Source organism: Brevibacterium sp. CT2-23B (assembly GCF_013168765.1).
In the GTDB taxonomy this organism is placed as follows: domain Bacteria; phylum Actinomycetota; class Actinomycetes; order Actinomycetales; family Brevibacteriaceae; genus Brevibacterium; species Brevibacterium sediminis.
Window position 1 is genome coordinate 57672 of sequence record NZ_JABBYK010000003.1, and the last position, 57671, is coordinate 115342.

The following is a 57671-nucleotide window of genomic DNA, read 5'->3' on the forward strand; positions in this document are numbered from 1 at the left end:
GACATCGATGAGAAGAAGCTGTCCTGGGCCAGCGACTTCGGTGCCACGCACACGGTGTCGACGAAGGGCATGAGCGAGGACGAGGTCGTCGCGGCGATCCAGGAGCGCACCGGAGGCTTCGGCGCCGATGTCGTCATCGACGCCGTCGGACTTCCCGCCACCTGGCGGCAGGCCTTCTACGGCCGCGACCTCGCAGGCACCGTCGTTCTCGTCGGTGTGCCGACTCCGGAAATGGAGCTCACGGTTCCGCTGCTCGATGTGTTCGGCCGCGGCGGCAAGCTCAAGTCCTCCTGGTACGGTGATTGCCTGCCCGACCGCGACTTCCCGATGCTCGTCGACCTCTACCAGCAGGGACGTTTCCCGCTCGAGAAGTTCGTGTCCGAACGCATCGGCATCGGCGATGTCGAATCCGCTTTTGAGAAGATGGCCAAGGGCCAAGTCCTACGATCGGTGGTGGAACTGTAATGACAGCTATTGAGCATCTCGTCACGTCTGGCACGTTCTCCCTGGATGGAGAGACGCACGACGTCGACAACAACGTGTGGATCATCGGCGACGATTCCGAGGTCATCGTCATCGACCCGGCCCATGATGTCGATGCGATCGCCGAGGCGGTCGGATCCAGAGACGTCAAGGCCATCCTGCTCACGCACGGTCACGACGATCATGTGCGCGTCGTCCGCGACTTCGCACAACGGGTGGGCAACCCCACCGTGTACCTCAATCCCGATGACTATGTGCTGTGGGATATGACCTTTGAGAACTACCGTCCCGACGGACAGATCGCCCACGGCGACACATGGACCGTCGGCGGAATCAAGCTCAAGGCCCTGCACACTCCCGGCCACTCCCCTGGTTCGACGTGCTTCTTCGTCGAGACTGGTCTGCCGGCTCCGGCATCGGCCGGTGCCGGTCGGGCCGTCGGTCCGGTGCTGTTCTCCGGAGACACCCTGTTCAACGGCGGCCCCGGAGCCACGGGACGGTCGCATTCGAGCTTCGAGACCATCATCGAATCGATCCGCGACGTGCTCTTCCCGCTGCCCGAGGCGACCGTCGTGCTCACCGGGCACGGCGATTCCACGTCGATCGGCGCGGAGAGCCCGGCCCTCGAGGACTGGATCAAACGCGGACACTGAGCCGCCGCAGGCCGGGCTCAGACCGCTCGCCGACTAAGACGCAGATCGCATAGCCGACCTGCCTGCGGTCAGGCCGTGACCGACCAGCGCAACTCGCAGACGCGGGTCGCGACCCACACGGGTTCGCGACCCGCGTCTGCGCATTCCGCCTCTGCCGGATAGACTCGTCGGGTGCCTGAATCACAGTCTTCGCAGCCCGCCGAGTCAGCGTCCGCCTCGGCCTCGGGTTCTTCTGATACCTCGTCCAACGGCCTCAAGGTGGGGATGAAGCCCCGCCACCTGGTGATGATGAGCCTCGGCTCGGCGATCGGCGCCGGTCTCTTCGTCGGCTCCGGCGCCGGAGTGCAGGCGGCCGGTCCCGCCGTGCTCATCTCCTACGTCGTCGCGGGTCTCATCGTCATTTTCGTCATGCGGGCGCTGGGCGAACTCGTCGCCGCCGACCCGAATCCGGGTGCGTTCTCGCACTATGCGGGCAAGGCCATGGGTCCGGCCGCGGCCTTCGCTGTCGGTGCTCTGTGGTGGGTCCAGCTGTGCCTCGTCGTCGCCGCCGAGGCCACCGCCGCCGCGCAGATCGCTGCTTCCTATATTCCGGCAGTCCCCCAGTGGGTCATCGCCTTGGCGATCATGCTCGTCTTCACGGCCATCAACCTCACCACTTCGGGCAGCTTCGGTGAGTTCGAGTTCTGGTTCTCACTCATCAAGGTCGCCTTCGTCGTCCTCTTCGTCGTCCTCGGTGCCGCATACCTGTTCGGGTGGACCCCGGCCGACCCGCCCGCGCAGATCTTCGCCGACGGGTTCATGCCCACCGGCATCTCCGGCATCGCCGCGGGCCTGCTCGTCGTCGCGTTCGCCTTCGGCGGCATCGAGATCGTTGCGGTCGCCGCGGCCGAGACCGCGAATCCCGAGCGCAGCGTCTCCCAGGCGATCAAGACGATCGTGTGGCGCATCCTGTTCCTCTACATCGGGTCGGTGGCGATCATCGTCCTCGTCCTGCCGTGGACGGACGACCGCCTGGCGGAGTCCCCCTTCGTGGCCGTTCTCGAGACCGCGGGACTGCCATTCATCGCCTCGCTGCTCGCCGCGGTCATCGTCATCGCGCTGCTGTCGTCGATGAACGCGAACATCTACGGAGCGTCCCGGATGTCGTTCTCGATGTCGCAGCGGTCCATGCTGCCGCGCGGGCTCGGCCGGACCAATCGCCGCGGTGTGCCAGTGGCAGCGGTGCTGGCCACCTCGGCGTTCGGCTTCGTCGCCGTCGCGCTCAACTATTTCTGGGCCGCCGAGGTCCTCGGGGTCCTGCTCAACATCGTCGGCTCCACGCTCATCGTCACCTGGGTCGCCACCCTCGTATCGCAGATCGTTCTGCGTCGTCGCGCCGAGGCGGCTGGCCAGTCCCTGCCGCTGCGCATGTGGGGCTACCCATGGCTGTCGTATGTCACCCTGGCCGGAATCGCTGTGATCATCGGACTCGGCCTGACCGTCGAATCCGTGCGCTTCCAGATCGTCGGCACACTCATCTTCGTCGTCGCGCTCTACCTCATCGGCCTCATCGTCACGAAGCGTCACCCGAACGCGAAGGTCTGAGCCCGCCGTTCACCGCCACCGAGGCGGCTGTCGGCTTCCGTGCCCGGACCGCAGCAGTCCCCCACCCCCGGACCGCGGCAATCTCCAGCGGCCGGACCGTTGCGATCTCCCTCGCGGCCGGTTGCTCAGTCGCAGCCTTCGTCCAATGCGGGCATCTGAACTCGTCGAGCCTCAATCGTCAAGTGCGTCCAATGCAGCAACGAGCTCCCGCAGGGCGTGGGCTGGATCTGCCGATTCCGCCCAGCCGGCGAGCATGTCCCGCGACTGGCCCACGTGCCGGGCAAAGTGCCTGCCCGCATAGTTCGTCACGTCGATCGGCACGATCCTCTCGACTGCTTCGAGCACGACGTGCGCGGCGGAACCGAACACGGGAACCTGCACCCCGAGGCGGGTCCGCACGGCCTCGCTCGCAGCCTTCGCAGGGCGGTCAAGGTGTGATTTCAGTGCGACCCAGCTGCCGTTGCGGACGCTGAGTTCGGCGACGAAGGGAATGAACACCGCCGGCGGCAGAAGCACGGCCTCCATCGGCACCGGCAGTACGAGTCGACCCAGCCTGCTGACAAGCGCACGCACCGCGGTCGACGGTCCTGCGACGAAGAACCGGGGCGCACCCGCAGGTGCCCAGAACGTCACTTCATGCCCGGGTTCGGCCTCCCTGTCGGCTCCACTGCCGTGACCACCGGATGTGCGCACACCTCCGTCGGCATCCCCGGCACGGCTGCCCTCAGCGCGCACAACCTCAGCCGGCGCGCCTGGGTCTAGTCGCTCGGACAGGAACGCGGGTCCGAATATGACTGCTTGAGTGCCGGGGAAGACTGCTCGTGCTCGATCGAGGTCTCCCTCGACCTGGCTCGTCGTCGCAATGAACGCGGGCGAGATGTCCCGAATCGCCGAGACCACCTCTGCATCGAGATCATCCGGCCGAGTCGTGAGCACGATGAGGTCCCAGCTCCCATCTGCGGCAGCAGCCCAGTCTGAGATCGTCACCCGTCGAGTCGCAGCTACGCGAGTCACCGACCAGCCACTGCCCGCGCTCGCTTGTCTGCCTTCAGCTCCCTCGGTTTCTCGCTCGTTTTCTCGCCCGGTTCCTCCCCCGGTTTCTCCCCCGGTTGCTCCCCTGTTGTTGCCTCCGGCTCGCCCACCTCCTTGCCTGCAGCTGCCGTGTCCACCTCCCACCCCGCCGGGATCGGTCGGGTCGAAGGTGCTCACGCGCCGCGGAAAGGCCGCCCGCCCATTGGGACCAGCGGTGCGGGAGACGACGGCGACCTCATGGCCATCGGTGAAGAGCGCGGCCCCGGCGATGCCGATGGCGCCGGCTCCTTGGAAGAGGACTCTCACTGCTTGTTCCTTCCTCGGCGCACCTGGCTCGGTTCGAACAGAGAAGTGCGTCTGACTCGATACTGGTGGTTCAGAGCTGTTGAATCAGTTCGGATGAATCAAGGCGGTGGCGATGGCGGCGATTCCTTCGCCTCGCCCGGTCAGTCCGAGTCCGTCAGAGGTGGTGCCCGAGACCGACACGGGTGCGCCGGCAGCAGCCGACAGCACCTGTTGGGCCTCTGCACGGCGCGTGCCGATCTTCGGTCGATTGCCGATCACCTGGACGGAGATGTTTCCGATCTCGAAACCCGCCGCGCGCACGATGCGGGCCGCCTCGGCGAGCAGCACCGAACCCGAGGCACCGGCGAATTCCGGACGGTCGACCCCGAAGTGCTCACCGAGGTCGCCGAGCCCCGCGGCGGAGAACAGCGCGTCGCAGCAGGCGTGGGCGGCCACATCGGAGTCCGAGTGTCCTTCGAGTCCTCGTTCGCCCGGCCACAGCAGTCCCGCAATCCACAACTCGCGCGCGGGATCGGCGGCGAAGGCATGGACATCGACGCCGGTGCCGATGCGTGGAATGATCTGATTCATCGTGGCTCCTTCGCCGCATCCAACGCATCTGCTCTGTGGACTTCAGCTCGGTCGCGCATTCGGGCGAGCTGTTCCGCGAGGACGAGGTCGAGCGGATAGGTGATCTTCAGCGCCTCTTCGTCACCGTCGACGGCGACAACCTCAACGCCGAGGCGTTCGACGAGCCCCGCATCGTCCGTCGGCAGCACTCTGCCCTGCCGGCCTTCCCCGGCCGTCGGAACTGCCTCTGCAGTCGAGCCCGCGCCGTCGGTTGGGCAAGCGTCATCGGTCGTGACAGTGCCATCGGCCAAGCCAGCCCTTTCTGACGCGCCGACCCAGTCGGCAGCAAACTCGTCATGGGCCCGCCTGAGCACCTCGGCGCGGAACCCCTGAGGCGTCTGGACCCGTCGCAGCTCGGCCCGGTCAAGATCGCCCCGCACCACTGCACGCCCGCCGGCGCCCACAGCGACGGCATGATCCGGATTGTCTGGTCGATCCGCGGTGGTTTCAGCGCCAGAATCGCCGTGGATCGACCAAACAATCCCATTGGAAGCGCGCTCCGCACCCGTGCCTGCACCTGAGCTCGGATCCGCACCGACGGTCTCGTGCGAAACGACCCTCCGCACGGTGTCGATCATCGGCAGAACCGGAACGACCGCCTCGGCGCCGGATTGCAGCGCGGCGACCACTCGGGTGAACACATCGGGCGGGGTCAGACACCTCGCCGCATCATGGATGAGAACGTATTCCGCATCTCGGTTAAGTTTCAAGGCTGTTTGCACCGAAGAATTTCGATCACCGCCACCTGCTACGGCTGTAATTGAAATTTCGCATTTCATCCGCGTGGCCACTTCGGCGATTTCTTCTTGCGCCCGCAAAAGAAACTCCTCGGGAGCAGCCACCACGATTGTGGAGGCGACTCCCGAGGAGATGATCGTCTCGAGGCTGCGGGCCAGAAGGGTCCGACCGTTCACACGGACGAAGGCCTTCGGCTCGCCGCAGCCCAGACGGGATCCCGACCCTGCGGCCGGGACGATGACACAGGTGCTCAGGATGCGAGCACTTCGTCCAGCAGAGCTTCTGCTTCGGACTCTTCCTTCTTCTCGGCCAGTGCGAGTTCGGAGACGAGGATCTGGCGGGCCTTCGAGAGCATGCGCTTCTCGCCGGTCGACAGGCCACGGTCCTGCTCTCGGCGCCAGAGGTCACGGACGACCTCGGCTACCTTGATGACGTCACCGGACTGCAGCTTCTCGACATTGGCCTTGTATCGACGGGACCAGTTCGCGGGCTCTTCGACGAATTCGGCACGCAGGACGTTGAAGACCTTTTCAACGCCTTCTTCACCGACGACATCTCGCACACCGACCAGATCGCAGTTCTCTGCCGGAACTTCGATCACGAGATCGCCATGGGCGACCTGGAGCTTGAGATACAGCTTCTCCTCACCTTTGATGGCACGTTTCTTGATTTCTTGGATTGTCGCTGCACCGTGATGTGGATAGACAACAGTGTCGCCGACCTGGAAACTCATATTCTCTTCAAACCCCTTTCGCGGAATACCAGTTTACCATGAGGCTCGCCACAGAAATCGTTCAGGGTAGCGAATCTTCATGCTAGGCTCCGCCTCTGCCGCGCACCGCGATGAGCCCGGCTGCCGCCTCTGCCAGCGAGTACATCGGGAGAGGGCGCATTGCCGAGAAGCTTGGCCGAGATCCTCGACCAACCACGATGCAGACCGAACTTCGCTGCCTCTTCACCGAAACTTCAACCGCGACGCGCCCGAGCGTCGCAGAACCTCGACCACTCCGACCACCCGGTTCTACAGCGGGTCAAAAACCGGGTAGTATACAGACTGATCTTGTATTGCCACTTCAAGGAGCATAATGAAACGGCACAACCGCGCGGCTCTCGCCGTTGCCGCACTCGCTCTCGTTATCCCCGTCAGCGGATGTGCAAGCCTGCTGTCTCCCCATCAGACCGCCGAATACCACTACAACGGCGGCGATGGAGCCTCGGGAGCCGTCGGCGACGTCGAGGTCCGTGGGCTCATGCTCATCACGGATCAGGAAAGCTCCGGTCCGGCGCAGCTGTTCTTCACCCTCATCAACAAGGGTGACTCCACCGCCAAGGTGTCCATCGAGGTTGCCGACACCACGGTGAGCGAATCGATCAAGGCCGGCGACACCTTCGTCCAGGACCCGAAGAGTCCCGAGACCTCGTCCAAGGAAGTCGTCACCGTCGACAGCCTCAAGGCGAAGCCCGGCGACCTCGTCGACATCACCGTCAAGAACGGCGGCGAAGAGAAGGTCATCGAAACTCAGCTCCTCACCGACACCCTGCCGTATTACAACGAGTACGTGCCGTCGGAATCGCCGTCCGAGTCCCCGTCGGACATGCCGACCGAGGATGCCGGTTCCGCGGAGGGAACCGCGACAGCCAACGGCTGATCCGCCTTCCTCGAGCACCGGGACCCGTCCCGCGCGAGAGCACAGAAGGAGCCGCTCACAGATGTGAGCGGCTCCTTCTGCATTCACGTCCGGCCAGTGATCCCGACCTCACCAACCCGGCCTCACCAACCCGGCTTCGCCGATCGACGCCCTCAGGCTTCGAACTTGTACCCGAGCCCGCGCACCGTGGTGAGCAGACGCGGCTCCGACGGGTTCTCCTCGATCTTCGCACGCAGTCGCTTGACGTGGACGTCGAGCGTCTTCGTATCGCCCACGTAGTCCTCGCCCCAGATCCGGTCGATGAGCTGACCGCGGGTCATCACTCGGCCGGAGTTGCGCACGAGGATCTCGAGCAGCTCGAACTCCTTGAGCGGCATGGACTGTTCTTCACCACGCACGGACACGACGTGGCGTTCGACGTCGATGCGCACTCCCCCGGCCTCGAGCACGGACTCGTCCTCGAACTCCTCGGTCTCGACATTGCGGCGCAGCACGGCTCGCACGCGAGCCAGCAGCTCCCGTGAGGAGTACGGCTTCGTCACATAGTCATCGGCGCCGAGCTCGAGTCCCACGACCTTGTCGATCTCCGAATCCTTGGCCGTGAGCATGATGATCGGCACATTGGACTTCGCCCGCAGCTCGCGGCACACCTCGGTGCCGGAAGCACCGGGCAGCATGAGATCGAGCAGGACCAGATCGGCGCCGGTGCGGTCGAACTCCGCCAGAGCCTTGAGCCCGTCATCGGCGACCGTCACCTCGTACCCTTCCTTACCGAGCAGGTACGACAGCGGGTCCGAGAACGAATCTTCGTCCTCGACAAGCAGAATACGAGTCACGTTGTGAGCTTCCTTTGTTCGCTTTCTTCGGTCAGTTCCTTGGGTGGGTCGGCGGTCGCCCCGCCGTCTCCATTATCACCGGAGGGCGCGTCGTTGTCGCCGGCCGGGTCGTCCGCGCCGGACGCGGCGGTTCCGTGCCCGTCGTCATCCGCCGAGGCGATCCCCGTGGACTCGCCCTCTGTCGCCGAGGCGGCTCCGGTCGGTTCGTCATCATCCGCCGAGGCGGTCCCGGTCGAATCCGCGGAATGTTCGATGAGTACACCGGCTGGGGCCGAATCGGCAGCGGAGGCTTCGGTTGCAGTTCCGGCCAACGGGAGCACGATCGTGAACGTCGAGCCCTTGTTCAGCTGACTCCACACACGCACCTCACCGCCGTGGGTGGCGACGATGTGCTTGACGATGCTCAGCCCCAGTCCGGTGCCGCCGGTGATCCGGGAGCGTGCCGGGTCCACTCGGTAGAAGCGTTCGAAGACGCGCTCGGTGTCCTGGGCGGTCATGCCGATGCCCTGATCGGTCACGGCGATCTCGATGCGCTCGTCGACGAGGTCGACTCCGACGCCGACGCGGGTGCCCTCCGGCGAATAGTTCACGGCATTGTCGATGAGGTTGCGCACCGCGTTGACGAGCAGTTCGTAATTGCCTTCGATGAGCAGATCGGTCGGCGGGGAGACCTCGATGTGGATGTTCTTGCCTTCCGCCCCTGTCCGGGCACGGTCAGCGGCATCGTCGACCACCTCGGCGACGGAGATCTTCTCGGTCGTCGCGGGAGCGGCGTGGTCCTGGACGCGGGAGAGGTCGATGATCTCCTGCACGAGCTGGGTCAGCCTCTTCGACTCCCGCTGCATCCGCCCGCCGAAGCGTTCGACAGCGGCCGGATCGTCGGCGAAGTCGGTGACCGCCTCGGCGAGCAGTGCCATCGCACCGATCGGCGTCTTGAGCTCGTGGGAGACGTTGGCGACGAAGTCACGGCGGACGGCGTCGACGCGCTTGGATTCGGTCTGATCGTCGCAGAGGACGAGGACGAAGGAGGTGCCCAAGGGAGCGACGCGGGCGTGGAGGTAGCGGATCACGGAGTCGGAGTTCTCCCGTGTCTGCTCGAGGTCGATCTCTTCGATGAGACCGCGCGCGCGGACGCGGCCGACGACCCGCAGCATCTCGGGCGATGCCAGCGAATGCCCCCTGACCAGGCCGAACGTGTATGCGGCCGGCGACGCCTTGACGACGTCGTCACCGGCGTCGATGACGATCGCGGCAGAGGGCAGGACGGCCAGCACCTCGGCGATGCCTTCGGGCAGGTCATCCTCGGAATGCAGATCGGCAGCATCGCGGGAGCGTTCACTGAATCGGAACGCAAGAATTCCCGCTATACCCAGGCCCAGGCCGACGACGCCGGTCAGGACCGCCACTACTAAGAGATCCACAGCCTCAAGCTTAGGCGCTGTCCATCGTCCCGGCGCACCGAATTCACTTCTGCTGGAAGTATTTGCCGAGGAATTCACCTTCCCGTCTGGAGTCGTTCACTCGATCGTGCGATGCTGACGTCTGTGTGCCTGCGCTCCCTGCCGTTCCTGCCTTCTGCTTTCCCCCGCTGAGGGTGCGGATCGGAAGCGCCGGCACCCCTCATGACACCATGCACCACCGACAGTCAGTTCCGATTGTCACAATCGAGAGTTAAGGAACCGCAGTTCATGCGCGAAGTCTTCAGAAACGAATTGGACGATCTGGCCACCCAGCTGGTCGGCATGTCCACCAAGGTCCTCGACGCCATCCGCCTGGCCAATCAGTCGCTGCATTCGAATGATCTCGAGCTGGCCGAGCAGGTCATCGAGGCCGACTCCGTCATCGACAATATGCAGTTCACCCTCGATCAGCAGGCCGCCGAGATGCTCGCCCTGCAAGCTCCGGTGGCCGCAGATCTGCGTGCCGTCATCGGTTCGCTGCGGATGTCGGCATCGCTCGAGCGCATGGGCGACCTCGCCCGTCACATCGCCCAGCAGGTGCGCATCCGCTATCCCGAGTCCGCAATCCCCGAGGGCTTCGAATCGACGTTCGCGCGGATGGGCGAGTCCGGTGAGAGGATCGCCGAGGCGACGCAGAGCCTGCTCTCGAATCCCGGCCTGTCCGATGTGCCCACGATCAACGCCATCGACGAGGAGCTCGACGAGCTTCACCTGAGCGTGTTCGGGAAGCTCGGCGAAGCTCCGGCCGGCTCGCTGGCTCCCCGTCATATCGCCGATGTCACCCTGCTCTCGCGCTACTACGAGCGCTTCGGTGATCACGCAGTGTCCGTGTCGCAGAAGGTCGAGTACCTGCTCACCGGAAACTGGGAACCCTACCTGTCGAAGAAGTAGGAACCCGGCTCGACGAAGCACGAATCGAGCGAAGCGCCCCGACACTGTCGGGGCGCTTCGCGCATTCTGCGCCAGCGGTTCACTGACGCGACCGAAGCCTCAGCTGGAGGCCGAGACCTCTTCCGGCGCCTGTCTGACGACGATCTTTCGGCGACGTCTGGGCCCGTTCTTGATACCGCGGGCCAGATTCTTGAGCACTCCCGTCGTCACGGCGACACCGAGGAGCAGCAGAACTCCGCCGATGAGTTCGGCGATGCTCGGGCGGTCTCCGAGCACGATCCAGGCGGAGAGAACTCCGACCGGCGGGACGAGCAGGGAGAACGGCGCGACCTGCGAGGCCGGGAAGCGAGCGAGCAGCGAGTTCCAGATGACATAGCCGACCAGCGACGCCAGTCCGGCGGTGTAGACGACCGAGGCCACGACACCCCAGGTCGGGTGCGTCAGTGCATGGGCCACCTCGGCGGGACCGTCGATGAGCATCGACAGTGCGACCATCGGAATCGGTACGACGAGAGCCGACCACACCGTCATCTGCACTCCGTTCGTGCCGGGTTTCACGCCGCGCGCGATGACGTTGCCCGTCGCCCAGGACAGGGCGGCGCCGACCGCGACGAGGAAGGCGACGATCGGCACGTTCGCCTGCAGGCTCAGACCGATGACGGCCAGGCCGACGAGGCCGATGAGGATGCCGATGATCTGGCGGCGACTCGGGATCTCGTGCAGCACGAGGGCCGCGACGATGACGGTGAACGCGGCTTGGATCTGGATGACGATCGAGGTCAGGCCGGCGGGCAGGCCGAGCGCCATGGAGGTGTAGAGAAGGCCGAACTGGCCGGCCGACATGAAGGTGCCGATGAGGAGTATGCGGCCGAAGGAGCCACGGGGGAAGCGGACGAAGAAGATCGCGGGCACCACGACGAAGGTGAATCGGGCGGCGACGAGGAGCAGCGGCGGCCAGTCGCGCAGACCGAGGTCGATGAAGATGAAGTTGACTCCCCAGAGAACGACGACGAGGAGGGCGAGCATGTAGTGGACCGAGCGCATAACTCCAGCATTCCAGCCCCGTCGTCAAACTTCTATTGAAAGTCCGTCCACTGTTTCATTAAGATAATTTGATGATCGATACCGTTGCCCTGCGCACCCTCGTCGCCCTCGATTCGCTCGGTTCGGTCACGGCCACGGCCGAGTCTCTGGGATACACGCCGGCGGCGGTGAGCCATCAGCTGCAGAAGCTCTCGCGCTATCTCGGTGCACCGGTGACTGAGCGGACGGGCCGCGGCATTGCGCTGACACCGGTGGGCCGGGAGCTCAGCCGACGCGGAGCCGGGCTGCTGGAGGAGCTGGAGAGTCTGGAAACCGCGGCCCGAGCGCAGTCGGGTGAGCCGCGGGGACGGATCACGGTCGGCGGGTTCTCGACGGGGATCCGCGGACTGCTCGTACCCGCGCTGCCGCGATTGGCCGCCTCGGCGCCGGAGCTGACGGTGTCGAACTTCGAGGAGGAGCCGGACGAGCTCATCGAGATGGTCACCGCCGGCAGGATCGATGCCTCGCTCGTCTTCGGCTGGGATTCGTCCTCGCTGCACCTGCCCGCGACGCTGATCTCGGAGACGATCACCGTGGATCGGGCCGATATCGTCATGCATCGGGATCATCATCTGGCCGCCTGCACCGAGGTGACCCGCAGCGATCTGCTCGGCGAGATGTTCGTATCGGCGCCGCGCAATGCCGTGTGCCATCGATGGCTGACGGCGCTGTTCGAGGAGCTCGGCAGCAAGCCGCAGATCGACTACTGGGCCATCGAGTACGACACGCAGATCGAATTCGTCCGAGCTGTCGGGGCGTTGGCGCTCGTGCCGCGGTTGGGTAGGCCGCACCTGCCGGCCGATGTCGTGGCGGTGCCGCTCGATGATCCGAGCATTGCCCGCACGATCTCACTGGTGTGGCGGAAATCGATGTCGGCCTCCCCCGCGATCGCCTTTCTGCTCGAAGAGATGAAGGCGATCGCCGGGAAGACCGACTCGATCGGTGCATGAGTGGGGCCGGGGTTCGGCGTCCGAGTGTCGTCTCGGCGCCCGAGCCCGAACGGATCCCGCCCCGTCTGCGGTGGGGCCGGGGGTCAGCGCCCCTGGATGGCGACCTGGCCGATGGCGGCCGCTGCCGCTTCGGCATCGAGGTAGGTTCCGCCGGGGGTGACCGGGGTGAAGTCCTCGGTGAGCTCGTAGTGCAGCGGAATGCCGGTGGGGATATTCAGCCCGGTGATATCGGCATCGGAAATCCCATCGAGGTGCTTGACCAGCGCACGCAGCGAGTTGCCGTGGGCGGCCACGAGCACGGTCTTGCCGACAGTGAGTTCGGGCACGAGGGTGTCGTACCAGTAGGGCAGCAGGCGATCTATGACGTCGGCGAGGCATTCGGTGCGGGGCAGCGCATCGCCGAGGTTGGCGTAGCGGGCTTCACCGGCCTGAGAGAATTCCGAGCTGTCGGCCAGGGCCGGCGGCGGAGTATCGAAGGAGCGGCGCCAGGTCATGAACTGCTCTTCGCCGAACTCGTCGCGGATCTCCTTCTTGTTCTTGCCCTGCAGTGCGCCGTAGTGGCGTTCGTTGAGGCGCCAGCTGCGGTGGACGTCGAGCCAGGACAGATCCGCTGCCTCGAGTGCGATGTTCGCAGTCAGAATCGCACGCTTGAGCCGCGAGGTGTAAACGACATCGGGGATGAGGTCTTTCTCGCGCAGCAGCTCGCCGGCGCGCTTGCCTTCGGCACGGCCTTTGTCGGTGAGGGTCACGTCGACCCATCCGGTGAACAGATTCTTCTGGTTCCATTCGCTTTCGCCGTGGCGCAGCAGGATGAGGTTATACGTCATGGCTCCATTTTGACACGACCGTTCAGTCTCGGTCGCCGACGACCGTCATCACCGCCGGTCTTCTCCGGCGGTGGCCCGCCAACGCCCCGCCGCTCCTCCCCCACTTCTCTTCCCCCGCCGCTCCTCCCCGCCCGCCGATCCACCTCGCCGATCGGGTCTCAATTTCTGGGCGTGTGTCTCGAATGGCAAAATCGGCGGAGTAGCCTGGACCCATGTCACAAACGCCAGCACATCAGGCTTCCGGAGGCACAGCCGCTCCCGCTGCCGATCGCAGTTCGATCATCGCCGTCACGGCTCTGCCGGTCCTCGTCGTCATTGCGGGAGTGCTCGGGTTCCTGCTGCCCAATGCCTTCACTCCCCTGGCGCCGTCGATCACCTGGGCGCTCGGCGTGGTCATGTTCTTCATGGGCCTGACCCTGACGCTGCCCGACTTCGCCCGCATCGCGAAGCGGCCGTGGATTGCGGTGCTCGGAGTCGTCACTCAGTTCGTGGCGATGCCGCTGCTCGGCCTCCTCGTCGTGACCGTGTACTCGCTTCCGACCGAGATCGCCGTCGGCGTCATCCTCGTCGGCTGCGCGCCCGGCGGCACTGCGTCGAATGTCGTCACCTATCTGGCCAAGGGCGACACAGCACTGTCGGTGTCGATCACGACCCTGTCGACGCTGCTCGCTCCGGTGCTCACCCCGCTGCTGACTCTGTGGCTGGCCGGTTCGTATATGGACGTGCCGTTCTGGTCGATGTTCGTCTCGATCTGCCAGACCGTGCTCGTGCCGGTCATCGTCGGCGTCCTCGTCCGCGTGTTCGCGTCGAAGTTCGTCGACAAGATCTCGCCGGTGCTTCCGTGGCTGGCCTCGATCGCCATCGCCTATATCGTCTCGATCGTCGTGGCCGGATCCGCGGGTTCGATCGCCACTGCCGGTGTGCTCGTTCTGCTGGCCGTCGTCACGCACAATCTGCTCGGGCTCGGTGTCGGCTACGGTGTGGCCGCGGCCTGCCGTCTCGACACCCCGACCCGTCGCGCGCTGTCGTTCGAGGTCGGACTCCAGAACTCCGGTCTGGCATCGACCCTGGCCACCACGTACTTCTCACCGCTGGCAGCGCTGCCCGGAGCCGTCTTCAGCGTGTGGCACAACGTCTCCGGCGCCGTGTTGGCCTCGCTCTTCGCTCGTCGTCCCTACGGCAAGCCGCCGGTCGATGCGGCGGGCCGTGAGCCGGCCGCTGCCAGAGCGCCCTCCGCTGGGATCGCGGGCTGATGACCACCGAGGCAGCCCCGGGCGAGGGCGAATCGGGTCAGGGCGAATCAGGTCAGAGCGATTCGGGCCGAGGCTTCGACGGGTTCTCCCCTCAGACCCTGGACCTGGCGGGCCGGACGTTCGTCATCCGCCGCGCGACCGAGGCCGATGTGTCGGCCATTGTTGCGCTCCTGCGTGACGACGTGCTCGGGGCCGCCCGTGAGGCCGAGGTCGAAGTGGTCGACCGTGCGGGCGCTGTCGCAGCCGGCGCTGCATCTGCCATCCCCGACGCCGAGGATGCGGCCCCCTATGCTCGTGCGTTCGCGCTCATCGACGCCGATCCCAATCAGCTCCTCGTCGCCGTCACCGAAGCAGCAGGACAGGCTGACACGCCAGGCCGGGCCGAGTCAGCCGAACAGGCCGAGTCAGCCGAGCAGTCCCGATCAGCTGGCCAGACCCGCGACGGTTCGACCGTCGTCGGGACCCTGCAGCTGAGTCTGCTGCCCAGCCTGTCTCGCCGCGGCACGCTCCGCCTGCAGATCGAGGCGGTGCGAGTCGGCCCCTCGGCTCAGGGCATCGGGCTCGGCACGGCGGTCTTCGAATGGGCTCACGAGTGCGGACGTCGCTTCGGCGCCGGACTCGTTCAGCTCACCACCGATAAGTCGCGCACCGGTGCTCAGCGTTTCTACGATCGGCTCGGCTATGTCGCCAGCCACGAGGGAATGAAGCTGCCCCTCGACTGAGACCGGCGCGCCATCACATCCACTTCACTCCATCGACCTCGAATTCGCGGATCCGGTGGGCGATCATCTCGGTCAGCAGCTCGGTCGGAATCTCGCCGTCATAGGGCAGTCTGATCGAGCCCTTACCAGTGTCGAAGTCCTGCAGACGGTCGGCGAAGACGTCTTTCGTGCTGGGAGTGAAGACGACGTTCGCGTGCTTCTTGTACCCGGCGAACACGAACAGGATCGAGCCGAGGGCATAGGCGGGGCTGCCCCATTTGAGGCTCTCCTCGGCTCGCGGTGCAGCGGCACGACTGAGCTCGCGCAGCCGGGTGAGGAAAGCTCGGTGTCGCTCGTCGTCGAATGAGGCGATGTATTCGTCGACGCTCACCGGCTTGGAGGCGGCCGCACTCACGAGCGCGAGCCCTCACTCGCACGATCGGCCGACACCGCCGACACCGCCGGGGGTTCGGAATCGGCGTCACCGAAGGTGCCGAGGAATTCGTTGTCATCCCCGCTGAGCACCTTCTCGAAGGCCGCGAGGTTGCGCGTCGACTCGCCCCGGCCGACCCTCCAGGCCCACTCTTTCTTCATTCCGGTGAGGAACCCGATCTGGAGGAGTTCGTTGAATGAGGAGTCCGCCGTGGCGAGCATCGCCCCGAGAAGTCCGTCGAGGTCATCGAGCAGATGCTCTCGGGGCACGCTCGCCCGCAGATAGACATCGCCGAGGCCGTCGATCGCAAACGCCACCGGCCCGGGTTTGAGGTTCTTCTGCAGCAGCCACCGATTGAATGCGGCCGAGTTCTCGTCTGGATGACGGATGACGAACGCCTGCAGATGGGCGGTGCGAGCGAAGACGCTGATCGCCACGTTCGTCTTGAGCTTCTTCTCCCCCGGCAGGGTGACGACGATCTCGGCATCCTCGATCGAATCGACAGGAACGTCGTTGCTCTCGGCCCAGGTGCGCACTCCGGACAGGATCGCCTCGGTGTCGGTGCTCATGCTCTCACGCCTTTCGCTCGGCTCTCGTGCTCACCGCCGACTCTAGTCGTTCAGCACGCTCCCAGCGCTTCCGAGCGCCGCGCAGATATGCCGGAGATGTCCGGCACAGCGTCGAGGACGGCTGCGACGGTGTGGCCCCAGTCGAAGCGTTCGGCACGGTCGACGGCATGGCCGGCGAGTTCGGCTCGCAGCTGTGTGTCAGTGAGCAGCGTTTCGATCGCCGTCGCCCAGTGGTGCGGGTTGTGATCGGCGATGAGCAGTCCCGAATGTCCGTGTTCGACGATTTCCGGGAGTCCTCCCACCGCCGAGGCGATCGCGGGCAGACCGGAGGCGGCCGCTTCGGCGGCCACGAGTCCGAAGGATTCGCTGCGGGAGGGGACGATGAGCAGGTCAGCGGCCCGGTAGTAGTCGACGAGGATGTGGGAGGGAACGGGCGGGCGGACCTCGACGCTGGGTTCGCTCGCGATCGCCGCGGTCAGCTCCCGCAGATACGTCGAGGACGGTCGGACCTCTCCCCCGCCTGCTTCGACGCCTGCCCCCGAGGCGGCTCCGAGGAGGATACCGCGGGTTCGGGAGGCCAGGTGCGGGTTGCGTTCCCGCAGATAGGCCAGGGCGTCGACGGCGACGTCCGTGCCTTTGATGAACTGCATACGCCCGACGTAGAGGACGATCGCCTCGTCCGAGTCGAATCCCAGACGCTTGCGCGCGTCCGACTGTGAGTCCGGTGCGTAGAGCGCGTGATCGACACCCGGTCGGGCGACGACGACCGAGTCGGGGTCGGCGTGGAGCTCCGACACGAGATCGCGACGTTCGGCGGGGGTGGCGGCGACGAGCAGATCGGCCTCGGCGGCGATGCGCTCTTCGGCTTCGAGTCGTTGGGGTCGTTCGTGGCTGGTGTCGGAATCGCGGTTCTTCACGGCCCCGATCGTGTGCATGCTCACCGCGATCGGAGCCTGCGCCGCACGGTCCTGCCCGACCCCGACAACGGCGTCGGCACCGCTGTCTCCGGACTCGGTGCCGCTGTCTCCGGACTCGGCGGCGTTGTCACGGGCGCGCAGGGCCGCCTCGGCGGAGATCCAATAGTGGCTCCAGATGAGATCGGCGGAGCGGAAGTCGGGGTGGGCATTGAGCAGGTCGGCGAGTTCGTCGATCGCGTCGGCGAGTTCGTCCTTCGTCGCGGCGCCGACCGGCAGGTGGTGGAGGGTGATGGATTCGGTGATCTCCAGCCTCGCACTCTGACCCTCTGAGGGGCCCGCGCCGCGTCCCCGACCAGCGCCGGCTCCGTCGACAGCGACTTCTGCACTGCCTCCCGTGCCGTCGAGTCCGCCGGGGTCGGCGGTGAACACGTCGACGCGGTGTCCGGCGGCGGCGAGCGCGCGCACGGATCGGTCGACGTAGACGTTCATTCCTCCGGCGTCGCCCTGGCCGGGTTGGGCGACGGGCGAGGTGTGTAGGGAGAGGACGGAGATGCGCACGGAGACAGTCTAGCCAACGACCTCTGTCGGGTGACCAGCCGAAGCCAGCGCTGAACCGAATCCAGAACCTAACCGAAGAACGTGACTAACCGAAGCCGGCGCCTGGTCGAAGCCGGTGCCTAACCGAAGAACTCGCCGAGGATGCGCCGTACGTCATGACGGCCGCGCCACAAGATCGATCCGGCAGGGAGCACCTCGAGGCGGGAGTTCGGAATCGCACGGTGGATGGCTTCGGCGACGGGGACCGGATGTGCTGGGTCGTCTTCGTGGGTGAGCACGAGGACATCGCCCGGGAAGGAGCGCAGGTTCCGGGCTGCCTCTTCGGTATCCGCGACAGCGATTTCGAGGGCGAGTCCGAGTCCGTCGGACATGTCCGTGTGGACGAGGTTCTCGGCCTTCGCCTTGGTCCAAGCACGCGCGGGAAGCATCTGGGCCACCTCGGCGGGTTCGCGGGAGAGCATGAGTTCGACGATGCCGTCGATGTTCTCATCGGCGACGAGGCGGCGCAGTCTCTCCAGGTGGGAGCGGTTGGCGGCGGCCACCTCGGCGGGGAAACCGGTGAAGGAGGCGGGGAGGACGAGGGCGATCTTGTCGAGACCGCGGGTCACGGGGTGGGCGATGCTCAGCAGGTGGAGGAGTCCTCCGGCGGACATCGAGACGCCCAGCGCTCGGCTCGCCGAGGTGGTGCTCACGGCGTCGGCGAGCACCTCGGCGATCTGCGGGTAGGTCCAGCCGGGGCAGGGTGAGGGGCGGCCGCCGTGGCCGGGCAGGTGGAGGAAGTGGCGGGTGCCGGTGATGCCGGTGCCGAAGGGGCGGGTGTCGCGGATCGCGCCGGCGAATCCGTGGCCGAAGAGGGTGTGCGGCTCGCCGCTTCCGAACGTGGCGATGAAGCCGGATTCGGGGCCCGGCAGGTTGAGGTCGGTGCTCATAGGGTGAGTCTAGTCAGCGTGTGCTGGGCGCTTGCCGATCGGGTCCGCAAATGCAGTTACGGCGTCAAGTCGGTCAGCGGTTGCGGTATCGCGGGTCGACGGCGCGGACCTTCGGGCGCACATCGGTGAGGTAGACGATGCCGGCGACGAGGGCGATGATGTTGAGGAAGATCATGCTCATGCCCATCGGAGGCAGTGCGATGAGGGCGAGCGCGAGTCCGACGCCGAGGAGGATGACCCAGAACTTCTTGCTCTGTTTGTCCACGGCACGGTAGTTCTCGTCCTTGAAGCGGAGGCAGTCGATGAACGCCCAGAGCTGGACGACGAATGCGGCCACCGTCAGGGCAAGAAAGACGAGACGCTGAAAGCCCGCGATGTATTCCATGGTCCCAGCCTAGCAATCTCGGGCTTTCGGGGCAGTTCCGGGCTGGAGATCCTCGGCAATTGCCCATCCGCATCCCACGGCTTTCACAGTGGATGCCTGCCGTCCCTGCTCAGAGGATCCCGGTGGTGCGGATGAGCGCACACACGCCCATGCCGATGACGACGGCGAGCAGCATCGGCACGCGCAGAATCGAGGCGAGAACGCCGGCACCAACGCCGATGAGGCGGGCCGGATCGGCGATGTCAGTGCCGTCGAAGACCGCGGTGGTGGCGAAGACGGCGCCGATGAGCACGACCGTGGCCCGGTCCATCCACATCGTCACACGCTCGGTCGAGTCGGCCGAATCACCGGCCCCCGCCGAGGCGGCTGTGCCCTGTCCGTCGGCCCCTGCAGGGGCGGTTGTGCCCTGTCCGTCCACGCCCGAGGAGGAATCGGCCCCCACAGAGGAGTCAGGCCCTGCCGAGGCGGTCGCCGGGGTCCGCCGGCGCCCCTTCGTGGCGATGGCCGCTCCCACCTTCACACCGGCGAAGCGCATGAGATAGGTTCCGAGGCTCAGCCCGGCAAGGGCGATGAGGAAGCTGACGGCGCTCATCGGCGGCTCTCCTCTCGGGTTGAGTGCTGCGAGTGGGCGGCATCGTGCGGGTCTGCGCTGTTGTCGCCTGCGCGGCGGCGACGGATGAACCAACGCACACCCCAGCCGGCGGCGACGAAGACGAAGACGGACAGCGAGGTCACTGCTCCCAGCCCGAGCGGCAGCAGCGGGGTCAGGCCCACGGCGATGAGGATGCCGATGACGGTCAGCGAGAGTGTGACCCGGTTCTTCAGGTCCCCGCGGATGAGGCAGAAGAGGATGATCGGGAAGGCCGCATCGAGTCCGAGCAGGTCCGCGTTGATGACATTGCCCAGCCACTGCCCGACCATGGCACCGCCGGGCCACATGATGGCGATTGCGGCGCCCATGAGCAGGAACGCATGCCATTTCGCCCGGTCGTTGTGCCCGAGGCGCGAGATCGCGGTGGATTCGTCGTTGATCCAGTGGGAGGCGATGAGAGCTCGCCAGTCCTGTGGGAAGAAAGGGCCGACTGCGACGCCGAAGGCGAAGTTCCGGGAATTGACGAGGAGACCCGCCAGCACCGCGAGGATCGGGGCACCGCCGGCGGCGATGACGCCGACGAAGGTGAATTCGGCGGCGCCGCCGAGAGCGAACATCGCCAGCAGCAGAGTCTGCCACCAGGCGAATCCGGAGACCGCGGAGATCGCCCCGTACGACAGCGCGACTGCGATGATCGTGACGGTGACGATGGCGACCGCACGATAGGTCGAGCCGGGGAGCACCCGATCAGCCGTGCGAAATAATGAACCCATGTTCTATACAGTGCACCCTCGGCCATCGTTCGTCAACCCGAACGGCCTAACCGCTATAGTGAACCCATGACTTCTCGAAGCAACGACGATTCGCTGAATGACGCTCAGGGCAGCTCCGACCCCGAGTCCGCTCCCAGCGCCACCGATTCCGACGCCACAGCGCCCGGCCCGTCGCTCTCACCGAGTCAGCAGATCGCGGCGGCGCTGAAACGAGAACGACTGCGCGCCGGACTCTCCCTCTCCGAGGTCGCCAGGCGCGCCGGCATCGGCAAGTCGACGATGTCCGGGCTTGAGACGGGAAGCGGAAATCCGAGCCTGGAGACGATGTGGGCTCTGGCCGCTGCGCTCGACATCCCCCTTGCGCGCCTGCTCGACCCGCCCCCGCACGAGGTCGCCTTCCAACACGTCGGCGATATGCCCAGCCTGCCCTCGACCACCGCGAACTATGTGGCCACCCTGCTCTCGCCGTCGCCGACGAATGCCCGACGCGACGTCTACTTCATCCAGGCCGAACCGGGTGAACCCAGGGAGTCTCAGCCGCACCCGCAGGGCACGATCGAACATGTCATCCTCGGCCGCGGGGCCGCACGCATCGAAGTGCTCGGCAAGTCCTACGAATTGGGCGTCGGCGACTACCTCACCCATCCGGGCGATCAGCCTCACCGGTTCACGGCTCTGGAGCCGGGCACGAACGCCGTCTTCGTCGTCGAAAGCAGCTGACCGCCTCGGGGACGCCCCGTTCGACGCAAACCCCATCCGGCGTTCTCTCCGCAGTACGCGCACAGCTTCGACGGCTATTCGACGGCCGGTCCGTCGTCATCATCGGCGTTCACGGCCAGCGGTGGAAGCCGGGACTGGGCTTCTTCACGAGTGAGTCCCGCGGCCTGCAGCAGGTCGACGGCGACTGTCCGCAGGAGCAGGACCATCGACTCGTCGTGGATGTCCCAATCTGGCTTCGCTCGCGGATCCAGAGCCCCCGCCGCTTCGGACAGGGCCGCCTCGGCGAGGGAACGGTCGGTGCCGCGGCGCAGAGCGATCTCGAGCTTCTTCGCACCGTCGGCCAAGGATCCGACGTAGTCGGCGATGACGGGTTTGGCGACGCCGAGCTCGGTGATGCCGACGACGCGGCGGGCGATGACTCGCATGGTCCGCATCGCGCGGTCGGAGAAGGTGTGGGCACGTGACAGGCGGGTGACTTCGGCCGCATGCCGGCGGGCACGTGCGTTGATCTTCGCGGCTTCACGGGAGATCCGCAGGGATGAACCCCAGGAGTCGATGATGTCCTGGGTTTCGCGAGCACGCTCGAGGGCTCGTCCTGCCATCGTCACATCGGCTTCGCGCAGGGCTCGTTTCATCATCCTGAGGACTGCGTCGACCTCCTCGAGCATGTCCGCGGCCAGGCGACGCGGAGCCTTTCGAGCGTCGCGCGGGATCAGCAGTGCCAGGAGGATGGCGCAGACGGATCCGGTGAGAGCGTCGAGGGTGCGCGGGAACGGCATGGTGGTGGCGCTGGCAGGGACTACGACGACGTAGACGGATTGGACGGCGATCTGGGTGATGAAGATGCCGCCGGAGTTCAGTATCGTGCCGATCGTCAGGCCGATGATCAGGGTCAGGGCGAGCTGCCAGATGCCGGAGCCGTAGAAGTTGACGAGTATCTCGCCCACGAGCACCCCGAACGTCGCTCCGATGCCGATCTCGAGGGCGCGGCGCAGGCGACGGTCGACGACGGGGCCGATGCCGACGGCGGAGGCGACCGCGGCGAGGAACGGATACGGGTGGCCGAGCACATAGACGCAGAAGGCGTAGGCGGCGGTCGCGGCGATGGGGATCTGGATCAGCTGACCGGAGTTCACCCACACTCGCTTGAGCCCTAAGCGCAGGCGGTGGGCGACGACGTTGAACCCCCGCCGAGGCAGTTCGCTGACCCGATTGTCCGCCATCAGTCCCCTCTGCCGCTCGCTGGTGCTGTACTCAGAATACCGGAAATGTGGCATGCTAAAGTCTGTCCGCCGAGGAGGCTATTGAATGACAACGAATCTCACCCGAAGCGAAGCGCAGAGCCGAACACAGCTGCTCGAGGTCGATTCCTACTCAGTCCATATCGACGTCAGCAACGCCGAAACCGATGCCGACACGTACCTGTCTCGCACTGTCGTCGACTTCTCCGCCCGCTTCGTCGATTCGACATTCATCGACCTCATCGCCGACTCCGTGACCTCAGTTCTGATCAATGGTGAGAGTCTCTCCCCCGCCGAGGTCTTCGACGGCGCCCGAGTCACGTTCCCCGTCCGCGCCGGCCGCAATTCCCTGACGATCGAGGCGCAGGCCCGCTATTCCACCTCGGGCGAGGGTCTGCACCGGTTCACTGATCCGGCCGACGGCAAAACCTATCTCTATACACAGTACGAACCCACCGACGCCCGTCGCGTCTTTGCGAATTTCGACCAGCCCGACCTCAAGGCCGAGTTCATCTTCACGGTCACCGCTCCCGCACATTTCCAGGTTCTGTCGAACCGGGCCGAGGCGCGGACGGAACCGGCCGATGGTGCGGCGGGGGCCGCCTCGGCGGGATTCGAGCCTGCGAACGGATACGAGTCGTCTGCCGCGGTCACCCATTGCTTCGAACCGACGCTCAAGCAGTCGAGCTACATCACCTGCATCACCGCGGGCCCCTACGAGGGGGCGACGGACGAGTGGACGGATCCGCGCACCGGGCAGACCGTGCAGTTGGGCGCGTGGACGCGCGCGAGCCTCGTCGACCACCTCGACGCGGAGGATATCTTCGGCGTTACGAAGGCGGGCCTCGACTTCTTCACCTCCGAATTCGACTACCCCTATCCATGGGGCAAGTACGATCAGATCTTCGTTCCCGAGTACAACCTCGGCGCGATGGAGAACCCCGGTCTGGTGACGTTCACGGACAATCTGATCTTCCGGGACAAGGTCACGGACGCGAACTACGAGTCCCGTGCCAATGTCATCCTGCACGAGATGGCGCATATGTGGTTCGGCGATCTCGTCACGATGAAGTGGTGGGATGACCTGTGGCTCAAGGAATCCTTCGCCGATTTCATGGGCGGGCTCGCGCTGGCCGAGGCGACGCGGTTCAACGATGGGTGGGTGACCTTCGCGTTGCGCCGCAAGGCGTGGGCGTACACGCAGGACCTGCATCCGACGACGCACCCTATCGTCGCCGACATCCCCGATGTCGAGGCCGCGAAGCTCAACTTCGATGGCATCACCTATGCCAAGGGCGCATCCGTGCTCAAGCAGCTCGTCGCGTTCGTCGGCCGGGAGGCTTTCTTCGCAGGTTCGCGGCTGTATTTCAGACGGTTCGAATACGGCAATACCGAGTTGGCTGATTTCCTCGAATGCCTCGCCGAGGCGGCTCCCGACCGGGACATCGCGAACTGGGCGGCCGCGTGGCTGGGGACGTCCGGAGTCTCGGAGCTGTCCCTGCAGCTCACGACGGCAGACGGTTCGTCTGGGTCCCCGGATGGGTCGGCAGGGTCCACGGTCGGGTCGGCCGCGTTCTTGCAGGGCGGGGCCGGAATCGGGGCCGACGGAGATTCTGCCGGTTCCGACGTCTCCGCGCAGAGCGCGGGACGAGGGAGGCTCGTGGCTTCGAGTTCGGGCGCAAGGCTGCGCAGCCCGGATGCGGTCGGCGACGGTTTCGATGAGGCTGCCGGAGCCGCTCACGGGGCAGGATCCGGGTCGGGCGGCAGGGTGAACCCGCCTCGGCGACGGTCCGGTTCGGAACAGGTCACGGGTGCCACGATCACTCAGTCCGATTCGGCCGAGGGCACAGCCCTGCTGCGGCCGCACACGATCGAGATCGCCACGCTCGGGCGGTCGGGGCGGGCGATCGTTCCCCTGGATTCCTTCCGTTTCGAGTTCTCGACCGAGTCTGCCGACGTCGAGCAGCTGATCGGTCGCAGCGCCGGCGTGATCACTCTGCTCAATTACAACGACCTGGACTATGCGCGGGTGCGCCTCGATCCGGAGTCGACGGAGGCGGCGGTCACCTCGGCGTCGCGGATCACGGATCCGCTGTCACGGGCCCTGGTGTGGTCGGCCTTGGACAATGCGGTGCGCGATGGGCTCATGCCGGTGCAGAAGTACCTCACCGCCTATGCCCGCAGCCTGGGCAAGGAGAGTCATGCCGGGATCATGGCGGGGCTCAGTCAGACCGCTCTGACCTGCATCGATCAGTGGGTGGCGGATCGGAATTTCGATGCCGCGATCATGGGGCTTTTGGGAGCCGCGTTGGATGCGTTGGCGGCGGCGAAGGCGGGTTCGGATGCGCAGCTGCATCTGGCCAACCTCGTATTGGCGCTGACGTCGCGGACGGCCCGCTGTGCCGCCGGCAGTTCCGCGGTGGCTATGGGGCGTGGGTTCGCCAGCCAGATCCTGACGGTGCCGGTCGGTGAGGAGATCGACCGGATGTATGCCGGAGCTCCCGGGCAGGCCGGTTCGGCTGATCGGGCTGGTTCGGTTGGGCAAGCTGGTTCGGCTGGGCAGGCCGGTTCTGCTGATCGGGCCGGTTCGGTGAGTCAGTCGGCCGAAGCTTCCGGTGGTGCCCGCACGGGTCGAGGCGCCGAGCATTCGACTGCGACGCTGCCGTTCCGGGGTCTCATCAATGATCATGCGCTGCGGTGGAATGCGCTGACGGCGCTCGTCTGCCTCGGGTGGGCAGATCAGACGGATATCGCGCGGGAGAATCATTCGGATCCCAGCTCTTCGGGTCGACTTCACGCCGAGACGGCCAGTGCCGCACTGCCTCTGCCGATCGTCAAGATTCGTGCCTGGGAGGCGATCCGCGAGGCGGGAGCGCTGAGCAATGATGTTCTGTCGGCGATCATCGCCGGGTTCATCGCGCCGAGTGCGATGCCGCTCATCGAGGAGTATGTCGATGAGTACTTCGATGGTCTGCTCGGGTTCTGGACGGACAATTCGATTGAGATCGCTCGCCGCCTGGTGCTCGGCCTCTATCCCCGGTGGTCCGTCGACGAGGAGGCTGTGGTCGAGAAGACCGACGCATGGTTGGCCGCCAACGACGATGCACCTGCGGCTCTGCGCCGGCTGGTCATCGAACGTCGGGATGATCTGGCCCGTGCCATCTTCCTGAAATCGACTCAGAGCTCGCGGCACTGACCGGCGGTCGCCTCGGAGAAACCATACGGCGGTCGCCTCGGTGGACAAGTTTCGATGAAATCGGGTCGCCGGTCATTCCGGTCGACTCTGCTCGATAGCCGCCTCGGCGGGCACCTCTCCCCAGGCCAGGCCCCTCCCCTCCCCTGGCCAGGTCTCTCAGCAATCGCCATGCTCAGCAGACCTGGCGATGCTCCCCAGCCAGAGCCGTGCTCAGCAACCTTGGCGATGTTCCCAGCTAGGCCCTACTGAAATCATTGATGGCCGGTGCCCTCCTCAGGGCACCGGCCATCAGTGTGTCGTCTGGTCACTCGACTGAACTGGTCAGGTCCTGGTTGCAACCGGGACCATCTGACTCGATCCAGATCAGAGGATGCGGCGGGCTCCGGAGAATTCGTTTCCGGTGTCCCACTTCTTCCAGTCGGTGATGTAGACGTCTTTCGACGCGTTCGGCGAGTGGATCATCTTGCCGTCGCCGACGTACATTCCGACGTGGTGGACTGTTCCCGAGCTGGTCGAGAAGAACAGCAGGTCTCCGGGCTTGAGGTTCGACGAGGAGACAGCCTTGCCCGCCTTCGCCTGTTCTCCCGAGTCGCGAGGCAGATCGATGCCGTGGGCTTTGTAGATGGAGTAGGTGAATCCGGAGCAGTCGAATCCGTAGGCGGAGACTCCGGCCCACAGGTAGCGCAGGCCCTCGAACTGCTTCGCGGTCTTCACGAGGTCTTTGCCGCTGGGCTTCTCGGGTTTGTCGCCGACGTCGTAGACATCCACGTCATCGATGTCGATCCAGGCGGCTCCGCCTCCGGGGAGAGCGACGCGGACATCATCGACGTCCTGGGCGATGAGCGGCAGGTCGACGTTGAAGCTGACGTCGGCACCAGTGTCCTTGGTGAATTCGATGCCTTCGAGTTCGCTCTTGGGCTTCGTGACCACTGCGCGGGGCTGGTCTTCGGCGAGCTTTCCGAAGCGGTCGTTTTCGACCAGCTGCTTCTTGGGCAGCCAACCCGGGTAGCCCTTCTTGTTCTTCGGGGTCTTCTGGTCGGTCACGGCGACCTTTGCCCAGCTGCCCTTGGTTTCGAGGACGGAGACTTCCGAACCGTAGGTTGCCTGTGTCTCGGTTTTTCCAGTCAGGCCCCGGCGCACATCGGTGGATTCGAGGTTCTTGTTCCACTTCTTGAGGTCGACGGGGTGCTGGAGCGCGGGCTTGTCGACCTTGCGAGGGGCCTTCGGGTCGGTCCACAGTGTCGCGACCGTGACATCGACGTAGGCGGTCTCGCCCTTTTCGATCTTGCCGTCGGTGATTCGTTCGAGTTCTTGGCCGGGCACGACATCAGCGGAGATGCCGGACGTTTTTGCGGCGTCGGTCGACGACAGATTGCTCGACAGTGCGGGAGCACCGGCGCCGAAAACCAGTCCGACCCCAAGTGCTGCCGAAACAGCAATTTTGGTACGCATTATTTCTCTTTCGGTCTGCAGGCCGGGGCCCGCGTGGGGGAAGTCTCCGAAGGTGCGCGAGCGCATTCGGCGTACAGCATTCGCCTCCGTTTCGACCTCTCCGCAAGGAGCGGCCTCGCCGTAGACGAGGTTCTGCACGGTGTCGATTCTACTGGCTGTCACACGACTGTCAGCTTTCATGACACTGTGACAGGATAACGCGGACTGGTCGTGGATTGAAGTCCACTTGCCCGAATCGATGCTGAGCTGAGACTTCGGCCCGGTGCCGATGGCCGATATCGGCCCCGATCGGAACCGGGGACAGACCTCAGCCAGGTGTCACATATCGGTGCCTGCATCAGCGACGCCGGAAGCTCCGGTGGAGCCGAGGAATTCCGTGGCAAGCAGGTCGATCGTCTGAGTCCGTCCTGGGTCTTCGCGTACGTCTTCGCCTTCCACGGCACCCGCAATCGGCTGAATCATGATCTCGTCGACCTCGAAGCGCTCGGCGAGTTCCTCGAGCTGCGCGGACACGGATTTCGTGTCGCCGATGATCCAGTTGCCGGAGAGCTCTTCGCCGACCATACGCTCTTGGTCGGTCATCACCGATCGCACGTCGTCGCCGGCCAGGTGCAGCTTCTCCATCGGTCCGCCGGTGCGCATTCTGGCCATCTGCAGCATGAATGGCTCCGAGCGCAGCCGCGCTTCTTCCTCGGTGGGTGCTGCGACGACGTTGGCCGTGACAAAGGTCTGCGGCTTGTATCCGTAAGCGCCAGGCGTGAAATTGTCGCGGTAGATCTTCATTCCGGTGGTGGCACCCGATGCGAAGTGGTTGGCGAAGACATAGGGCATGCCGAGTTCAGCTGCCAGCCTGGCCGAGTAACCGGATGAACCGAGCAGCCACGGCAGCGGCTGCGTTCCCGGAGCTGCCGCGGGCGTCGCCTTGAGCACATGTTCGCGTCCACCGTGAAGCGGAACTCGCATCCCCTCGGGCCGCATGAGGCTGAGAGTGTCGATCACGTGCTGGGGGAACTGTTCGACGGGATCGATTGCTCGTCCTTCACGGTCGACCATCCGTCCTTCACCGAGGTGGCCGCGCATTGCCGCCGAAGTGATCGGGTCCGTCCCCGGTGCGCGACCGATTCCCAGATCGATGCGGTCGCCGTAGACAGCGGAGAGCAGAGCGAACAGCTCGGCGACCGCCAGCGGGGCGTGATTGGGAAGCATGACTCCACCGGAACCGAGGCGGATCTGCTGTGTTCCCTGGCCGAGGTGCATGAGTTCGGGCCCTGGCATCGTCGATGCGATCGAGGGCATGTTGTGGTGCTCGGCGACCCAATAGCGGGTGAATCCGAGCTTGTCAGCCGTGTCGATGATCTGCTTTGAGGCGGCGAAGGAGTCTGCTGTCGTTTGTCCTGTACGGACAGGAACGAGGTCAAGGATCGAAAGCTTCATAACGAGGCAACAGTGCATGTGAGAAGAACATTCCGTTCCCCGCGGACCACGCCGCCGATGAACCGCACCATTGGTCTCGGCCACGTGTCCCGCGAATAACAGTCACATTGCCCGGGTTTTGCCAGCCGAACCCAAGTGCTTGTCAGCTGAACCTAAGTGCTTGTCAGCCGAAGAGAGTCTCTCCGATTTCCCGCGCGATGAACCGTGCGTGGAGCACCGGTTCTTGTGCTGGATCGATGGTCGCCGGTGGCACCCACGCGGGCCGACCGTCGATGAGCATTCTGCAGTCCCAATCGGTGTAATCAAGCAGGTGGTGATGCGCTGAACAGGCCAAAGTGAGATTGTTGACGTCAGTCTTGCCGTTCTGCGCCCATGGGACGATATGGTGCGCTTCGCACCAGCCGGGAGGAGTGTCGCATCCGGGGAACGTGCATCCCTGGTCACGGCTGGCGAGAATTGCCAGCTGTTTCTCTGTGGCCAACCGTCGTTCTGTCGCGAGTGCCAACGATTTCGCTCTCTCGCCCATGAGGTGGAAGAAGACCGATCCGTTCAGTCCTTCCAGAGCAGCGGAATCGATCGGGAACGGCGTTTCGACTCCCGTGACGGCCTTGCCGGTCCGGTTCGCCAGGTCTTCTGCCTTGGCTGTGACGACCAGTGCGTACGCCGCTCCGGCCTTGATGCGGTTCATTTCGATGCCGCCGATGACGCTGGAGAAACGCTCGTAGATGCGACGCCGGACACTCGGCTGCTCAGCGGCCATCGTCACCAGTGAGCCGTCCTGCCTCACCCCGGCTCCCTGCGGGATCTCACCATTCGCGCCGACCTGCGGCGGGGTGAAGTCAAGCGAAGGGTCGAGACAGTCCGCGCGGTCGCCGCGCAGAACCTCCGTATAGGCGTCGACGACTTCCTGATCGAGGTCGCTCACACTGTCACCGCCGCGTTCGGCTGCGGGGCGGGCGTCGTCGGCAGATCGGGTTTCGTCGGTGGCGCTCGCTCCGTCGATCGGGCGTTCGCCATCCGCGGGAGCGGCATCGATTCCTGCCGCGTTCGCGCAGTTGTCCTCGTCCGACTGAGAATCGGTTTTGATGCGCGAAGTCAGCAGGCCGTTGAGGATCCCACCGGTCTCCTCGTCGAGGCGACCTTTGAGGGTCCACGTTCCGTCCTTCGCCTGGCGCAGGTTGACAGCGAAGCTGTCCCGGTCTGCCGCTTCTTTCGGTTCCTGGCCGTCGGGATCGATCCAGCCCAGGATCTCTTCGAAGAGTGCATGGATATCGCAGACGCGAACCGACTGAGCCTTTTCGACGAGCAGGCTTTCAGCCTTGATCTTGTCGTCCTCCGATACGTTCACAGGCAGGTTCTTCAAGCATTTGGAGATCGTCGACGCCTGGTTTGCCGAGAGCACTCCTTCACGAAGGGCCGCTGCGAGAATCGGAAACTGCGCCTCGATCGATTCCCCGCTCATGCTGGTCCGCTTTCCCAGGCACTCAGCGAGCTGAGTGCGGCGATAGGCCTCTTGTGCAGACAGGTTGAGCCGATGTTGGACCAGCGCCTTCGTCGTCTTCGCCCCGTAGTCGCGGGGCGTGCCGACACGTTCGAACACGGAGAGGGTCACGACCGACAGGGACTCCGTCAGACGGTTCAAGGTCTCAAGACCATCGAGAAGAGTCACCGCGTCATCGGGCCCCATGGGGCGAGTGAAGTCGTGGAGCCCGTCGAGCAGGCCCTGCAGAGCGCAGATGCTTTCTGTGACTTCCGGGGCTGCGTGCTTCAAGTCTGACCAGCGAAACTCGTCGAGCAGGGGATGCGTGTCAGCTTCTGAGTCATAGCGTTCGGCGAGTGCCTTGTGTCGCTCCGCGCGTTCTGCCTCAGCGATACGTTCGGCTTCTTTCTGCGCCCGCTTCTTCGCCTCGTACCGCTCAACGTGGGCGTTCCACTCCGCTCTTTCACGCGCGAGTTCTTCGTCCTCTGCGCGAGCCTGCGGGTTCTTCTTCAGATACTCCTCACGCTCCGCAGCTCTCTGTGCCTCACGTTCTTCGCGCTTTGCTTTCATCCACGCGCTTTGGCGTGCTTCGATCTCTCTGATGCATGCCTGGACCTCTGCCTCGGTCTCCGGCATCGTCGTCCTGCTCGACCAGGGCCCCTGCCCGGCGTGGATATCACCGTTCGGAAGAGCAGGCACAGCTGCGTCAGCCTCGATAGCGGTTGCTTGACCGCCGCCTGACGCAGCTGCGCCGCCGTCGACGACTTCATCGCTGCCGTCCTCGACGGCGTCACTATGTCCGTCACCAGCCTGGTCGGCGATCGCCTCGCCGTCGGTCAGGTTGTCGGCGATCCCGTCGAATCTGTCGGCGAGAGGATGACCGGTCAGATCGAATCCGGCCTCAGCGAGCAACTCCCGGTACGTCGACCTGGAGGAGCCACCGTCGGCAGACCGGGCAGAAGAGCCGGTTGCAGCTGGAGGAAGGTCACTGGGCGGTGAACCTTGAGGGGGTGGCGCCTGCGAAGCCTTTCCCGCTTCGCGATCGTTGTGCTCGTCGTACCTTCGGTCGGGAATGAGAGCCATTTTCTCTGTGTCCGTTCATCATCGTCGATGTCTTCGGCTTGGCTCCATTCTAATCCAGGAATAGAACAAAGTCGATAGTTCTGTACGATTTATTTGAGATATTTTCTCTGTTTTACTATTTTGTACTATTTACGCTGGTCAATGGGAGATCTCACTCGGAGTGCGGTGTTTGACAATGATCGCTGGCGGCGACCAGAAGAAGGGGCTCTCACCTACGGTGTCGACGAAGTGGACCTAGACTACTTCTCGCCACTGACGCGAGCACGCAGGACCAGGACCCCGCCACAGCCACCCGGGCAGAACTCACGTCCCGCCACGGTCACGCTTGCGGAACTCACTTCCCGCCACAATCAAGCGCGCGCAACCGACGCCCCGTCGTATCAACGAGCGCCTGCGCCGGCCCACAGCTCCACTCAGCTCTTCATATGAACGCGCTGTCCTTCGGGTCCGAACAGGCTGAGATACTCGACCCCGCCGTCATCGGCTCCCCCGAACCAGTGCGGAGTGCGCGTATCGAACTCTGCGGCCTCTCCAGCACTGAGAACCATCGTCCGGTCGCCGAGGATGAGGGTCAGGCGACCGCGGATCACATACACCCATTCGAATCCGGGGTGAGTCTTCAGCGCACCGAGCTTCGGTGTCTGCCGACCGTCGACGATGTGCTTGAAGGCCTGTACTCCGATCGCTCCGCGGCTGAGCGGCAGGATCGTCTGATCGTGGAACTTCCGCGGGGAGATATGAATGCGCGGATCGCCGATCGGCGGAGTCCCCACAAGCTCATCGAGCGGGAGCCCATAGACCCCAGCCAGCGGCAGCAGCAGCTCCAAACTCGGCTTGCGCTTCCCGGATTCCAGGCGCGACAGTGTGCTCGTCGACATTCCGGCAAGCTCAGCCACCTCGTCGAGGGTGCGCCCCTGCTCCTGCCGCAGCCCTCGCAGGCGAGCGCCGACACCCGCCAAAGACTGCCGGATAGCCTCCTGCGCCTCAACCGGGGCGGACCCATCGGAGAGGATCTCCGACATCCGACCCGTCGCATGAGCGGCGCGCTCCCCTGACTCTCTTGGCTCTTCCATGCCCTCAGCATGACACAATTTGCTGTTTCTGCAAACACGTTTGCACTTTTATACGGGCTAGGAACACACTCGAATAGACGCCGACCATCCATCAGCACACAGGAGAATCATGACCACCCAAACTGCACCCGTAAACTCCCAGCCAACTGCGCCCGACTCGTCGGCCGAATCCGCGCAGGATTCCTTCGATGTCGCCGTCATCGGCGGTGGGGCAGGCGGCCTCGCCGCATCGATCGCCCTGGCCAGGTCTCTGCGATCCGTCGTCGTCATCGACGCAGGCCAGCTGCGCAATTCCTCAAGCGCACACGCGCACAACGTCCTCGGCCACGAAGGCATCAGGCCCCAGGATCTCGTGGCGAAAGGCCGCGCCGAGGCCAAAGAGTACGGCGTTGCCTTCATCGATGCGACCGTGCAGCAAGCACGCACGATCGATTCGGAACCCCACCCCGCCAAGGCGGCTCCGCGGTATCGATTCGAACTGACCACCTCGGCGGGGGTCGATGTCAGGGTCCGACGCATCATCATCGCCACCGGTTTGAGCGACGAACTTCCGGACATCCCGGGTCTCGCGGAAGGCTGGGGCGACTCCGTCCTGCACTGCCCCTACTGCCACGGCTTCGAGGTGCGCGGACAGCGCATCGGGGTCATCGGCACAACGGCCATGTCATACCACCAGGCGATGCTGTTCTCCCAGCTCAGCGACCACGTCAGCTTCATCCGGCACAACGCTCCCGCCCCTGATTCCGAACAGACGGCAATGCTCGATACGCTCGGCATCGAGTTCATCGATTCCACCGTCACCGAGGTGGCCCGCACCGAGTCCGACACCGTCGTTTCACTGGCGGCCGCCGAATCCGCGGACGGAGCGGAATCGCTTACCTTCGATGCGCTCACCGTCGGTGCGTATGGTCGAGCAAATGCCGACCTGTTCGCCCAGCTCGGAGGCGAGGTCGTCGCTCACCCGAGCGGGATGGGCACCTATATTCCGACGCAGATGGCAGGGCAGACCGATGTGCCCGGCGTCTGGGCGGTCGGCAACAGCGCAGACGTGTCGGCGATGGTCGTGGCCAGCACAGCCAGCGGGGTGATGGCCGGCGCTCATGTCAACGCCGATCTCATCATGGAGCGGCTCCGCTGAGACGTGCGTGCGGCGGGTGCATGACAGCCCAGCGAGGCGGGTTGCGTGTGCGCTGCGGTCAAGCCCTCAGTGCGCGGCTTTGACGCACAGTACCGGGGCTTCGGCGTCGAGGATGACCTTCTGAATCGTCGACCCGAGCAGAAACTTCCCGACCGGGGTGCGCTTCCGGGTTCCGAGCACGATCAGTTCGGCTCCCACCTCGTTGGCGGTGTCGAGGATCTGTTCGGCCGGGTCGTACTCGCTGCCCAAGGTCAGTACGCGGAATTCGACGTCCGCCGTGGTCAGGTAGTTGTTGACCGATTTGAGCTCCCCTTCGCCGAGGCGGTAGGAGTCGCTGCGCTGCGCCGACCGTGACGCATTGACGACGACGAGCTCCTTGCCGTCCTTCTTCGCCTGCGCGATGCCGGCATCGAGAGCAGCGTGTCCGGCGGGATTGTTGACGTAACCGACAAGTACTGTCATTTTTCACCTTCGTTGGATTGAGCTGTACAGATCCGAGCGCGCAGGTCGGGAACCCACAGTCCCAGCATATCGAGCGATGCAGACATGGGTCGGCGAGCGGCCCCGGCTGCGCCGCCTCGGCGAGGGGATGAGCTCACGACAGCTCTTCGGGATTGCGGAATCGGGTGCTCGTGCCCTTCGTCGAACGGTTCCAGAACCAGGTCACGGCCCACAGGACGACACCGATGCCGACGAGCGCCGCCGCGATCTGATACTGGATGAGCTCATCGAGACGGGCCCACGGACCAACGAGGAACACGCAGGTGATGACTCCGATCCACGGCAGAATCGTCGGTGCCTTGAAGTGTTCGGCATTGCCGGACTTGTCCTTGCGCAGGATGAGCACAGCGACGTTGACGACGGCGAACACTGCCAACAGCAGCAGCGAGGTGGTGCCGCCCAGGGACGCGGTCACCGTCTCGGGCAGGATCGTGGACACGAAGAAGATGAGCGCGAAGGCGATCAGCGTCGTGAAGATGATCGACACCCACGGCGAGCGGCGTCCGGCCAAGACCTTCGCGAACACGGGCGGGAGCACGTTCTGCTTGGCCATTCCGTAGAGCAGACGGCTGGCCATGAGCATGTTGATCAGGGCCGAGTTCGCAACGGCGAACATCGTCATGAATGGGAAGATCGTATCGATCGGCAGGCCCGGAGCACCCTCCCGGACGACCTCGAGCAGCGGCGTCTCGCTCTCGGTGAGCACGCCGATGGGCACTGCTGCGACGGTGACCAGGGAGACGAGGACGTAGATGATGCCGGTGATCGTCAGACCAGAGAGCATGATCTTCGGGAAGATCCGCGGATCCTTCGTCTCCTCGACCATGTTGACCGAATCCTCGAAACCGACCATGGAGAAGAAGGCGAGCGCAGTGGCACCGGTGACCGCGAGGAAGACGCTCTTGTCGCCCTCGGTCTCGAAGATCATCACGCGTGAGAAGTCGGCGTCACCCGAACCGAGTGCGAAGAAGCCGACGACGATGACCAGCAGCAGACCGCTCAGCTCGATGAGAGTGAGGACGACGTTGAACCATACGCTCTCGCCGACTCCGCGGAGGTTGATGAGCGCGATGAGGGTGAGGAACGCCAGCGCAATCCACATCACCCCTGTGCCGGAGACGTCCCAACCGAAACCGGCCACGAGGTTCGCCGCGAAGACATTCGACGCCGTCGATGCCGAGGTGATTCCGGAGCTGAGGACGGCGAAGGCGACGAGGAACGTCACGAAGTGGATTCCGAACGCCTTGTGCGTATAGAGCGCGGCACCCGCGGCCTGCGGATACTTCGTCACGAGTTCCATATAGGAGAAGGCGGTGATCAGCGCGATGAGGAAGGCGAGGATCACCGGTGCCCAACCGGCACCGCCGACCTGCCCGGCCACCTTGCCGGTCAGTGCATAGACGCCGGTTCCGAGGATGTCACCGACGATGAACAGAAGCAGCAGCTTCGGCCCCATGACCCGCTTGAGGGTCTCGGGCTGGTGTCCGTCACCGGGGTCGATTGTCGTCGTGGGTTCTTTGTCGCTCACGATTCCTCCGTGTCCAATGCGGCGGCTGTGCCGCATACCTGGCAACCCTGACTGTGGTCAGAGCCTCGCCTAGTATGCCTCAGTCACGAGCCTGACACACAAGCTTCAGTTCCGAACCACCGTGAGAAACGCGGAGAACAGGGCCTTCGAATCACGTTCGCTCTCCGGCCCGAGCTCCATCGCTTCTTCCAACAGGGTATCTTTATCGAACCCCAAAGTCTGCAGTTTCTCCGCATCCCAGCGCTCGATGTTCGCCCGCGTCGACTCCGGGTGGAACTGCGTCCCCCACGCCCTGCCGACCCGGAACGCCTGGAATTCGCAGGCCTCGCTCCTGGCGAGCAGGGTCGCCTCCTCGGGGAGGGCGACGATGCGGTCGACATGGCTTTCGACGAACGAGGTCCGTGGCCGGATCGCGGAGAACACCGGGTCCGCGGCCGCCTCGGCGGTGGTGTCGATCCGCGTGTATCCCTTCTCCGGCGCCCCGGTCCGAGCCTGCACATCGCCCCCGATGACGTGGGCGACGAGCTGCCCGCCGAGGCAGATCCCGAACTGCGGCAGATCCGTGGCCAGGGCATGGCGGACGAGTTCGGCCTCATCGGCCAACCACGGGGCCCGGTCCGTCTCATCGGGCATGTACCCGCCGCCGAGCATGATGAGCCCGTCATAGCCATCGAGCTCCGAGGGCCCGGGCAGGGGTGAGACCCCGCCGATGCGCAGATCGAACTCGACGTTCTCGCTGATCATCCACCGTGTCAGCAGCCCCGGCTGGGACTCGATGTCATTGACGATGACGAGCAGCCGCGTCATGATTCCGCCCCCGCCGAGGCGGCCGAACCATTGCCTGCGGACCCGACGTTGCCGCCGCCGTTCACCGTCGCCGAGGCGGCCGTGCCGTTGGCCGCGGAACCGGCGTTGGCCGCGGACGGTGCGTCGACCGCCGAGCCGAGGAACGCCGTGTACGCATCCTCGTGCGCGTCGAGGACGCGCATCGCATTGTCGAAGCCGATCTTGCGCAGGTCGGTCTGCGACCAGCCGCGCGAGGCGAGCTCGGCGAACAGGTTCGGATACTGGCCGGCATCACCGAGTCCGGTCGGCAGCTCATCGACTCCGCAGATGTCGCCGCCCAGTCCGATGTGGTCGATGCCGATCCGTTCGCGAACGTAATCGCAGTGGTCGGCGACCTGGACCACGGTCACCTCGGGGGCGGTTCCCTGTTCTCCGGCGTCGACCCATTCGCGGCGGGCGTTCGAGACGAACGAGGGCACGAACGTCATCATCGCCACTCCCCCGTTGTCGGGCACGCGGTCCAAGACGTCGTCCGGGATGTTGCGCGGGTGCGGGTTGAGACCGTACGCGCAGGAGTGGGTGAAGAGGACCGGCAGGGTGCTCTGGTCCAGCGACTGGTGCATGACGGTGGGCGCGACGTGGGAGAGGTCGAGGATCATGCCGATCCGGTTCATCTCCGCCACGACCTCACGTCCGAAGACGCTCAAGCCGCCGTGGACCGGTTCGTCCGTGGCCGAGTCGGCCCAGGAATGAGTGGTCGACCACGTCAGAGTCATATAGCGGGCCCCGGCGCGGGCGTACGACCGCAGCACGGCGAGGGATTCGTCGATCTGCTGACCGCCTTCGACGCCCATGAGGGAGGCGACCTTGCCGGCTGCGCGAGCCGCACGGACGTCGGCGGCGGTGCGGGCGAAGGCAAGTCGTTCGGGGTAGGCGGTGACGACACGCTGGACCGCGTCGATCTGCTCCCATGTGGCCTTGATCGCGTCGGCGCCGGTGATCGAGGAATGAACGTAGACGGACCAGTACTGCGCGGCCACGTGTCCGGCCGCCAGCTGATCCATCGTGGTGAACGGCGAGACGGCCGGGTCGTTGAGCCCCTCCACGCTGTAGTCGCGTTCCTCGCGCAGGTACCAGGCGAGGTCGTTGTGTCCGTCGAAGACGTCGACGGCGGGTGCGGATGCTGCGTCTGGTGCGGATTCGGTGCCGGGTCCGGCTGCGGAGGCTGTGTTGGGTGCGGTCATGGTCGGGTCCTTCCGGTCGGGCGGATTGGGTCGGTGCAGGGGTGCACGCACGGAACGGTACTCCCGCGATGGGGAGGTCGGCCGCCTCGGCGAGGTGGGGTCGGTTCGTTCATCATGCCAGCCCGGACAGGATCTGGGCCGACCACAGGCCGAGGAACGTGCCGAGGAACGTTCCCATCAGCGCGAACAGCACACCGACGGGGACGAGCTGTCGGTTGAAGGCTCCCGCAACGACCGGCGCCGAGGCGATTCCGCCGATGTTCGCGGTGCTGGCCACGGCGATGCTGAAGAGCTCGGTGCGGGTGAGCTTGGCGTAGATGAGCATGATGGCGATGTGGACGACGAGGACGATGATGCCCGCCACCAGATAGAGCGGCGCTTCGGCCAGGGAGGTGAAGTCCGAGCCCGAGGCGATGATGCCGATGATGAGGTAGAGCAGGATCGTCGCGAGCTCATTGGATCCGGCGGTCCTGCCGAACCGAGTCGATCCGATGGCCAGCCCGAGGACGCTGACGATGAGGATTGTCCACGCCGTACCGTCGATGACCGCTCCGACCTCGGGCAGCAGTTCGCCGAGGCGGATCGCCAGGGCCGAGGCCAGCAGTGCGAATCCGATGAGTCCGAAGATCGACGACAGCGTCATCGGCTTCTCCTCCTCGGCCGAGACTCTGTCGGTGAAATCGAGCTTCGACATATCGGCCTTCGTCCACTTGTCGAACTTGTCGGAGACTGTGACGGAGGAGAAGATGAGCAGCAGCCAGAAGGAGTAGAGCACCGTGTCGACGATGAGGACGTAGCCGAACACGTTCTCGGGTGCCTGGAGGACCTCCTGCACCGCGACCATGTTCGCCGAACCACCCGTCCACGAGGCGTTGAGAGCGCCGAGGGCCTTCCACGCTTCCGGGTCGAGGCTGGAGTGCAGGATGAGGTAGCTGATGATGAAGCCGATGATGATGCTCGCCGCGGTCACCGCAAAGGTGAGCAGCAGTTTGGGCCCGAGCTTGATGATCTGCCGGATATCGCACTTGAACAGCATGAGCAGGATCATCGCGGGCAGCATCACCTCGCGCAGGGTGTCGCCGACCGCGGTGATGTCTCCACCGTCGTGGTCGAAGACGCCGAACGTGTTGAGCAGCGCCGCCACGATGTAGAGGATGACGAAGCCGGGCACATATTTGAAGAGCTTGAAGCGCCCGCTCCGGTCCGCGACGACGAGCGCTGCGGAAATCGCCAGAAGCAGGCTGATGAATAGAAAACCGTCCGTGATCACTAACGACACTTCCTCATTGAATACGTCCATCCCGGCAGAGGCAGAGCCGACGGTGCCGCAGCTGGCTGCGCCGCACGGCGCGGATGGCAGCAGCACCGGTTGGGCCAGTGGCAGAGCCACGGGGGCGGCACCGAGGATGCCTCCGGGATGGAGCAATGTGCAGTTGTCGATCGGATCCGGTCCGGTGAGGGCCCGGGCAATCGGGGTGGTCGAAGGCGCTGCCTAAGCGGTGACCTCGCGGTACTTCTTCGCGGCGTTGTTCACTGCTGTGATCAGCGCCTTCTGCGAGGATCCGTGGTAGCGGCGCTGGATGCGCTCTATCAGTCGACCAGGGTCCGTGATGTCGGCATCGACGAACAGGCTCCGAATGAAGTTCCGGGTCAGAGCCAACGTCGCCGTGCAGTCCACATCGAGGATTCGGTGGGTGTCCGGCTGGATCTCGAATGCCACGTAGAACAGACCGAACTGGTTGGTGATCGGGTTGTTCGACGGAGCCTTCGCTTCGCCTGTGAGGTAGATCGTATCGGACATCGCCCACCAGACTACCCCACGGCTCTCGGCGCCAATTCGCGCTCGGGCTCAGAGGAACCGGTGGATCGCGTTGCCGGCCTGCCGCATGATCGGCATGACGTCGACGACGCGGTCGGTGCCCGGTTCCCAGTTCGCGAACACCGCATAGGCGACGCGACGCGTAGGCGTCATCACGGTCCCGGCATCGGCCCGGATCGTCCCGTTCGTGCCGGTCTTGTTCCACACCCACACGTCCCGCTGGTAGTTGTAGTGAGCGAGCGGGTCCAGATCGAACGCCGAGGCGACCATCGAGGTGTCCGCGCCGGCTCCCAACCAGCGCCGGAAGACCTCGTTCGTCGACTCGTCCCAGAATTCGTCCTTGGCGTGCCTGGCCATGAAATCACTGAGCTCCGCGGCCGTGCCCGTCGACAGTGTCCGCGGCGCTTTGGCCGGGCGCGGCCAGCGCAGAAAGTCGTGCAGACCCGAGTTCCTGTACCCGAGCTTCTCCACCTGATCCGCAACATTCTCCAGCCCGACCCTGCGGATGAGCACGTTCGTGGCGAAGTTGTCGCTGAACGCCCCGATGAGCAGAGCGACGTCGAAGATGCTCAGATCGTCCTGCTCCATGAGGTACCAGATCCCCGATTCGTCGACCCTCTCCGAAGGCCGCCGATGCAGGCGTTCCTCCAGGCCAAGCGTGCCGTCCTTGTACATCTGCAAGGCAGTGTGGAGGAGGAAGACCTTGCCCATGCTGGCGGTGTCGAGTTCGTCGTTCTCATTGTGGGCGAACACCCGTTCCCCACTGTCGACGTCGAAGGCCAGAGCGCTGAATCGCACTCCGGGCAGTCCATCGAATTTCAGTTCGCTCATCAGCGTGCTCCTGTCAGTCTCGTTTCGTTCATGTCTGCGCGCCCGCGATTCGTTCGCCTCACCGAGCCGGGCCATCGGCACGTGGTCGGCACCATCATGCCTGCCCACCCGCGTGATCCACCCACAGCCGCGGCCGTTCCCCGGGCTCCGCCTTGAGCGTGACGTCGACGCCGAGTGGGGCGCTCGGCGCATCGGGATCGTGGCCGAAGCCCATCTCAGACACGATCGGGATTCCCAGACCGCCGAGGTAGTCGATCATCAGCGCCTCCACCTCGTGGACGGGCGCGCAGTCCTCCCACGAGCCGAGCACCACCGCATCCGCCGAGGTGAACCACCCGCCGCGGACCAGCTGCACCATGAGATTGTCGAGCCGGTACAGCTCCTCGTCGACGTCTTCGAGCATGAGGATGCTCGGACCCCGATGCTCGCGTCGTTCCCGCACGTCGATGAGCTCGGGACTGCCCATCCCCGCGGCGATGAGACTGAGATTTCCCCCGCCGAGGCGGCCCCTCGCCGACCCAGGAACCAACGTCTGCGCCCGGCTGAGCGGGCGGGTCGCAGCGGTCTGCTCCGCCGCAGCGGTGCCCTCCGTCGTACGGTCCTGAGTGGTCGAAATGGTCACGTCCTCTGCGGGGAAGCCGAGTTCGCGACCGCCCCAGGGATGGAACAGCCACGAGGCCACCTCGTCGGGGACGACCGTCGAGTTCTTGAACGGGTCATTGCCGACCATCGGGCAGAACAGAGTCGCGACGCCGAGGTGGTGTTCCCAGGCCTGGTGGAGTGCGGTGATGTCCGAGGAGCCGGTGAGCAGCTTGGGACGGCCGTCGCGGCGCAGCATGTGCCGGCGCATGAGGTCGAAGTCGATGCCGTCGAGCAGGCGCATGGCTCCGAAGCCGCCACGCAACGCGATCACCGCATCCGTGTCCGGATCGCACCACGCGTCGACGAGGTCGGACCGGCGCTCGGCATCAGTGCCGGCCAGGTACTTCACCCGCGGGTGCCGGCTGCGGACGTTGGCCCCCAGCACGACGTCGAAGCCCCAGGATTCCAGCTGGGCGATGGCTCGCTGCAGCGATTCCTCGTCGGTGGGCCCGGACGGCGCGATGAGGCGAACGGTGTCACCGGGCGCCAGCGGTGCAGACTCGAGATATGGGCTCGACTTACTCATTCCTCACCAGACTCTGACTTCCCAGTCGGGGAACCGCGGCGAGCAGCTCCTGCGTGTACTCGTGCTGCGGATCGGACAGCACCCTGTCGACCTCACCGTATTCGACGATCTCCCCTCTCTTCATCACCGCCACCGTATCCGCGATGTTCCAGGCCAGGCCGAGGTCGTGGGTGATGATGAGCGCACTCATCCCGAAGTTCTTCTTCAGCGCGAGGAACAGCGACAGGATCTCCCCGCGCACCGAGGCGTCCAGCGACGCCACGGGTTCATCGGCGATGAGCACCTGCGGGTCGAGAGCCAGTGCGCCGGCGATGACGACGCGCTGCCGCTGTCCGCCGGAGAGCTCCTGCGGAATCGACTCGAGGTAGTCCTCGGCCGGGGTGAGCTCGGCGGCTTCGAGCGCGCCGATGACCCTCTCGTACTCCCGGTCCTTGATTCCCTGCACCTTCAAGCCCTCGACCACGGCCTCGTACACGCTGCGTTTGGGATTGAGCGATCCGGCCGGGTCCTGCAGAATCATCTGCACCTTCTGCCGAAATGCTCGCAGCTCCTTCGCCTTCTTCGGCAGAGCCTTGCCCGCGAACGACAGCTGCGAACCCGCTTCCACCTCCTGCAGACCGAGCAGCGACCGTGCCAGAGTCGTCTTCCCCGAGCCGGACTGGCCGACGACGGCGAGGATCTCCGCCTTCCGCAGCTGCAGGTCCACACCGCGCACCGCACGTTCACGACCCCGCCGGGTGTCGAAGGAGACGCTGAGATCCTTCGCCTCGAGCACCACCTCATCCGTCATGGTGAACGGTTCGGCCCGGACCACCTCGGCGGGTTTGAGTGTTCGGGGATTCAGCCGGGATTCGGGGTCCCCGATCTGCGGAAACGCACCGGCCAGCTGCTTCGTGTAGTCCTCCTGCGGAGACAGGCACACTTCGTCGCTCGGTCCGTATTCGACGAGGCGGCCGTGACGCATGATCGCGAGTTTCGCGCACACGGCCGAGAGCACGGCGAGATCGTGGCTGATCATCAGCAGCGAGATCCCGCGTTCGGCGACGAGGCGGGCCAGGCCGGACAGGATCTGCTTCTGCACGATGACGTCGAGAGCCGTCGTCGGTTCGTCGGCGATGATGATATCGGGCTCGCAGGCGAGCGCCATGGCGATCATGATGCGCTGCTTCTGCCCGCCGGAGAGCTCGTGCGGATACGCAGTCGACTTCGCCGCCTCGAGGTTGACCTCGGCGAGGAGTTCGAACATCCGGTCGCGGCGCTTCTGCGGGGTCGTCCACGTGCCCTTCGAGTGATGTTCGAGGGCTTCGATGATCTGACTACCGACCTCGCGGACGGGGTTGAGAGAGTGCAAGGCGCCTTGGAACACGATCGAGGCCTGCGCCCACCGGACCGCGCGGATCTGGCCGAAGCTCAGCTCCCGGATGTCCTGCCCGCCGAGGAGGACCCGACCGTCGAGGCGCGCGGACTTCGGCAGCAGGCGCAGAGCCGACATGATCAGGGTCGACTTCCCCGACCCGGACTCCCCCGCGATGCCCAGAGTGGCACCGGCGGGCAGGTCGAGGCTGACGTCTTCCACGGCGACGACGTCGCCGCGGTCGGATGAGGAGCGGTAGGTGATCGAGACGTTCTCGAATTGCAGATCGGTCATCAGCGGCTCCTCAGGGCAGGGTTGATGATGGCCTCGAATGCGCGCCCGACCATCGTGAAGGCGAGCACGACGAGCAGGATCGCGATGCCCGGGGTGAGCACGTACCACCAGTAGCCGGAGGTCGCCGCGGACACGTCCATCGAGTTCTTCAGGATCGTGCCCCACGATTCCTTCGACGTGTCCCCGAGGCCGAGGAACGACAGCGTCGATTCGGCGATGATCGCCCCACCGACGGTCAGCGTCGTGTTCGCGAGCACGAGCGGCATCACCGCCGGCAGCAGGTGCCGGAACAGGATATGGGAATGACCGGCACCGAGGATGCGCGCCCTTTCGATGTAGAGCCGAGATTCGACGCTCAACGTCTGCGAGCGCACGATCCGTGCGGTCGACGCCCATGAGGTCAGTCCGATGGCGACGACGATCGTGAAGACACCGCGCTCGAGCACGGAGGACAGCACGATCGCGAGAAGCAGGGACGGCAGGACGATGAAGAAGTCGACGATGCGCATGATGATGCCGCCGAACAGTCCCGTGAAGTGACCTGCGGCCAGGCCCATGATGGTGCCGATGATCATCGACATGACGGTCGCTGCGACGCCGACGAGGATCGACACGCGCGCTCCCCAGAGGATGCGCACCCACAGCTCCCGTCCCAGGTCATCGGTGCCCAAGGGGTGGTCGAGGCTCGGCGGGGCATAGCGCGGCACGTCGAGCTGCTTCGTGACGTCGAGCATCGAGGCCGGGGCGATGAGCGGTGCGGCGATCGCGATGACGATGAAGAAGAGGAGCACGACGGCGCCGATGAGCGCCGGGACGTCGGAGCGGAAGAGCGCCCAGTTCTTCTTCGCGTTGTTCAGGCGGCGTTCGCGCACGAGCTTCGCGCCGTCGACGACGGGGGTGAATCCCCGTGTCTCCGAACCACGCGGATTCGGTTCGTTCGATGAGGGGCCGGGGACCGCCTCGGCGGGGGTGTTCGCGCTCATCAGGCCCTCCTGACGCGGGGATCGAGGAATCGGTAGACGATGTCGGCGGCGAGGTTCATCACGATGATGATCGCCGAGAACACGACGAAGGTGCCCTGCAGCAGCGGCAGGTCGGGGCCGCGGATGGCCTCGAAGGTGAGTTTGCCCAACCCCGGCCACGAGAACACGGCTTCGACGGTGACGGCGCCGGCGATGAGCCCGCCGATGTGGAGGAAGACGACGGTGACGGTCGGCAGCAGCGCATTCGGCACGGCGTGACGGCGGCGGACCTCATCCTCGGTGAGTCCTTTTGCGCGGGCGGTCGTGAGGTAGTCCTCGTTCATCTCCTCGAGCAGGGAGGCGCGCATGATCATGAGGAACTGCGCATAGACGACTGCGACGAGCGAGACGACGGGGAGGATGAGGTGTTTGATGACGTCGATGATTCCGGCCGGTGACCACGGGTCGAGGCCGGGGGTGATCATGCCGCCGGTGGGCAGCCATTGGAGGGTGCCGCCGAAGATCATGAGCAGGATGAGGCCGAGCCAGAACGTCGGCACGGACCAGAAGATCAGCGAGGTCGAGGACGCGAGCTTGTCGAACAGGGTGTTGCGGCGCCAGGCCGAGATCTGTCCGAGCCACAGGCCCAGGACGATGGCGATGACGGCCGCGGTGGCGGTGAGCAGCAGCGTCGGGCCGAGGTATTCGCCGATGAGCGAGGACACGGATTTCCGGTACACGTAGGACTCGCCGAGGTCGCCGGTGACGATGCCGACGAGGTAGTCCCAGAACTGGACGATCACGGGTTTGTCGAGTCCGTATTGGCTGCGCAGTTCGGCGATCTGCGCCGGCGACATCGGCCGTTCCTTCGCGATCTTGAGCACGGGATCGCCGGGCAGCATCCGGAAGGCGAAGAAGCCGAGCACGATGACGAGGACCATCGAGGTCGCGGCCCCGCCGAGCTTGCGCAGGAAGTAACGGGCGAACGATCCGCCGGCCGGTGGTTCGTCCATATCGACGGTGGCGGGGTTCGCGTCGGCGGGGTTCGCCGGGTCGGCGGGGTTCGCGTCGGCGGTTGCCGCGGATCCCTTCGCCGAGGCGGGGCTGGGGTTCGTGGGGTCGGTGCCCGGGTTCGCCGTGCCCGGTCCTCGGTCAGGGCGATCCCCGGACTGGGGATCGTGGGTGGGTGTGCTCACTGTGGTGCTCCAGGTGGTGGGGACGGGACCGTGGGCCCGGGTGCCGCAGGTGGTGCGGACTGGCCCGTGAGTCCGGGTGCCGCAGGTGGTGCGGACTGGCCCGCGGGTCCGGGTGCCGCAGGTGGTGCGGATGGTGCGGCACCCGGACTGTGGGTGTGGGGACTATTCGCGGTCGTCGGACTTCTTGCGACGGCTGAGCAGCCAGCCGCCTCCGCCCAGGACGACGATGACCGCTGCCGCGATGCCGATCCACCCTCCTGCGCCCATTCCGCCGCCGGTGGCTTCCTCTTCGCTGACGGGTTCGACCGAGGAATATCCCCAGTAGCCGACCTGGTTGGCGATGGCACCGCCGTCGCTGGGCTGTTTGGTGAAGTTGTCGAACCGGTCGGAGCGGTAGGCCTCGAGCTGGTTCGGGTACCACAGCGTCACCGAGGGGGCTTCCTCGTAGTGGATGGCCTGGGCCTTCTGCACGAGGTCCTGACGCTTGGCCTGGTCGAGCTCGACGTGCTGAGCCTGATAGAGCTTGTCGAATTCCTTGTTGCACCAGCCGTCCTGGCTGGTGCCGCCGTTGCCGTCGGCGTCGGGGCGCTGACCGCAGGTGTTGATGCTCAGCTGGTAGTCGGGATCGGGATTGATCGACCAGCCGGAGAAGTACATATCGTAGTCGCCCTTGGTGGTGCGTTCGGACACCGTGTCGACGTCAGAGGACTCGTTCTTCAGGTCGATGCCGATGTCCTTCATCCACGGTTTGAGGAACTTCGCGGTGCTCTGTTCGATCGGCGCGTCGGCGTCGGTGAGGAAGCGCAGCTGCAGCTTCTCACCGTCCTTCTCGCGGATGCCGCCGGATCCTTCCTTCCAGCCGGCGTCGTCGAGGAGCTTCTTCGCCTCGGCCACGTCGAATCCGCTGATGACGGAGTTGTCGGACTTGAGTGCCCAGTCCGGGTAGACGGCAGGAATGAAGCTCGTGGCCGGCTGCGCATAGTCCTGCATGACCTGTTTGCGCAGGGTCTCGGTGTCAATGCCGGCGCGGATTGCCTGGCGGACCTTCTTGTCCTTCAGCGCCTCATTGCCGGTGCCGAATTCCTTGCCCTTGGCGTCGGCGACGCCCGGGTTGATGGAGATTCCATTGAAGCGGCGGCCGTTGCCGTCGTTGAGTTCGACGTTGTCCGCGTTCTCCAGCGCCGTGAACTGGTCGGGGCTGAGCCCGGTGATGAAGTCGACTTCGCCGGAGCGGATCGCCTGCACCTGCGCATCTGAGTTCGTGTAGTAGCGGTACTGGATCTCGTCGAGCTTCGGCTTGCCGCGCCAGAAGTTCGGGTTCGCCTTGAGCGTGATCGACTTGTTCGCCTCGTAGCTCTCGAGCTGGAAGGGTCCCGAGCCGACGGACTTCTCATCGTTCTTGAATTCGCCGGGCTTGTCGATCTTCGACCAGACGTGCTCGGGCACGACGGGGATCTCTTGGCCGGGGTTGTTCGCCTGCGGCTTCTTCAGAGTGATCTTGACGGTGCCGTCGTCGGGGGCCTCGACCTTGTCGAAGTTTTCGACGAGGCTGCCGTTGGCCACCGCCATCTCTTCCTTCTCCATCATCTGGTTGTAGGTCCAGGCGACGTCTTTCGAGGTCAGCGGTTCACCGTCGGACCATTTCATGTCCGGACGGATCGTGTAGGTCCAGACCTTGCCCTCGGAGTCCGTGTTCCATTCGGTGGCGAGTCCCTCGGTGATCGAACCGTCCTTGGCGTCGTTGGCCACGAGGTTCTCGTACATGTACCGGAAGGTGTTCGTCGGCACGAGGTAGAAGGACGTGAACGGGTTGAAGGAGTCGATGAAACCGTCGGTGGCGATCCGCAGCACGTTCTCGGAGGCCGGAGCCTCCGAGGTGGCGGCCTGCGCCGGGGAGGTGGCCATCGATCCGGCAAGGGCGAGTGCTGCGACGCCGGCCAGGCACCGTTGCCAGCCTCTGCGCAGTGAGTGTGAAGTGAACATCTTCGTCTTTCTTCTCGTGCGGTGATTCACTTGTCCTCCCCTGACCCGGGTGAATCGGGGTGTTCTCCCGGGTCAGAGCAGATGTGTTCTCCATCACTCTACGTTCGAAGTGACGTGAAAACGGCACAACAACACACAAATATGCCAGCCGGTCACTGTGCAGATGCCACAGGCGACTCGAAATCAGCTGCCGTGGGCGAGGGGGTCGGCAGCGGTTTCGCGATCGTCCGGGTTCAGCGCACGTCCGTCCGGGCTCAGCGCGCGGCTCGCCGGGCTCAGCCCGCGGTTCGCCGGGCTCAGCCCGCGGTTCGCCGGGCTCGGTGGGCGCAGTTCGGTCTCGCCCGCCTCGGCGAGGATCTCAGCGATCGTCTGCCCGCGGCGGATGATGCTGAACTCGATGCCGCCGTCGGGAGCAGTGCGGTAGCCGAAGATCGGCACCCGCGGGAGCAGATTATAGGAGAACGGATTCGAGAAGTAATAGGCACCTGTCTCGGGCACGGCGACGAGGTCACCCGCGTCGAGACGCGGCAGCATCCGATCCCGGGCCAGGAGGTCGCCGGAGAAGCAGGCGGGTCCGGCGACGTCGGTCGGGACGACCTCGGTGTCGGCTTCTTCGGCGGTCTTGGGGTTCCCGTCCGGGGTGAACGGCAGGATCCGCAGGGGCCAGTCGTTCGGGGCATAAGCGGTGCGGGTGGCGACTTGGACGCCGGCCTGGGTCATGACGATGCGGCGCCCGCCGGTGGTCTTCGCGTATTCGACGCGGGTGAGGATGGTGCCGGCCTTGGCGAGGAGGGCGCGGCCGAATTCGGTGACGATGTCGAAGCCGAACAGGCCCGGCACCTCCTCCTCGAGCACCGAGCGGTAGTCGGCGAAGGTCGGGGTGATGTCCTCACCGTCGAAGTTCACCGACAGTCCCCCGCCGATGTCGATGCGCGTGATCCGCCTGGTCGAGGCACGGGAGTTGATCTCCTCGGCGAGGTCGACGGCGGCGCGGATTCCGACGGCGGCCTTGTCGAGGCTGATGCCCTGCGAGCCGGAGTGGACGTGGATCTGGCTCAGCCATGGGCGAGCGAGGTAGGCCTCGATGAGGGCCTCGCGGGCACCCGGGTCGGCGAGGCCGATACCGAATTTCGAGGTTTCGGTGGCGGTGCTCAAGGCGCCGATCGCGCCCGTGCCCGACTGCGGATTGATGCGGATTCCGATCTTCGCCGAGGCGGGCGCGGCGTCTGTGACGGCCGTGCTGTTCCGATCCGCCAGGATCGTGTCGAGGCGGGAGAGTTCGTCGAAGTTGTCGACATTGATCGAGACGCCGAGGTCGACGGCCCGGCACAGTTCGGCCCAGGTCTTGGCCGGGGAGTCGAAGACGATGCGGTCGGGTGCGAACCCGGCCGAGAGGGCGAGTTCGAGTTCGCCGGGGCTGGCGACCTCGCAGCCGGCTCCCGCCTCGGCGAACCGGCGCAGCAACGACGGCAGCGGCACCGCCTTGCACGCCACTGCGTGGAGCACCTCGCGATCTGATGCGAATGCCGAGGTCAGCCGGTCGAAGGCGGTGTCGACCCAATCAAGATCCATGAGTCCGAGCACAGCCGCCTCATCGGTCAGCGCCGGGACGGAGTCCGATTGCGCGGAAGCGTTTGCCGGCAGTGTGGGCACCGAATCCGATTGTGCAGGAGCCGAATCCGACTGCGCGGAGGCATGTGCCGACTGTGCCTGAGCGGCTGCGCTGTGAGGCGACACGCTGTTCTCCGCGATCGTTCGGATTGCTCGGGCGCGACGGTTCGGAATCGCATGATGATGACTGGGCATAACGTCCTTCGTTCGAGATCTGTTGTCACTTTAGGACGGCTGACCTCGAAGAACGCACGATAATTCGCCAATGTTCGCGGGGGCTGATTGTAGGTTTCTCACGACCGGTCGTGAGCGAGCACGGAGAGTTCGAGCCAGAGCCGCTCGGCCGGTTCCGCCGTTGAGAGTCCGGTGATCTCCTCGATGCGGCCGAGACGGTGTCGCAGCGAATTCGTGTGCACATGAAGTCGGCGAGATGCCTCGGCCGAGTTGCCGACCGTGGCGAAGTAGACGCGCAGGGTCTCGAGCAGGCTGCCGTTGTGCTGAGAGTCGTGAGCTGCCAGTGCCTGCGCCGGACGGAGTACTCCTGCGCCCGACTGAGCCCGCTGGCCGGTGGGTGCTCGTCCGTCGGCCGGTCCGGGCCCTCCGCCGATCACGCGCTCATCTGCGGCCAGCAGCGTATCGGCGACCTGCAGACCCACGACCCTCGCTGCCACGTCGCGGATGGTCGCCCCGACGATTCGGCCGTGAGTACTCGGACTTGCGCGCGTAACCGAACTCTTCTGTGGGGTCGGGTCCACGTCCTCGTCGTCCGCGCCAGGCCCCGCCTCGGTGACAGCCTGCACGGCGTCGACGACGTATGCGGCTTCGGTCCACGACCGGTGCACGGCATCGAGGCGGTCGACCGGGGTGCCGACTCCGAAGCACAGGGTCTCCGACTTCGGCAGGGACCTGCGCAGAGCGGCGATGACGTGATCGCGCACCTGTTCGGCGTTCATCGGCTCGCTCATCTGCACCAATGCCGCGAGGTGGACCCGCTCCCCGGTTCCGGATCGACCCATGCTGACATCTGCCGGGCCGACAGGGACAGAACCATGTCCGGCGTGTGCGGCACCGGCAGAGCTCACGTGCGCGAGGACGGCATCGGCGAAGGCGGCCCGCAGATGGAACCGCAGGACGGGCTCTCGGTCGGGGGTTACCTCGGTGAAGGCAAGGACGCAGTAACTGCCCGAGAACGGCAGCGACAGCAGGGTCGCCGACGGCCCGAGATCGGCCGAGCCGGCGAGGATCCCGCCAAGAGCCTCCCGGCGGATGCGCTTCTCGAACGGTGACCGACGCAGGGTCCGCAGCATCACGGGCAGGGCCGCGCGGGCGGCGTCGCGCAGCACCTCGCGCAGCGGTTCGGGGTCGACCTCGGCCGGGTAGGCCGCCCAGATCGTCCCGATGAGTTCGCCCTCGCTGCGCAGGGCGATGACCGATCGAGCCGGTGATGTGCCTTCGGCGGGACGTTCGACGACATCGGTGGAACGGCGGATCGTGTCGAGGAACCCGGATTCCTCGAGTTCGGCGATCCGCCAGTCGGGAATAGCCCCGGACAGGATCGTCTCGCGACGGATCTCATCGAGTTCGTCGCCGAGGTTCGCATGCGCGAGCACTCGCGAGGCCGGGTCCTCGATCGTGATCGACGCGCCCGTGGTTTCGGCGATGACGGCGGCCAGGGCGCTGAGGTCGTCGACATCAGGCCAGGCCAGGGCGCTCGTCGCCCCCTCGATGAGCTGTCGCAGATGGACGAGGATCTCCGACCACGTCACATGCGGCGATCGTTCGAGGAGGACCGGAGCCCGGCCCGCACTCCCCCGCAGATCGGCCTCGTCACCGAGGTGGCTGTGCGTTCCGGGCGGGACGACGAGAGCGGCGGCTCCCGCATAGTCGGTCAGCACGGAATCGAGCCCGGCAGGGCTGCGCACCGGCTCGGTGACGAGGACGACTGTGCCGTTCAAGGAGCCGTGGTCGGCGGCCTCGGGGGTCGAAGCCGTGCGCGGAGTGGCGCGTGCAGCGGAAAGCGGAGCCGTGCGTGGAGCAGTGAGCACTGCGGCCGACGGCTCTGTAGAGGCGGCTGGCAGGTCGAAGCCGAATTCGACTCGCGCGACCGCGACGTCGTCGGCCACCTCCGTCAGCGGCAGGAGGAACCCCTCCGTGTCCCGGATCAGGCGGGACAGTCGCGGACTCGCGGTGTCGGTCATGCTCCCACTGTAGTCAACGACCGACAGTGGTCGGGAGGGTCCGCGTCAACGGAACCGGTCGCCTCGGTGGGGTGGGATGAACCGGACGGGCCGGCCACCTCGGCGGGGTGGGGTTGAGTCGAATCAGCCAGCCGCCTCGACGGGGGCAGATCATTCCGGGGAGAAGAATTTGAACTGGAGGGCGCGGACGACGAGCTGGGCGAGATTGCGCGCCCCCAGCTTGAGACGCAGGTTGCGGGCGTGCGACTTCATGGTGGACATGGCCACCGATTGGTCGGCGGCGATCTCCTCGTAGCTGTGGCCCTGGCAGAGCAGGGTGAGCAGCTCCATCTCGCGGGCGGTCAGCTGCGGTGCCGAGTCGGGGGCGTCGGGCAGGGGATCTCCGCTGATGACGATGTCCTCGGCCAACCCTCTGAGCAGTTCGGGGCTCTCCCCCGCCGAGGCGGCCCGCACGATCGAGACGAGTTCCCTCTCCCCGGCCGTCTTGTTGATCACGGCGAGTGCGCCGGCTTCGAGCCCGCGAGCGATTCCCGGACCAGGCGATACGGTCGTCAGGAGCACAACACGGGCTTCGGGGTCGAGGTCCATGATCGCCGCCGTCGCATCGACGCCGCTCATTCCCGGCGGCATGTTGACGTCCATGAGGACGAGGTCGGGACGCTCGGCGTCGAAAGCGGCGATGGCCTCTTCGCCGGAGTGCACCGGGTCGAGGACATGGAAGGAACCCGCATCATCGAGCGCCGCTGCCACCGCTCGTGTCGTCCACGAATCGTCATCGACGACGAGCACGGAGGTGCGTGCGGCGGAGTCAGAGGTCATGTCGTGGTCGGCCTGCGGCATGGTCGTCTCCGGTCTCACGTGAGGGGCCGCCTCCGAGGTCCGGTGCGGGGCCGCGGTGGTGTGCGCGGCCGTGTGGGAGTGCGACGCCATCAGGCGTCGACCTTGTCCCGGCCGCCCTTCGTGCGGGTGCCATTGCTGTGGCTGCCGCTGCTGTGGCTGCCGTTGCTGAGCCGGTAGGTCTCCTCGCCCGAGAGGTCGGAACCAGCGGTGTCCGTGCCCGTGAGTCGGTCGGGGGCGTCGGTGGCGGCCGACTCAGCAGAGATCGGCAAAGTACCTGTTGCCTCGGCGCTGGTGTCGAAGTCATCATCGACGACGTCGATCATGACCACATTCGAGGAAGACCGCACGGTATGCGATTTCGAGGAAGTCGGCGCGGACGGGGAGACGAAACGGACCGGCAGGGCCACCTCGACGACGGTTCTCCTCCGTTCATCCTCGTCCACCCGGCAGACGCCGCCCACGGCCGTGGCCCGGCGGGACAGCGACCTCGGCGCCTTGGTCAGGGCGGTCGGGGATTCGTTCGTGCTGCGGCAGAGCAGTTCGGCCCGGTCACCGCGCTCACCTCGCATTTCGACGGCGAGGGTGGCGGGGGTGCCCGGAACGGAGTGGCGGATGACATTCGTGGCGAGCTCGAGCATCACGGCCCGGAAATGGTGTGACAAGGTGCCTGTCGCGTGGGTCGGCAACGGGGCGAGCTCGGTGGTCAGCGGAACGGAACCGGCCGCACACCCATCCTCGATCGCGGTCGTCAGCTGCTCCGCCTCGGCGCGGAACCGGACCCGAGAGGTGGCGGAGTCCCCGGAGCAGGCCTCGGTCTCCCACCTGCTCAGGCTCGTCACCAGCTGTCGCAGCCGTTTCGTGGCCTCGGCGTTGACCAGCGCCAACTCGGCGAGGAGGCGGTCCGCGGTCTCGGGATCGTTTTCCTTGGCCAGGGTGCGGATGATCGCGGATTCGGTGGTCAGCGAGTGCGAGATGGTGTCGTGCATATCGCTGGTGAACCGGGCGCGCATGGCATCGAGTGACTTCTGGTGGTCGACGGCGGCGCGTTCGCGGCGGTCGATCTCACTGCGGATTCGGGCTTCGACGAAGGACGCGCACAGGCCGAGGGTCGAGTAGGTCAGCCAGCCGTAGCCGAGGTCGGTGAACCCTTCGAAGCCGGCGTCATAGGATCCGAGGCGGGTCGATACGCCGAGGTAGACGGCCAGTCCGACGGTGCCCAGCGCGAAGCCGATCCAGCGGCGGCGGCTGATCAGGACCGCGGTGGCGAGGATGAGCGCCTCGGGGAACATGTTCTCCAGGTCCGGGTAGAGCATGGAGAAAGCGATGCCCAGTCCGGTCGTCGCGATGACGATGCTCAGCGGCAGGAAGCCGGCTAAGACGATGAGTCCGTAGGCGAGGATGAGCAGGCCTGCGTAGCGGGGTTCGGTGATCTCGAACGACCCGGGCACCAGGATCGTCAGACCCATGATGAGGGCCAGCAGACGGATCGGCAGATCGATGAAGCGCGGCCCCCGAAGGAAGTGCCACACTCGGGCCGGAACGCTCGCTGACGTGCCGGTCGCGCTGTCGATCTCTGAAGTCATGGCCTCTATTGTGCTACAACTGCCTCCCCCGAACTACCTGAGGGCGGCCCAGCAACCTCGCGCGAGGTTGCTGGGCCGCCGTCAGGTAGTAATTGGGAGGAGGGTCAGCCGAGGAGTTCGGCGAGGGCTGCCTCGATGACGTCGAAGGCGTCGCCCAGAAGCTCGTCGGAGATCGTCAGCGGCGGCAGGAAGCGCAGGATGTTGCTGAAGGTTCCCGTGGTGAGCACGAGGACGCCGTTCTTCGCGCAGTAGTCCGCGATCTTCTTCACCAGATCCGCGTTCGGCTCGATCGAATCGTGCTCGACGAACTCGGCGGCGATCATGGCACCGCGGCCACGGATGTCGCCGACCTCGGGGTACTTCGACTGCAGCTTCGTCAGGCGGTCGACGATGATCTCTCCGATGGCCAGGGCGCGCTCGGGCAGCCCGTCCTCTTCGTAAGAGGCGATGGCGCCGAGTGCTGCGGCACAGGCGGCGGGGTTGCCGCCGTAGGTTCCGCCGAGGCGGCCCGGTCCGACCGAGTCCATGATGTCCGCGCGACCGGTCACGGCCGACAGCGGCAGACCGCCCGCGATGCCCTTGGCCGTGGTGATGAGGTCGGGCACGATGCCCTCCCACTCGGAGGCGAACATCTTGCCGGTGCGGGCGAATCCGGCCTGCACCTCGTCGGCGACGAAGACGATGCCCTTCTCGCGGGCGTAGTCGACGAGCGTGGGCAGGAAGCCCTCGGCCGGGACGATGAAGCCGCCCTCACCCTGGATGGGTTCGATGACGATCGCGGCGACGTATTCGGAGCCGATCTGCTTCTCGATCATCGTGATGACGCGCTTGGCTGCGTCCTCACCGCTGATCTTCGTGCCGGCCGCATCGTTGTCGCGGTACGGGTAGGACATGGGTGCGCGGTAGACCTCACCGGCGAAGGGACCGAAGCCGGCCTTGTAGGGTGCTGCCTTCGCAGTCATCGCCATGGTCAGGTTGGTCCGACCGTGGTAAGCGTGGTCGAAGACGACGACGGCGTCGCGACCGGTGTGGGCGCGAGCGATCTTCACAGCGTTCTCGACGGCCTCGGCACCGGAGTTGAGCAGCACGGTGCGCTTCTCGTGGTCACCCGGAGTGAGGCGGTTGAGGGCTTCGGCGACCTCGACGTAGCTCTCGTACGGGTTGACCATGAAGCAGGTGTGGGTGAAGGCCTCGAGCTGGGCCTTCGCGGCCTCGACCACGCGGGGGTTCGCGTTGCCGGCCGTGGTCACGGCGATGCCCGAGCCGAGGTCGATGAGCTGGTTGCCGTCGGCGTCCTTGAGGATGCCGCCGCCGGCCGCGACCACGTAGGCGGGCAGGCTCGAACCGACACCGGTCGCCACGGCTGACTTGCGACGTTCCTCGATCTCACGGGACTTCGGTCCCGGAATCTCGGTGACGATCTTACGTTCCTGCGGCAGAGCTTCGCCGCCAATTTCCAAAGCTGTCATAAGGGGAAGAATAGGGGTTATCGACGCTTTTTGTCACTTACCGTCCGAGGGCTGAGCAGAACCGCCCGCGACGGAGAGACGAACGCGCGGATTCGGGCCAGTTCGGGTACGAAATCCGCAGCCGTTCATCGACCGTCGAATCCCCGAGTCGGACCGCCCACAACGAGGACAGAGGCAGCCCCTGGCCGCACCCAAGATTCGCTGCAATCAGCGGTTCTGACTGCGGGCGTCGACGTCCCTGTTTCGTTCCGGAAGCACGCGCTCGTGCTCGCGCATCGGCACGACGATCGTCTCCTGAGCACCGATGACGCGTTCGCCGTCGCCGATTTCGAAGCTCAGCTGCGCCTCGGGGGCGAGGTTCCGTTTGACTACGGCCAGACCGATCGGTCCGAGCTCCCAGTGCACGGTCACCGAGGTCAGAGTGCCAACTGATCGTTCGGACCCGCGGACCTCGGCAAGCACCTCGGCGCCGGGGTCCGGCGCGATGTGCCCGGACCCGTCGAGATGGACGAAGGTCAGACGCCTGGGCGGCTGACCGAGATTGTGGACGCGTGCCACCGCTTCCTGACCGCGGTAGCAGCCCTTGGCCAGGTGCACGGCCGTGCGCAGCAGGTCGAGTTCGCCGACGAGGGCCTTGTGATCGATTTCATTCCGGCCAGGTCGCCAGGCGGCGATCCGCAGGGCCTCCCAGGCGTCGAAGCCGGCCATGTCGAGGCTGTTCGCCGACAGGCCCTGCAGATCGGAGCGCTTGACGATGCCGATGACGAACGGAGTCTCGAGACCCGGATGGTCGGTTCCGGCGACATCGTGCCCGATGTCGATCTGCGCGTAGGAGGCCGAACCGCTTCCGATGTGCGGCCACGGATCGGACCAGGTCCGGGTGACTGGCAGGGTCTCCGGCAGAGCGGTGATGGCGCCGAAGCACTGATAGTCGTCGCTGAGATCCTCGATCTCGACGCGCATCATGAAGACCATCTTGCGCAGGAAGTCCAGTGTCGCGTCGGTGTTGAGGTCGCTGATCGCCCACAGCGCCTCACCGTCGTCGACGAGCTTCAGCCAGCCTTCGATGCGACCGTTCGGATCGAGCACGAGGGTTTCGGTGGACACTCCGGGGGCCAGGGTGTCGATCTTCTGCGTGGTGATCGAGTTCAGCCAGGTCAGACGGTCGGGTCCGCTCAGACGCAGCACGCGGAGATGAGCGAGGTCGACGAGACCGTCCTTCTCCTCGAGCACGCGCTGCTCTCGCAGAGGAGCTCCGTAGTGGATGGGAGTCTCGGCGAGGTCGCCGGCCCCGAGCACCGCGGTCGAGCTCAGTCCGCGGGCCAGCGACGAGCGCCGAACCGCCTCGGTGGGGGTGTCGGTGTTCTCCGGCGACGGCGAATCGTTGAAGTCAGAATTCGGCGACACGGGATCAGTCATCTTAAGACAGCTTCTTCAATCTGGCAGAGGAGTGGGAGGCGAGTTCGTGGCCCATGGCTGCCATGTCCCAGGCCCACATGAGTTCGCCGCCGACGAGGCCGTACATCCGCGTCGAGGCGGTGTACTCCTTCGCGGTCTTGGTCCTGGCCACCACGTCGGTGGCCAGATCGATGCGCGGTCCTTTGACGGTGCCGGCGTAGAGTTCCATGACTCCGTGCGGGTGGACGATCTCGGCTTCGATCTCGAAGGCGTCGTCGTTCGTGCGCAGGGTTTCGACCGCTGCGGCCGAGGTGAAGGACTGCTGTTCGGTCGGCACCATCATTCCCGGGCCGACGTCGCCGTCGTCGTGCTGACGCACGAGCTGCCAGATTCCGGTCTCGAGAGTCAGGGTCGACTCGAGTTCACCGGACTCGCTGAGCAGCCAGGCATGCGCGGTGTACTGGAGGAAGGGCGTGCCCTCGTGGGCGACGAAGTCGATGCGCTGGCCGAACTGCTTCTCAGGAGTGTCCGCATAGCCGACGACACCGACGCCTTCCCACGACCCGATCAGCCAGGACAGAGGGACGAGCTCGGGATGGACCGAGGCATCGAGTTCGATCACCATCAGGGATCAGCGGTTGTCTTTGAACAGCGCCGTGACGACCTTGATCCCGACACCCAGGGCACCGAGAGCGGCAATGCCGACGAGGCTGGAGAAGACGATTTCGAGAGCAACAAGATTATCCATGCTCCCAGTCTACAGTTCCTGACAAAGTGATGTGCATTCAGCCCGGGTCAGGAAGCGACGCGTTCGAGTGCGTAGACGACGACTCCGCCGAGCGCGATCGGGGCGGCACCGAGGGCGAGCTGAACGGCGAAGCTCCGGGCCTTCTCGACGTTCTTCTTGACCTCGATGTTCTGTGAGGCCTCGAGGTTGGCGGCCTGGAACTTCGCATAGGCGACGAGCCCGAGCATCCGATCGACCGCTGCCACGAGCAGGCCCATGATGACACCGAGGACGAGCGCCATGGCCAAGGAGATCGCCTGTGCGAACACGAGCACCGACAGGATCCCCGCCACGGCCGTGGACATGGCGATGGCCAACGGCGAGGTGTAGATCGCCGGCCACGGCAGCGCGGTCATGCACTGCGCCACGATGAGCGAGGCGAGGCCGATGACGATGGCCTCCTTGTCACCGGGGACCGTGATCGCCGCAACCCAGGTGCTCGCGGACAGGACGATGACGAGACCGGAGACCTGCGCCGACACGTTCGCCACCGCATAGGAGGCACCGATTCCGCGGGTGAGGTTCTGCACGAAGGTCCACAGCAGACCGAGGCCCGCGAGCACGGGCAGCCAGTCGAGGTAGGGAGCCGTTGAGTCCTGCCAGGCGGCGTAGAGTCCGCCGACGCCGAAGAGGGCGAGCATGATCGACGTCGCCCGCGGCTGCGGGGAGTCCGTCAGACGCGGCCAGCCATAGGCGACGCCGAAGACGATGAGCCCGGTCGCCAGCAGGAACAGCGTATAGCCCCAGTACACGGAGGCACTGAGGGCCAACACCAGCACCAGGGCGACGGCTACTCGAATCCATCTGATCACAGCACTATCGTGCCTTATCCGGCGACACCCGCGGTAACCACCGGCGGCAGCGCGTCGGACCTGCCCCGGCCGGGGCCTCGCTATACTCTTCCTCAGACGACGGGCGAGACGACGGGCGCCGAGGAGGTGGATGCAGCACATGCGGATTCTGCACATCTGCCCCACGGCCAGGCTCGACGCCCCGCTCGCTCCCGAATCCCTGCAGTACCTCGGTCACCAGATCGACCGCTGCGCCGCCGAGGACCTGTCCAGCCGCCGGGCCGAATCCGCCGCGGTCGA

At 65.5% G+C, this 57671-nt stretch carries 52 protein-coding genes (2 of these 52 cut by a window edge); 12 read left to right on the forward strand and 40 right to left on the reverse strand.

What is annotated here, in order from left to right; translation table 11 throughout:
- From HIM68_RS08865 to HIM68_RS08875, 3 genes are all read left to right on the forward strand, one after another.
- Nucleotides 1-465 carry the final stretch of an S-(hydroxymethyl)mycothiol dehydrogenase gene (locus HIM68_RS08865; protein ID WP_172171511.1) on the forward strand. It extends 627 nt beyond the left edge of the window, so only the last 465 of its 1092 coding nucleotides appear in the window; its start codon lies beyond the left edge, outside the window; it ends in the stop codon at nucleotides 463-465.
- A complete protein-coding gene (locus HIM68_RS08870) occupies nucleotides 465-1136 on the forward strand; it encodes an MBL fold metallo-hydrolase (RefSeq protein WP_172171513.1) in 672 nt (223 codons plus the stop codon). Before HIM68_RS08865 ends, HIM68_RS08870 begins: the two co-directional genes overlap by 1 nt.
- 171 nt (nucleotides 1137-1307) lie before the next feature.
- Nucleotides 1308-2720 carry an amino acid permease gene (locus tag HIM68_RS08875; RefSeq protein ID WP_367647484.1) on the forward strand — a complete coding sequence of 471 codons (1413 nt, stop codon included), beginning with the start codon at nucleotides 1308-1310 and terminating at the stop codon, nucleotides 2718-2720.
- A gap of 171 nt (nucleotides 2721-2891) precedes the next feature.
- Here the strand turns inward: HIM68_RS08875 and HIM68_RS08880 are convergent, their stop codons facing one another.
- From HIM68_RS08880 to HIM68_RS08905, 4 genes are all read right to left on the reverse strand, one after another.
- Nucleotides 2892-4058: a hypothetical protein gene (locus HIM68_RS08880; protein WP_172171515.1), complete on the reverse strand. Its 1167-nt coding sequence runs from the start codon at nucleotides 4056-4058 to the stop codon at nucleotides 2892-2894.
- A gap of 84 nt (nucleotides 4059-4142) precedes the next feature.
- Nucleotides 4143-4628, reverse strand: coding sequence for a 2-C-methyl-D-erythritol 2,4-cyclodiphosphate synthase (ispF, locus tag HIM68_RS08885; protein WP_139468125.1), 486 nt, complete (start codon nucleotides 4626-4628; stop codon nucleotides 4143-4145).
- Nucleotides 4625-5662, reverse strand: coding sequence for a 2-C-methyl-D-erythritol 4-phosphate cytidylyltransferase (locus tag HIM68_RS18980; protein ID WP_367647512.1), 1038 nt, complete (start codon nucleotides 5660-5662; stop codon nucleotides 4625-4627). Before HIM68_RS18980 ends, ispF begins: the two co-directional genes overlap by 4 nt.
- A complete protein-coding gene (locus HIM68_RS08905) occupies nucleotides 5656-6138 on the reverse strand; it encodes a CarD family transcriptional regulator (RefSeq protein ID WP_025779034.1) in 483 nt (160 codons plus the stop codon). The genes HIM68_RS18980 and HIM68_RS08905 overlap by 7 nt, the downstream gene beginning before the upstream one ends.
- A gap of 352 nt (nucleotides 6139-6490) precedes the next feature.
- On the opposite strand from HIM68_RS08905, the gene HIM68_RS08910 reads away from it, so the two are divergent.
- Nucleotides 6491-7054, forward strand: a complete 564-nt coding sequence (locus HIM68_RS08910; protein WP_139468124.1) for a hypothetical protein — start codon at nucleotides 6491-6493, stop codon at nucleotides 7052-7054.
- 152 nt (nucleotides 7055-7206) lie between these two features.
- On the opposite strand, the gene HIM68_RS08915 is transcribed toward HIM68_RS08910, so the two are convergent.
- Nucleotides 7207-7890 (reverse strand): response regulator transcription factor, encoded by a 684-nt coding sequence (locus HIM68_RS08915; protein ID WP_039208435.1) that lies wholly within the window; start codon nucleotides 7888-7890, stop codon nucleotides 7207-7209.
- Nucleotides 7887-9311, reverse strand: coding sequence for an ATP-binding protein (locus tag HIM68_RS08920; protein WP_172171517.1), 1425 nt, complete (start codon nucleotides 9309-9311; stop codon nucleotides 7887-7889). Before HIM68_RS08920 ends, HIM68_RS08915 begins: the two co-directional genes overlap by 4 nt.
- A gap of 267 nt (nucleotides 9312-9578) precedes the next feature.
- Between HIM68_RS08920 and phoU the strand changes: the two genes are divergently transcribed.
- Nucleotides 9579-10241 (forward strand): phosphate signaling complex protein PhoU, encoded by a 663-nt coding sequence (gene phoU, locus HIM68_RS08925; RefSeq protein ID WP_139468122.1) that lies wholly within the window; start codon nucleotides 9579-9581, stop codon nucleotides 10239-10241.
- A gap of 99 nt (nucleotides 10242-10340) precedes the next feature.
- Here the strand turns inward: phoU and HIM68_RS08930 are convergent, their stop codons facing one another.
- Nucleotides 10341-11285 (reverse strand): EamA family transporter, encoded by a 945-nt coding sequence (locus HIM68_RS08930; protein ID WP_139909085.1) that lies wholly within the window; start codon nucleotides 11283-11285, stop codon nucleotides 10341-10343.
- A 71-nt stretch (nucleotides 11286-11356) separates the two neighbouring features.
- Between HIM68_RS08930 and HIM68_RS08935 the strand changes: the two genes are divergently transcribed.
- Nucleotides 11357-12274, forward strand: coding sequence for a LysR family transcriptional regulator (locus HIM68_RS08935; protein ID WP_139468120.1), 918 nt, complete (start codon nucleotides 11357-11359; stop codon nucleotides 12272-12274).
- Nucleotides 12275-12357: 83 nt separating this feature from the next.
- On the opposite strand, the gene HIM68_RS08940 is transcribed toward HIM68_RS08935, so the two are convergent.
- Nucleotides 12358-13101: a phosphoglyceromutase gene (locus tag HIM68_RS08940; protein ID WP_172171519.1), complete on the reverse strand. Its 744-nt coding sequence runs from the start codon at nucleotides 13099-13101 to the stop codon at nucleotides 12358-12360.
- Between the two features lie 212 nt (nucleotides 13102-13313).
- On the opposite strand from HIM68_RS08940, the gene HIM68_RS08945 reads away from it, so the two are divergent.
- Both HIM68_RS08945 and HIM68_RS08950 read left to right on the forward strand, forming a co-directional pair.
- Nucleotides 13314-14354, forward strand: a complete 1041-nt coding sequence (locus HIM68_RS08945) for a bile acid:sodium symporter family protein (protein ID WP_253903867.1) — start codon at nucleotides 13314-13316, stop codon at nucleotides 14352-14354.
- Nucleotides 14354-15076, forward strand: coding sequence for a GNAT family N-acetyltransferase (locus tag HIM68_RS08950; RefSeq protein WP_172171521.1), 723 nt, complete (start codon nucleotides 14354-14356; stop codon nucleotides 15074-15076). The genes HIM68_RS08945 and HIM68_RS08950 overlap by 1 nt, the downstream gene beginning before the upstream one ends.
- A 13-nt stretch (nucleotides 15077-15089) precedes the next feature.
- Here HIM68_RS08950 and HIM68_RS08955 read toward each other — a convergent pair whose 3' ends face one another.
- From HIM68_RS08955 to HIM68_RS08985, 7 genes are all read right to left on the reverse strand, one after another.
- Nucleotides 15090-15470: an iron chaperone gene (locus tag HIM68_RS08955; protein ID WP_367647485.1), complete on the reverse strand. Its 381-nt coding sequence runs from the start codon at nucleotides 15468-15470 to the stop codon at nucleotides 15090-15092.
- Nucleotides 15467-16057, reverse strand: a complete 591-nt coding sequence (locus HIM68_RS08960) for a YbjN domain-containing protein (RefSeq protein ID WP_172171523.1) — start codon at nucleotides 16055-16057, stop codon at nucleotides 15467-15469. Before HIM68_RS08960 ends, HIM68_RS08955 begins: the two co-directional genes overlap by 4 nt.
- Before the next feature lie 50 nt (nucleotides 16058-16107).
- Nucleotides 16108-17532: a glycosyltransferase gene (locus HIM68_RS08965; protein WP_172171525.1), complete on the reverse strand. Its 1425-nt coding sequence runs from the start codon at nucleotides 17530-17532 to the stop codon at nucleotides 16108-16110.
- Between the two features lie 119 nt (nucleotides 17533-17651).
- A complete protein-coding gene (locus tag HIM68_RS08970; protein WP_172171527.1) occupies nucleotides 17652-18461 on the reverse strand; it encodes an alpha/beta fold hydrolase in 810 nt (269 codons plus the stop codon).
- 73 nt (nucleotides 18462-18534) lie between these two features.
- The gene (locus HIM68_RS08975; protein ID WP_092010787.1) at nucleotides 18535-18846 is read right to left on the reverse strand and encodes a DUF2516 family protein; all 312 of its coding nucleotides are present in this window, start codon (nucleotides 18844-18846) and stop codon (nucleotides 18535-18537) included.
- Between the two features lie 109 nt (nucleotides 18847-18955).
- Nucleotides 18956-19438, reverse strand: coding sequence for an AzlD domain-containing protein (locus HIM68_RS08980; RefSeq protein ID WP_172171529.1), 483 nt, complete (start codon nucleotides 19436-19438; stop codon nucleotides 18956-18958).
- A complete protein-coding gene (locus HIM68_RS08985; RefSeq protein ID WP_139468113.1) occupies nucleotides 19435-20211 on the reverse strand; it encodes an AzlC family ABC transporter permease in 777 nt (258 codons plus the stop codon). Before HIM68_RS08985 ends, HIM68_RS08980 begins: the two co-directional genes overlap by 4 nt.
- Before the next feature lie 66 nt (nucleotides 20212-20277).
- Between HIM68_RS08985 and HIM68_RS08990 the strand changes: the two genes are divergently transcribed.
- Entirely contained in the window at nucleotides 20278-20931 is a 654-nt protein-coding gene (locus HIM68_RS08990) for a helix-turn-helix domain-containing protein (RefSeq protein WP_139468112.1), read from the forward strand.
- A gap of 74 nt (nucleotides 20932-21005) precedes the next feature.
- On the opposite strand, the gene HIM68_RS08995 is transcribed toward HIM68_RS08990, so the two are convergent.
- A complete protein-coding gene (locus HIM68_RS08995) occupies nucleotides 21006-22154 on the reverse strand; it encodes an aromatic acid exporter family protein (RefSeq protein ID WP_172171531.1) in 1149 nt (382 codons plus the stop codon).
- Nucleotides 22155-22239: 85 nt separating this feature from the next.
- Here HIM68_RS08995 and pepN point away from each other — a divergent pair, with 85 nt between their 5' ends.
- Nucleotides 22240-25368 carry an aminopeptidase N gene (gene pepN, locus HIM68_RS09000; protein ID WP_172171533.1) on the forward strand — a complete coding sequence of 1043 codons (3129 nt, stop codon included), beginning with the start codon at nucleotides 22240-22242 and terminating at the stop codon, nucleotides 25366-25368.
- A 363-nt stretch (nucleotides 25369-25731) separates the two neighbouring features.
- Here pepN and HIM68_RS09005 read toward each other — a convergent pair whose 3' ends face one another.
- The 4 genes from HIM68_RS09005 to HIM68_RS09020 all read right to left on the reverse strand — a co-directional run bounded on the left by HIM68_RS09005 (nucleotide 25732) and on the right by HIM68_RS09020 (nucleotide 31890).
- The gene (locus HIM68_RS09005; RefSeq protein ID WP_139468109.1) at nucleotides 25732-26820 is read right to left on the reverse strand and encodes a C40 family peptidase; all 1089 of its coding nucleotides are present in this window, start codon (nucleotides 26818-26820) and stop codon (nucleotides 25732-25734) included.
- Nucleotides 26821-27138: 318 nt separating this feature from the next.
- Complete coding sequence (locus HIM68_RS09010; RefSeq protein WP_172171535.1) at nucleotides 27139-28254, reverse strand: LLM class flavin-dependent oxidoreductase; 1116 nt, start codon at nucleotides 28252-28254, stop codon at nucleotides 27139-27141.
- A gap of 163 nt (nucleotides 28255-28417) precedes the next feature.
- On the reverse strand, nucleotides 28418-30646 hold the full coding sequence (locus tag HIM68_RS09015; RefSeq protein WP_172171537.1) for a DUF222 domain-containing protein: 2229 nt from the start codon (nucleotides 30644-30646) through the stop codon (nucleotides 28418-28420).
- Nucleotides 30647-31230: 584 nt separating this feature from the next.
- Nucleotides 31231-31890: a helix-turn-helix transcriptional regulator gene (locus HIM68_RS09020; RefSeq protein WP_229663978.1), complete on the reverse strand. Its 660-nt coding sequence runs from the start codon at nucleotides 31888-31890 to the stop codon at nucleotides 31231-31233.
- Between the two features lie 109 nt (nucleotides 31891-31999).
- Here HIM68_RS09020 and HIM68_RS09025 point away from each other — a divergent pair, with 109 nt between their 5' ends.
- Nucleotides 32000-33028 (forward strand): NAD(P)/FAD-dependent oxidoreductase, encoded by a 1029-nt coding sequence (locus tag HIM68_RS09025; protein ID WP_172171539.1) that lies wholly within the window; start codon nucleotides 32000-32002, stop codon nucleotides 33026-33028.
- Between the two features lie 66 nt (nucleotides 33029-33094).
- Here the strand turns inward: HIM68_RS09025 and HIM68_RS09030 are convergent, their stop codons facing one another.
- The 20 genes from HIM68_RS09030 to HIM68_RS09125 all read right to left on the reverse strand — a co-directional run bounded on the left by HIM68_RS09030 (nucleotide 33095) and on the right by HIM68_RS09125 (nucleotide 57392).
- Nucleotides 33095-33490, reverse strand: a complete 396-nt coding sequence (locus HIM68_RS09030; protein ID WP_172171541.1) for a universal stress protein — start codon at nucleotides 33488-33490, stop codon at nucleotides 33095-33097.
- 133 nt (nucleotides 33491-33623) lie between these two features.
- On the reverse strand, nucleotides 33624-35057 hold the full coding sequence (locus tag HIM68_RS09035; protein WP_229663977.1) for an APC family permease: 1434 nt from the start codon (nucleotides 35055-35057) through the stop codon (nucleotides 33624-33626).
- A gap of 105 nt (nucleotides 35058-35162) precedes the next feature.
- Nucleotides 35163-35864, reverse strand: coding sequence for a type 1 glutamine amidotransferase (locus HIM68_RS09040; protein ID WP_172171543.1), 702 nt, complete (start codon nucleotides 35862-35864; stop codon nucleotides 35163-35165).
- Nucleotides 35861-37087, reverse strand: a complete 1227-nt coding sequence (locus HIM68_RS09045) for a dipeptidase (RefSeq protein ID WP_172171545.1) — start codon at nucleotides 37085-37087, stop codon at nucleotides 35861-35863. The genes HIM68_RS09040 and HIM68_RS09045 overlap by 4 nt, the downstream gene beginning before the upstream one ends.
- A gap of 112 nt (nucleotides 37088-37199) precedes the next feature.
- Entirely contained in the window at nucleotides 37200-38357 is a 1158-nt protein-coding gene (locus HIM68_RS09050) for a DUF819 family protein (protein WP_172172113.1), read from the reverse strand.
- Between the two features lie 222 nt (nucleotides 38358-38579).
- Nucleotides 38580-38888, reverse strand: a complete 309-nt coding sequence (locus tag HIM68_RS09055; protein WP_139468103.1) for a DUF3870 domain-containing protein — start codon at nucleotides 38886-38888, stop codon at nucleotides 38580-38582.
- A 48-nt stretch (nucleotides 38889-38936) separates the two neighbouring features.
- Nucleotides 38937-39737, reverse strand: a complete 801-nt coding sequence (locus tag HIM68_RS09060; protein WP_172171547.1) for a serine hydrolase — start codon at nucleotides 39735-39737, stop codon at nucleotides 38937-38939.
- Nucleotides 39738-39831: 94 nt separating this feature from the next.
- A complete protein-coding gene (locus HIM68_RS09065) occupies nucleotides 39832-40905 on the reverse strand; it encodes an LD-carboxypeptidase (protein WP_172171559.1) in 1074 nt (357 codons plus the stop codon).
- Nucleotides 40898-42553, reverse strand: coding sequence for an ABC transporter ATP-binding protein (locus tag HIM68_RS09070; RefSeq protein WP_172171561.1), 1656 nt, complete (start codon nucleotides 42551-42553; stop codon nucleotides 40898-40900). The genes HIM68_RS09065 and HIM68_RS09070 overlap by 8 nt, the downstream gene beginning before the upstream one ends.
- Nucleotides 42553-43536, reverse strand: a complete 984-nt coding sequence (locus HIM68_RS09075) for an ABC transporter permease (protein WP_253903868.1) — start codon at nucleotides 43534-43536, stop codon at nucleotides 42553-42555. The genes HIM68_RS09070 and HIM68_RS09075 overlap by 1 nt, the downstream gene beginning before the upstream one ends.
- Nucleotides 43536-44711: an ABC transporter permease gene (locus HIM68_RS09080; RefSeq protein WP_367647486.1), complete on the reverse strand. Its 1176-nt coding sequence runs from the start codon at nucleotides 44709-44711 to the stop codon at nucleotides 43536-43538. The genes HIM68_RS09075 and HIM68_RS09080 overlap by 1 nt, the downstream gene beginning before the upstream one ends.
- Before the next feature lie 162 nt (nucleotides 44712-44873).
- Nucleotides 44874-46694 (reverse strand): ABC transporter substrate-binding protein, encoded by a 1821-nt coding sequence (locus HIM68_RS09085; RefSeq protein ID WP_172171563.1) that lies wholly within the window; start codon nucleotides 46692-46694, stop codon nucleotides 44874-44876.
- Between the two features lie 183 nt (nucleotides 46695-46877).
- Complete coding sequence (locus tag HIM68_RS09090) at nucleotides 46878-48431, reverse strand: diaminopimelate decarboxylase (RefSeq protein WP_367647487.1); 1554 nt, start codon at nucleotides 48429-48431, stop codon at nucleotides 46878-46880.
- 167 nt (nucleotides 48432-48598) lie between these two features.
- On the reverse strand, nucleotides 48599-50503 hold the full coding sequence (locus HIM68_RS09095) for a CdaR family transcriptional regulator (protein WP_172171565.1): 1905 nt from the start codon (nucleotides 50501-50503) through the stop codon (nucleotides 48599-48601).
- A gap of 150 nt (nucleotides 50504-50653) precedes the next feature.
- A complete protein-coding gene (locus HIM68_RS09100; protein WP_253903869.1) occupies nucleotides 50654-51433 on the reverse strand; it encodes a response regulator transcription factor in 780 nt (259 codons plus the stop codon).
- Nucleotides 51433-52926: a histidine kinase gene (locus HIM68_RS09105; protein WP_172171567.1), complete on the reverse strand. Its 1494-nt coding sequence runs from the start codon at nucleotides 52924-52926 to the stop codon at nucleotides 51433-51435. The genes HIM68_RS09100 and HIM68_RS09105 overlap by 1 nt, the downstream gene beginning before the upstream one ends.
- A 104-nt stretch (nucleotides 52927-53030) precedes the next feature.
- Nucleotides 53031-54395: a 4-aminobutyrate--2-oxoglutarate transaminase gene (gene gabT, locus HIM68_RS09110; protein ID WP_172171569.1), complete on the reverse strand. Its 1365-nt coding sequence runs from the start codon at nucleotides 54393-54395 to the stop codon at nucleotides 53031-53033.
- Between the two features lie 207 nt (nucleotides 54396-54602).
- Nucleotides 54603-55814 carry a folate-binding protein YgfZ gene (locus HIM68_RS09115; protein WP_172171571.1) on the reverse strand — a complete coding sequence of 404 codons (1212 nt, stop codon included), beginning with the start codon at nucleotides 55812-55814 and terminating at the stop codon, nucleotides 54603-54605.
- A gap of 1 nt (nucleotide 55815) precedes the next feature.
- Entirely contained in the window at nucleotides 55816-56418 is a 603-nt protein-coding gene (locus HIM68_RS09120) for an FABP family protein (RefSeq protein ID WP_172171573.1), read from the reverse strand.
- A 170-nt stretch (nucleotides 56419-56588) separates the two neighbouring features.
- A complete protein-coding gene (locus tag HIM68_RS09125; protein WP_229663971.1) occupies nucleotides 56589-57392 on the reverse strand; it encodes an ammonia permease in 804 nt (267 codons plus the stop codon).
- A 130-nt stretch (nucleotides 57393-57522) separates the two neighbouring features.
- On the opposite strand from HIM68_RS09125, the gene HIM68_RS19185 reads away from it, so the two are divergent.
- Nucleotides 57523-57671: the beginning of a winged helix-turn-helix domain-containing protein gene (locus tag HIM68_RS19185; RefSeq protein WP_301539194.1), read on the forward strand. 757 nt of this gene lie beyond the right edge of the window; 149 of the gene's 906 nt are visible here — the first part of the coding sequence; the start codon lies at nucleotides 57523-57525; its stop codon lies beyond the right edge, outside the window.

Bases quoted from the DNA above. Each gene is read 5' to 3' on its own strand.
- HIM68_RS08870 (WP_172171513.1), top strand. From the start codon at position 465: ATGACAGCTATTGAGCATCTCGTCACGTCTGGCACGTTCTCCCTGGAT.
- ispF (WP_139468125.1), bottom strand. From the start codon at position 4,628: ATGAATCAGATCATTCCACGCATCGGCACCGGCGTCGATGTCCATGCC.
- HIM68_RS08905 (WP_025779034.1), bottom strand. From the start codon at position 6,138: ATGAGTTTCCAGGTCGGCGACACTGTTGTCTATCCACATCACGGTGCA.
- HIM68_RS08910 (WP_139468124.1), top strand. From the start codon at position 6,491: ATGAAACGGCACAACCGCGCGGCTCTCGCCGTTGCCGCACTCGCTCTC.
- phoU (WP_139468122.1), top strand. From the start codon at position 9,579: ATGCGCGAAGTCTTCAGAAACGAATTGGACGATCTGGCCACCCAGCTG.
- HIM68_RS08930 (WP_139909085.1), bottom strand. From the start codon at position 11,285: ATGCGCTCGGTCCACTACATGCTCGCCCTCCTCGTCGTCGTTCTCTGG.
- HIM68_RS08935 (WP_139468120.1), top strand. From the start codon at position 11,357: ATGATCGATACCGTTGCCCTGCGCACCCTCGTCGCCCTCGATTCGCTC.
- HIM68_RS08940 (WP_172171519.1), bottom strand. From the start codon at position 13,101: ATGACGTATAACCTCATCCTGCTGCGCCACGGCGAAAGCGAATGGAAC.
- HIM68_RS08945 (WP_253903867.1), top strand. From the start codon at position 13,314: ATGTCACAAACGCCAGCACATCAGGCTTCCGGAGGCACAGCCGCTCCC.
- HIM68_RS08950 (WP_172171521.1), top strand. From the start codon at position 14,354: ATGACCACCGAGGCAGCCCCGGGCGAGGGCGAATCGGGTCAGGGCGAA.
- HIM68_RS08960 (WP_172171523.1), bottom strand. From the start codon at position 16,057: ATGAGCACCGACACCGAGGCGATCCTGTCCGGAGTGCGCACCTGGGCC.
- HIM68_RS08970 (WP_172171527.1), bottom strand. From the start codon at position 18,461: ATGAGCACCGACCTCAACCTGCCGGGCCCCGAATCCGGCTTCATCGCC.
- HIM68_RS08975 (WP_092010787.1), bottom strand. From the start codon at position 18,846: ATGGAATACATCGCGGGCTTTCAGCGTCTCGTCTTTCTTGCCCTGACG.
- HIM68_RS08980 (WP_172171529.1), bottom strand. From the start codon at position 19,438: ATGAGCGCCGTCAGCTTCCTCATCGCCCTTGCCGGGCTGAGCCTCGGA.
- HIM68_RS08985 (WP_139468113.1), bottom strand. From the start codon at position 20,211: ATGGGTTCATTATTTCGCACGGCTGATCGGGTGCTCCCCGGCTCGACC.
- HIM68_RS08990 (WP_139468112.1), top strand. From the start codon at position 20,278: ATGACTTCTCGAAGCAACGACGATTCGCTGAATGACGCTCAGGGCAGC.
- HIM68_RS08995 (WP_172171531.1), bottom strand. From the start codon at position 22,154: ATGGCGGACAATCGGGTCAGCGAACTGCCTCGGCGGGGGTTCAACGTC.
- pepN (WP_172171533.1), top strand. From the start codon at position 22,240: ATGACAACGAATCTCACCCGAAGCGAAGCGCAGAGCCGAACACAGCTG.
- HIM68_RS09005 (WP_139468109.1), bottom strand. From the start codon at position 26,820: ATGCGTACCAAAATTGCTGTTTCGGCAGCACTTGGGGTCGGACTGGTT.
- HIM68_RS09010 (WP_172171535.1), bottom strand. From the start codon at position 28,254: ATGAAGCTTTCGATCCTTGACCTCGTTCCTGTCCGTACAGGACAAACG.
- HIM68_RS09020 (WP_229663978.1), bottom strand. From the start codon at position 31,890: ATGGAAGAGCCAAGAGAGTCAGGGGAGCGCGCCGCTCATGCGACGGGT.
- HIM68_RS09025 (WP_172171539.1), top strand. From the start codon at position 32,000: ATGACCACCCAAACTGCACCCGTAAACTCCCAGCCAACTGCGCCCGAC.
- HIM68_RS09030 (WP_172171541.1), bottom strand. From the start codon at position 33,490: ATGACAGTACTTGTCGGTTACGTCAACAATCCCGCCGGACACGCTGCT.
- HIM68_RS09040 (WP_172171543.1), bottom strand. From the start codon at position 35,864: ATGACGCGGCTGCTCGTCATCGTCAATGACATCGAGTCCCAGCCGGGG.
- HIM68_RS09045 (WP_172171545.1), bottom strand. From the start codon at position 37,087: ATGACCGCACCCAACACAGCCTCCGCAGCCGGACCCGGCACCGAATCC.
- HIM68_RS09055 (WP_139468103.1), bottom strand. From the start codon at position 38,888: ATGTCCGATACGATCTACCTCACAGGCGAAGCGAAGGCTCCGTCGAAC.
- HIM68_RS09060 (WP_172171547.1), bottom strand. From the start codon at position 39,737: ATGAGCGAACTGAAATTCGATGGACTGCCCGGAGTGCGATTCAGCGCT.
- HIM68_RS09065 (WP_172171559.1), bottom strand. From the start codon at position 40,905: ATGAGTAAGTCGAGCCCATATCTCGAGTCTGCACCGCTGGCGCCCGGT.
- HIM68_RS09070 (WP_172171561.1), bottom strand. From the start codon at position 42,553: ATGACCGATCTGCAATTCGAGAACGTCTCGATCACCTACCGCTCCTCA.
- HIM68_RS09075 (WP_253903868.1), bottom strand. From the start codon at position 43,536: ATGAGCGCGAACACCCCCGCCGAGGCGGTCCCCGGCCCCTCATCGAAC.
- HIM68_RS09085 (WP_172171563.1), bottom strand. From the start codon at position 46,694: ATGTTCACTTCACACTCACTGCGCAGAGGCTGGCAACGGTGCCTGGCC.
- HIM68_RS09095 (WP_172171565.1), bottom strand. From the start codon at position 50,503: ATGACCGACACCGCGAGTCCGCGACTGTCCCGCCTGATCCGGGACACG.
- HIM68_RS09100 (WP_253903869.1), bottom strand. From the start codon at position 51,433: ATGGCGTCGCACTCCCACACGGCCGCGCACACCACCGCGGCCCCGCAC.
- HIM68_RS09105 (WP_172171567.1), bottom strand. From the start codon at position 52,926: ATGACTTCAGAGATCGACAGCGCGACCGGCACGTCAGCGAGCGTTCCG.
- gabT (WP_172171569.1), bottom strand. From the start codon at position 54,395: ATGACAGCTTTGGAAATTGGCGGCGAAGCTCTGCCGCAGGAACGTAAG.
- HIM68_RS09115 (WP_172171571.1), bottom strand. From the start codon at position 55,814: ATGACTGATCCCGTGTCGCCGAATTCTGACTTCAACGATTCGCCGTCG.
- HIM68_RS09120 (WP_172171573.1), bottom strand. From the start codon at position 56,418: ATGGTGATCGAACTCGATGCCTCGGTCCATCCCGAGCTCGTCCCTCTG.